At 67.6% G+C, this 55,615-nt stretch carries 51 protein-coding genes and 1 pseudogene (1 of these 52 cut by a window edge); 26 read left to right on the top strand and 26 right to left on the bottom strand.

The window, feature by feature from the left end; genetic code table 11:
- Together HV798_RS02550 and HV798_RS02555 are read right to left on the bottom strand one after the other, a co-directional pair.
- A pseudogene (locus HV798_RS02550) lies at window positions 1–335 on the bottom strand (Zn-dependent hydrolase); the annotation flags it as partial.
- Between the two features lie 11 nt (window positions 336–346).
- Window positions 347–1,702, bottom strand: coding sequence for a dihydroorotase (locus HV798_RS02555; RefSeq protein WP_175191470.1), 1,356 nt, complete (start codon window positions 1,700–1,702; stop codon window positions 347–349).
- Window positions 1,703–1,804: 102 nt separating this feature from the next.
- Between HV798_RS02555 and HV798_RS02560 the strand changes: the two genes are divergently transcribed.
- The 9 genes from HV798_RS02560 (at window position 1,805) to HV798_RS02600 (ending at window position 13,479) form a co-directional block, all read left to right on the top strand.
- A complete protein-coding gene (locus HV798_RS02560) occupies window positions 1,805–2,710 on the top strand; it encodes a LysR family transcriptional regulator (RefSeq protein WP_025139332.1) in 906 nt (301 codons plus the stop codon).
- A 203-nt stretch (window positions 2,711–2,913) separates the two neighbouring features.
- Window positions 2,914–4,005, top strand: a complete 1,092-nt coding sequence (locus HV798_RS02565; RefSeq protein WP_175191469.1) for a thiohydantoin desulfurase — start codon at window positions 2,914–2,916, stop codon at window positions 4,003–4,005.
- Between the two features lie 11 nt (window positions 4,006–4,016).
- Complete coding sequence (locus HV798_RS02570; protein WP_175191468.1) at window positions 4,017–5,669, top strand: thiourocanate hydratase; 1,653 nt, start codon at window positions 4,017–4,019, stop codon at window positions 5,667–5,669.
- Between the two features lie 50 nt (window positions 5,670–5,719).
- Window positions 5,720–7,060: an MFS transporter gene (locus tag HV798_RS02575; protein WP_175191467.1), complete on the top strand. Its 1,341-nt coding sequence runs from the start codon at window positions 5,720–5,722 to the stop codon at window positions 7,058–7,060.
- Window positions 7,053–8,285 (top strand): MBL fold metallo-hydrolase, encoded by a 1,233-nt coding sequence (locus HV798_RS02580; protein ID WP_246288549.1) that lies wholly within the window; start codon window positions 7,053–7,055, stop codon window positions 8,283–8,285. The genes HV798_RS02575 and HV798_RS02580 overlap by 8 nt, the downstream gene beginning before the upstream one ends.
- A 101-nt stretch (window positions 8,286–8,386) precedes the next feature.
- Window positions 8,387–10,117 carry an HAL/PAL/TAL family ammonia-lyase gene (locus HV798_RS02585; RefSeq protein WP_175191466.1) on the top strand — a complete coding sequence of 577 codons (1,731 nt, stop codon included), beginning with the start codon at window positions 8,387–8,389 and terminating at the stop codon, window positions 10,115–10,117.
- Between the two features lie 171 nt (window positions 10,118–10,288).
- The gene (locus HV798_RS02590) at window positions 10,289–10,987 is read left to right on the top strand and encodes a glutathione S-transferase N-terminal domain-containing protein (protein ID WP_175191465.1); all 699 of its coding nucleotides are present in this window, start codon (window positions 10,289–10,291) and stop codon (window positions 10,985–10,987) included.
- Window positions 10,988–11,225: 238 nt separating this feature from the next.
- Window positions 11,226–12,575 carry a c-type cytochrome gene (locus HV798_RS02595; RefSeq protein WP_175191464.1) on the top strand — a complete coding sequence of 450 codons (1,350 nt, stop codon included), beginning with the start codon at window positions 11,226–11,228 and terminating at the stop codon, window positions 12,573–12,575.
- Window positions 12,568–13,479 (top strand): c-type cytochrome, encoded by a 912-nt coding sequence (locus tag HV798_RS02600; RefSeq protein ID WP_175191463.1) that lies wholly within the window; start codon window positions 12,568–12,570, stop codon window positions 13,477–13,479. The genes HV798_RS02595 and HV798_RS02600 overlap by 8 nt, the downstream gene beginning before the upstream one ends.
- Before the next feature lie 132 nt (window positions 13,480–13,611).
- Here the strand turns inward: HV798_RS02600 and HV798_RS02605 are convergent, their stop codons facing one another.
- Genes HV798_RS02605 through HV798_RS02615 form a run of 3 tightly spaced genes read right to left on the bottom strand, consistent with a single transcriptional unit; the run spans window position 13,612 to window position 16,320 of the window.
- Entirely contained in the window at window positions 13,612–14,586 is a 975-nt protein-coding gene (locus HV798_RS02605) for a Bug family tripartite tricarboxylate transporter substrate binding protein (protein WP_175191462.1), read from the bottom strand.
- A 53-nt stretch (window positions 14,587–14,639) separates the two neighbouring features.
- Entirely contained in the window at window positions 14,640–15,146 is a 507-nt protein-coding gene (locus HV798_RS02610; RefSeq protein WP_175191461.1) for a GAF domain-containing protein, read from the bottom strand.
- Window positions 15,130–16,320, bottom strand: a complete 1,191-nt coding sequence (locus HV798_RS02615) for a M24 family metallopeptidase (protein ID WP_175191460.1) — start codon at window positions 16,318–16,320, stop codon at window positions 15,130–15,132. Before HV798_RS02615 ends, HV798_RS02610 begins: the two co-directional genes overlap by 17 nt.
- Before the next feature lie 168 nt (window positions 16,321–16,488).
- Here HV798_RS02615 and HV798_RS02620 point away from each other — a divergent pair, with 168 nt between their 5' ends.
- From HV798_RS02620 to HV798_RS02645, 6 genes are all read left to right on the top strand, one after another.
- Window positions 16,489–17,433 carry a LysR family transcriptional regulator gene (locus HV798_RS02620; RefSeq protein ID WP_175191459.1) on the top strand — a complete coding sequence of 315 codons (945 nt, stop codon included), beginning with the start codon at window positions 16,489–16,491 and terminating at the stop codon, window positions 17,431–17,433.
- Between the two features lie 80 nt (window positions 17,434–17,513).
- Entirely contained in the window at window positions 17,514–18,440 is a 927-nt protein-coding gene (locus tag HV798_RS02625; RefSeq protein WP_175191458.1) for a LysR family transcriptional regulator, read from the top strand.
- Between the two features lie 78 nt (window positions 18,441–18,518).
- Window positions 18,519–19,934 carry an FAD-dependent tricarballylate dehydrogenase TcuA gene (gene tcuA, locus HV798_RS02630; RefSeq protein WP_175191457.1) on the top strand — a complete coding sequence of 472 codons (1,416 nt, stop codon included), beginning with the start codon at window positions 18,519–18,521 and terminating at the stop codon, window positions 19,932–19,934.
- Window positions 19,921–21,159 (top strand): tricarballylate utilization 4Fe-4S protein TcuB, encoded by a 1,239-nt coding sequence (gene tcuB, locus HV798_RS02635; RefSeq protein WP_175191456.1) that lies wholly within the window; start codon window positions 19,921–19,923, stop codon window positions 21,157–21,159. Before tcuA ends, tcuB begins: the two co-directional genes overlap by 14 nt.
- A gap of 118 nt (window positions 21,160–21,277) precedes the next feature.
- A complete protein-coding gene (locus HV798_RS02640) occupies window positions 21,278–22,252 on the top strand; it encodes a Bug family tripartite tricarboxylate transporter substrate binding protein (protein ID WP_175216327.1) in 975 nt (324 codons plus the stop codon).
- A 46-nt stretch (window positions 22,253–22,298) separates the two neighbouring features.
- Complete coding sequence (locus HV798_RS02645) at window positions 22,299–22,874, top strand: hypothetical protein (protein ID WP_175191454.1); 576 nt, start codon at window positions 22,299–22,301, stop codon at window positions 22,872–22,874.
- A 23-nt stretch (window positions 22,875–22,897) separates the two neighbouring features.
- Here the strand turns inward: HV798_RS02645 and HV798_RS02650 are convergent, their stop codons facing one another.
- From HV798_RS02650 to HV798_RS02685, 8 genes are all read right to left on the bottom strand, one after another.
- Window positions 22,898–23,374, bottom strand: a complete 477-nt coding sequence (locus HV798_RS02650) for a hypothetical protein (protein WP_025139345.1) — start codon at window positions 23,372–23,374, stop codon at window positions 22,898–22,900.
- A 59-nt stretch (window positions 23,375–23,433) separates the two neighbouring features.
- Entirely contained in the window at window positions 23,434–24,156 is a 723-nt protein-coding gene (locus HV798_RS02655) for a hypothetical protein (RefSeq protein ID WP_175191453.1), read from the bottom strand.
- A gap of 102 nt (window positions 24,157–24,258) precedes the next feature.
- A complete protein-coding gene (locus tag HV798_RS02660) occupies window positions 24,259–25,668 on the bottom strand; it encodes an aminotransferase-like domain-containing protein (protein WP_175191452.1) in 1,410 nt (469 codons plus the stop codon).
- A 24-nt stretch (window positions 25,669–25,692) separates the two neighbouring features.
- Window positions 25,693–25,833: a DUF2474 domain-containing protein gene (locus HV798_RS02665; RefSeq protein ID WP_175191451.1), complete on the bottom strand. Its 141-nt coding sequence runs from the start codon at window positions 25,831–25,833 to the stop codon at window positions 25,693–25,695.
- Window positions 25,833–26,840: a cytochrome d ubiquinol oxidase subunit II gene (gene cydB / locus HV798_RS02670; RefSeq protein WP_175191450.1), complete on the bottom strand. Its 1,008-nt coding sequence runs from the start codon at window positions 26,838–26,840 to the stop codon at window positions 25,833–25,835. The genes HV798_RS02665 and cydB overlap by 1 nt, the downstream gene beginning before the upstream one ends.
- 4 nt (window positions 26,841–26,844) lie before the next feature.
- Window positions 26,845–28,281, bottom strand: a complete 1,437-nt coding sequence (locus HV798_RS02675; protein ID WP_175191449.1) for a cytochrome ubiquinol oxidase subunit I — start codon at window positions 28,279–28,281, stop codon at window positions 26,845–26,847.
- A gap of 277 nt (window positions 28,282–28,558) precedes the next feature.
- A complete protein-coding gene (locus HV798_RS02680) occupies window positions 28,559–29,245 on the bottom strand; it encodes an alpha/beta hydrolase (RefSeq protein ID WP_175191448.1) in 687 nt (228 codons plus the stop codon).
- Window positions 29,246–29,339: 94 nt separating this feature from the next.
- Window positions 29,340–30,239, bottom strand: a complete 900-nt coding sequence (locus tag HV798_RS02685) for an EamA family transporter (protein WP_175191447.1) — start codon at window positions 30,237–30,239, stop codon at window positions 29,340–29,342.
- Between the two features lie 145 nt (window positions 30,240–30,384).
- On the opposite strand from HV798_RS02685, the gene HV798_RS02690 reads away from it, so the two are divergent.
- Window positions 30,385–31,281 carry a LysR family transcriptional regulator gene (locus HV798_RS02690; protein ID WP_175191446.1) on the top strand — a complete coding sequence of 299 codons (897 nt, stop codon included), beginning with the start codon at window positions 30,385–30,387 and terminating at the stop codon, window positions 31,279–31,281.
- Window positions 31,282–31,359: 78 nt separating this feature from the next.
- On the opposite strand, the gene phbB is transcribed toward HV798_RS02690, so the two are convergent.
- The 7 genes from phbB to HV798_RS02725 are packed head-to-tail and all read right to left on the bottom strand — an operon-like array spanning window position 31,360 to window position 40,593.
- Entirely contained in the window at window positions 31,360–32,106 is a 747-nt protein-coding gene (gene phbB / locus HV798_RS02695) for an acetoacetyl-CoA reductase (RefSeq protein WP_175191445.1), read from the bottom strand.
- Window positions 32,096–32,569 carry a hypothetical protein gene (locus HV798_RS02700; RefSeq protein ID WP_175191444.1) on the bottom strand — a complete coding sequence of 158 codons (474 nt, stop codon included), beginning with the start codon at window positions 32,567–32,569 and terminating at the stop codon, window positions 32,096–32,098. Before HV798_RS02700 ends, phbB begins: the two co-directional genes overlap by 11 nt.
- Before the next feature lie 44 nt (window positions 32,570–32,613).
- Complete coding sequence (locus tag HV798_RS02705; RefSeq protein ID WP_025139357.1) at window positions 32,614–33,741, bottom strand: ABC transporter permease; 1,128 nt, start codon at window positions 33,739–33,741, stop codon at window positions 32,614–32,616.
- Between the two features lie 2 nt (window positions 33,742–33,743).
- On the bottom strand, window positions 33,744–36,527 hold the full coding sequence (gene rbbA, locus HV798_RS02710; protein WP_175191443.1) for a ribosome-associated ATPase/putative transporter RbbA: 2,784 nt from the start codon (window positions 36,525–36,527) through the stop codon (window positions 33,744–33,746).
- Window positions 36,527–37,594: an HlyD family secretion protein gene (locus tag HV798_RS02715; RefSeq protein WP_025139359.1), complete on the bottom strand. Its 1,068-nt coding sequence runs from the start codon at window positions 37,592–37,594 to the stop codon at window positions 36,527–36,529. Before HV798_RS02715 ends, rbbA begins: the two co-directional genes overlap by 1 nt.
- The gene (locus HV798_RS02720; RefSeq protein WP_175191442.1) at window positions 37,591–39,069 is read right to left on the bottom strand and encodes an efflux transporter outer membrane subunit; all 1,479 of its coding nucleotides are present in this window, start codon (window positions 39,067–39,069) and stop codon (window positions 37,591–37,593) included. The genes HV798_RS02715 and HV798_RS02720 overlap by 4 nt, the downstream gene beginning before the upstream one ends.
- 3 nt (window positions 39,070–39,072) lie before the next feature.
- A complete protein-coding gene (locus tag HV798_RS02725) occupies window positions 39,073–40,593 on the bottom strand; it encodes a PHA/PHB synthase family protein (RefSeq protein WP_175191441.1) in 1,521 nt (506 codons plus the stop codon).
- 238 nt (window positions 40,594–40,831) lie between these two features.
- Here HV798_RS02725 and HV798_RS02730 point away from each other — a divergent pair, with 238 nt between their 5' ends.
- Entirely contained in the window at window positions 40,832–41,434 is a 603-nt protein-coding gene (locus HV798_RS02730; RefSeq protein ID WP_175191440.1) for a TetR/AcrR family transcriptional regulator, read from the top strand.
- Between the two features lie 77 nt (window positions 41,435–41,511).
- Window positions 41,512–43,080 (top strand): EAL domain-containing protein, encoded by a 1,569-nt coding sequence (locus HV798_RS02735; RefSeq protein WP_175191439.1) that lies wholly within the window; start codon window positions 41,512–41,514, stop codon window positions 43,078–43,080.
- Here the strand turns inward: HV798_RS02735 and HV798_RS02740 are convergent.
- Window positions 43,075–43,272, bottom strand: a complete 198-nt coding sequence (locus tag HV798_RS02740) for a hypothetical protein (RefSeq protein ID WP_175191438.1) — start codon at window positions 43,270–43,272, stop codon at window positions 43,075–43,077. The two genes, HV798_RS02735 and HV798_RS02740, sit on opposite strands and share 6 nt — an antisense overlap.
- 97 nt (window positions 43,273–43,369) lie before the next feature.
- Between HV798_RS02740 and HV798_RS02745 the strand changes: the two genes are divergently transcribed.
- The 3 genes from HV798_RS02745 to HV798_RS02755 all read left to right on the top strand — a co-directional run bounded on the left by HV798_RS02745 (window position 43,370) and on the right by HV798_RS02755 (window position 44,790).
- The gene (locus tag HV798_RS02745; protein ID WP_175191437.1) at window positions 43,370–44,005 is read left to right on the top strand and encodes a DUF2975 domain-containing protein; all 636 of its coding nucleotides are present in this window, start codon (window positions 43,370–43,372) and stop codon (window positions 44,003–44,005) included.
- The gene (locus HV798_RS02750) at window positions 44,005–44,244 is read left to right on the top strand and encodes a helix-turn-helix domain-containing protein (RefSeq protein WP_175191436.1); all 240 of its coding nucleotides are present in this window, start codon (window positions 44,005–44,007) and stop codon (window positions 44,242–44,244) included. The genes HV798_RS02745 and HV798_RS02750 overlap by 1 nt, the downstream gene beginning before the upstream one ends.
- Before the next feature lie 165 nt (window positions 44,245–44,409).
- The gene (locus tag HV798_RS02755; protein WP_246288550.1) at window positions 44,410–44,790 is read left to right on the top strand and encodes a DUF4156 domain-containing protein; all 381 of its coding nucleotides are present in this window, start codon (window positions 44,410–44,412) and stop codon (window positions 44,788–44,790) included.
- On the opposite strand, the gene kch is transcribed toward HV798_RS02755, so the two are convergent.
- Entirely contained in the window at window positions 44,787–45,989 is a 1,203-nt protein-coding gene (gene kch / locus HV798_RS02760; protein ID WP_175191435.1) for a voltage-gated potassium channel protein, read from the bottom strand. The two genes, HV798_RS02755 and kch, sit on opposite strands and share 4 nt — an antisense overlap.
- A gap of 430 nt (window positions 45,990–46,419) precedes the next feature.
- The gene (locus HV798_RS02765; protein WP_175191434.1) at window positions 46,420–47,238 is read right to left on the bottom strand and encodes a response regulator transcription factor; all 819 of its coding nucleotides are present in this window, start codon (window positions 47,236–47,238) and stop codon (window positions 46,420–46,422) included.
- A 717-nt stretch (window positions 47,239–47,955) separates the two neighbouring features.
- On the opposite strand from HV798_RS02765, the gene HV798_RS02770 reads away from it, so the two are divergent.
- Window positions 47,956–48,351: a helix-turn-helix domain-containing protein gene (locus HV798_RS02770; protein WP_175191433.1), complete on the top strand. Its 396-nt coding sequence runs from the start codon at window positions 47,956–47,958 to the stop codon at window positions 48,349–48,351.
- Here the strand turns inward: HV798_RS02770 and HV798_RS02775 are convergent.
- Window positions 48,332–49,555: an acyltransferase family protein gene (locus HV798_RS02775; RefSeq protein ID WP_175191432.1), complete on the bottom strand. Its 1,224-nt coding sequence runs from the start codon at window positions 49,553–49,555 to the stop codon at window positions 48,332–48,334. The genes HV798_RS02770 and HV798_RS02775 overlap by 20 nt on opposite strands.
- A 248-nt stretch (window positions 49,556–49,803) precedes the next feature.
- On the opposite strand from HV798_RS02775, the gene HV798_RS02780 reads away from it, so the two are divergent.
- The 3 genes from HV798_RS02780 (at window position 49,804) to HV798_RS02790 (ending at window position 52,116) form a co-directional block, all read left to right on the top strand.
- A complete protein-coding gene (locus HV798_RS02780; RefSeq protein WP_175191431.1) occupies window positions 49,804–50,334 on the top strand; it encodes an META domain-containing protein in 531 nt (176 codons plus the stop codon).
- Between the two features lie 162 nt (window positions 50,335–50,496).
- Entirely contained in the window at window positions 50,497–51,294 is a 798-nt protein-coding gene (locus HV798_RS02785; RefSeq protein ID WP_175191430.1) for an META and DUF4377 domain-containing protein, read from the top strand.
- 84 nt (window positions 51,295–51,378) lie between these two features.
- Entirely contained in the window at window positions 51,379–52,116 is a 738-nt protein-coding gene (locus HV798_RS02790; RefSeq protein WP_175191429.1) for a sulfurtransferase, read from the top strand.
- 133 nt (window positions 52,117–52,249) lie between these two features.
- Here HV798_RS02790 and metG read toward each other — a convergent pair whose 3' ends face one another.
- Together metG and HV798_RS02800 are read right to left on the bottom strand one after the other, a co-directional pair.
- Window positions 52,250–54,316: a methionine--tRNA ligase gene (gene metG / locus HV798_RS02795; protein ID WP_175191428.1), complete on the bottom strand. Its 2,067-nt coding sequence runs from the start codon at window positions 54,314–54,316 to the stop codon at window positions 52,250–52,252.
- Between the two features lie 251 nt (window positions 54,317–54,567).
- Complete coding sequence (locus HV798_RS02800; RefSeq protein WP_025139379.1) at window positions 54,568–54,843, bottom strand: hypothetical protein; 276 nt, start codon at window positions 54,841–54,843, stop codon at window positions 54,568–54,570.
- Window positions 54,844–54,945: 102 nt separating this feature from the next.
- Here HV798_RS02800 and apbC point away from each other — a divergent pair, with 102 nt between their 5' ends.
- A protein-coding gene (apbC, locus tag HV798_RS02805) for an iron-sulfur cluster carrier protein ApbC (RefSeq protein ID WP_025139380.1) crosses the window boundary here: on the top strand, window positions 54,946–55,615 show its 5' portion. 419 nt of this gene lie beyond the right edge of the window; the window shows 670 of its 1,089 coding nt (coding positions 1–670); the start codon lies at window positions 54,946–54,948; its stop codon lies off the right edge, out of view.

Raw genomic sequence — 55,615 nt, forward strand, 5'->3', positions numbered from 1 at the left:
TCTTGCAGGGTGTGGGCGACTTCGATGCCGGCCAGCACGCCGATGATGCCGTCAAAGCGGCCGCCGCTGGGCACGGTGTCGCAATGCGAGCCGGTGGCAATCGGCTTGCGGGCGGGGTGGCGGCCGGCGCGCGTGCCGATCAGGTTGCCGCCGGCATCCACACGCGTCGTCAGGCCTGCCGCTTCGAATTCGGCGCGCAACCACTGGCGGGCTTGCTGGAACAGCGGCGAGAACGCGCGGCGGGTCCAGGGCTGGTCGGGCAGGGTGAAGCGCGACAGGGTTTCGACACGAGCCCACAGGCGGTCGGCGTTCAGGGGCGGAAAAGGCTGGGACATGGGCGCGGCCTTCATGCCTGGCGCGGGCGCAGGAAGCGGCCGTCGCCTTGCTGGTTGACGATGCGCTGGCCGTCGTAGACCTGCTGTCCGCGGCACCAGGTGCCGGCCACCCGCACGGTGAATTCACGGCCTTCGAACGAGCTCCAGTTCACGGCGGCCAGGCTGCCGGACGGATCGAAGGCGTAGCGTTCCGGGGTGAGGATGACGATGTCGGCGTCCTTGCCGACATCCAGCGTGCCCTTGCGGTCGTCGAGCAGGAAGTGCTTGGCGGGGTTGCTGCACAGCTGGCGCACCACCATGGTGGGCGAAATGCCGTGTTCTTCGCAGCCGGTCCAGAGGGCGGGCAGCAAGGTTTCCAGGCCGGGGCCGCCGGATGAGTTCTTGAAGACGTTGGGATTCTGCTTGCGTTCGAGGCCCCAGCTGACGTGGTCGGACGAGACGAAGGTGCATTCGTCGTTGGCGATGTGGGTCCAGAGCAGGTCGACCTCGGCCTTGGGGCGGATGGGCGGGTAGTGCTTGGTCTTGGCGCCGAAGCGGCGGGTGTGTTCTTCGTGGTTCAGCATCAGGTACTGCACGCAGGTCTCGATGCTGGCGCGGTGGCCGTTGCGGCGGTACATGTTGCAGATCTCGAAACCGCGCGAGGTGGACACGTGCACGGCATGGGCGCGGGCGCCGGTTTCGGCGCCGATCTCGTAGATCAGGGCGGTGGCCAGGTTTTCGATCAGTGGGGTGTGGGCGCGCATGAAGGCGTCCCAGCCGGTGTCGCCGGCATCGACCAGGCGCGCGATGTTCTTGCGCGTCATTTCCTGCATCTGGTTGTGCACGCCGCAGGCCAGGCCCGACGGCGCGATCAGGCGAAAGGCGTCGTACAGATCGTCTTCTTCGATGCGCGGAAAGCGGCCGGGCGTGGCTTCGAAGGTCGAGAACTTGAAGGCACAGACGCCGCCCTCGATCAGGCCGGCCGCGGCCGCCAGGCCGTGTTGCGTGTTCAGCGTGCCGAACAGGGCCACGTCGACGTGGCAGTCGCGTTCGACCTCGGCGATCTTGGCATCAAGGTGCGGGCGCGAGGCCACGGGTTCGGGGTCGTCGTAGGGCATGTCGACCATGACGGTGACGCCGCCCGCCGCCGCGGCGCGGGACGCCCAGCCCAGGCCTTCCTGGTTGGCCTGGCTGCCGGAATGCACCTGGCCGTCGACCACGCCGGGGATGATCCATTGGCCGGTGGCGTCGACGCTCTCGCGCGCCGCGGGGGCCGCGCCGGTGCCGCGCGCGGCGATCTTGCCGCCTTGCACCGCCAGCCAGCCGTTTTCCACAATGCCGTGCGGATCGACGATATTGCCGCGCACCACCCAATCGAAATCGCTCATGACCACTTCCATTCAGACTAAGGATTGAAGGGCAGTGTAGTAACCGCAGATCAAAACGTCTTATGCTTATATGTACATGGGAATTAACATCAGGTTAAGCATATGAAATTGAATCTGCGGCAGATCGAGGTGTTCCGCGCCATCATGATCAGCGGCTCGATCAGCGGCGCCTCGAAGCTGTTGTTCGTGTCGCAGCCCGCCGTCAGCCGGCTCATCGCCTATACCGAGCAGCGCCTGGGGCTGATGCTGTTCGAACGCATCAAGGGCCGGCTGTACCCCACGCCGGAAGCGCGGCGGCTGTTCGTGGAAGTGACTGCGCTCTACCAGAACGTGCAGCGCGTGAACGAGGTGGCCGACAACCTGGCCGAGAACCGCGAGGGCCAGCTGCGGCTGTCTTGCAGCCCCAGCCTGGGGCAGTCGCTGCTGCCGCGCGCCATTGCCCGGTTCCGCCGCCAGTTTCCCGAGATCCGCATCGTGTTGCAGACGCTGATCCCGGCGGTGATGGAGCAGTCGCTGCTGACCCAGCAGGTCGAGCTGGGGGTGGCGTACATGCCGGTGAACCACCCCAGCCTGGCCACCCGGCCGCTCTATGAAAACAAGATCGTGGCGGTGCTGCCGGCGGGGCATCCGCTGGCCGCGCGCCGCCAGGTCACGGCGGCCGAACTGGCGCGTGAACCGCTGATCGGCTACAGCGCCGACATTCCGTTCGGCATGCTGGTGCACAAGCTGTTCGGCACCGAAGATGCCCAGCCCGAACCGCGCATCGAGGTGCAGCAGGCGCACGTGGCCTGCGCGCTGGTGCAGGCCGGGGCCGGGGTGGCGCTGGTGGACGAGATCACGGTGGCGGGGCCGATCTGGTCCGACGTGGTGACGGTGCCGATCGTGGATACGGTGCATGCGCCGGTCAATGTGTTTCACCTGCAATTGCAGCCCCTGTCGCGGTTGGCGCAGGCGTTCATCGACGTGCTGCACAAGCTGGACCTGCCGGCTTCCCCCGAATCCCACTGATATCTCGCCTGGGGATATCCCTAGGTGCGGCGCGGCCCCGGATCGCGCCTCTCTCTGGGCGCGGCCAGCAATTAACACAGCGTTATATACAAGGCATAAAAGGTAATACGACATTAACAAGATTGCTTCCTATGATTCCCCGAAATCTCCAGCGCCATGCGTCGCTGGACCAGCTAAACCGCTATCGGGAAAGGAAGGGCGAAATGGGAAGAATCTTGACGATGAAAGACGTCGAAGCCGCGGTCAGGGGCGGTTCGGTGTTTGCCTGTGGCGGGGGCGGCTGGGCCGATCATGGCCGCGAACTGGGGTCGCTGGCGGTGACCATCGGCCGGCCCGAGCTGGTCTCGATGGACGAAGTGCCTGACGACGCCTGGATCGCCACGGCTGCCGCCATCGGCGCGCCGGGCGGCCTGACCGACTGGCAGATGCTGGGCATCGACTACGTCAAGGCGGCCGAACGCCTGCAGGATGCGCTGGGCGAACGCCTGTACGGGCTGATCATCGGCCAGAACGGCATGTCCAGCACGCTCAACGGCTGGCTGCCGTCGGCGGTGCTGGGCGCCAAGGTCGTGGACGCGGTGGGCGACATCCGTGCCCATCCCACGGGCGACATGGGGTCGCTGGGCCTGGCCGGCAGCCCCGAGCCCATGATCCAGTGCGCCGTGGGCGGCAACCGCGCCAACAACGCCTATATGGAACTGACCGTGCACGGCGCCACCGGCAAGGTGTCGCCGGTGCTGCGCAAGGCCGCCGACATGGCCGGCGGCTTCATTGCCAGCTGCCGCAACCCGATCCGCGCGTCGTACGTGCGGCGTCATGCGGCGCTGGGCGGCATCAGCCGCGCGCTGGCGCTGGGCGAGGCGATCCTGGCGGCACAGCCCAAGGGCGGCAGCGCCGTGATCGACGCCATCTGCAAGGCCACGCAGGGCGAAATCATCGGCTCGGGCCGGGTGGTGCGCAACACGCTCAAGTACACCGAAGAAGCCTTCGACATCGGCACCGTCGAGATCGGCGAGGGCGCGGGCAAACGCGTCATCCACGTGATGAATGAGCACATGGCCGTGACCGACGCACAAGGCGAACGCATCGCCTGCTACCCCGACGTCATCACCACGCTGGACGCCGACGGCAACCCGGTCAGCGCGGGCAAGCTCAAAGAAGGCCTGCAGGTGTCCATCCTGCACGTGTCCAAGCAGCACATTCCGCTGTCTTCCAGCGTCACCGACGCGTCGGTGTACCCCATCGTCGAAAAGGCGCTGGGCATGGACTTCACCGGCTACGCGCTGGCGCGCTGAGGGACCTTGCGATGAAACGCGAATTCAACGTTCCCGGCGGCACGGCGCTGCGTTGCAAGGGCTGGCGCCAGGAGGCCCTGCTGCGCCTTCTGGAAAACGTGCTGGCAGTGGGCGAAGACCCGGACAACCTGGTGGTCTACGCCGCGCTGGGCCGCGCCGCGCGCGACTGGCCGTCGCACGATGCGATCGTGCGCGCGCTGCTCGAACTGGAAGAAGACCAGACCCTGATCGTGCAGTCGGGCAAGCCCATCGGTGTGCTGCGCACCCATCCGCAGGCGCCCATCGTCATCATGGCCAACTGCAATATGGTGGGGCAGTGGGCCCACGCCGAAAACTTCTACCAGTTGCAGGACGACAACCTGATCTGCTGGGGCGGGCTGACTGCCGGCGACTGGCAATACATCGGTTCGCAGGGCGTCATCCAGGGCACCTATGAAATCTTTTGCCGCATCGCCGAACGCCACTTCGGCAACGACCTGCGCGGCCGTTTCATCCTGACCGCCGGCATGGGCGGCATGGGCGGGGCCCAGCCTCTGGCCGGCCGCATGGCCAACGCCGCCATCCTGACCGTCGAGATCAACCCGGAACGCATCGAAAAGCGTCTGAAGGCGGGCTTCCTGGAGCGCCGCGCCGAGTCGCTGGACGAGGCGCTGGCCCTGATCCGCGAGGCGCAGGCGGCACGCCGCCCGATTTCCGTGGGGCTGCTGGGCAACGCGGCCGACGTCTATCCCGAAATCCTGGCGCGCGGCATCGTGCCGGACATCGTCACCGACCAGACGTCCGCGCATGACCTGGTGTATGGCTACGTGCCGGCGGGCTACACGCTGGACCAGGTGGCGCGCATGCGCCAGGACGACATGGCCGGGCTGATGAACGCCAGCCGCCAGTCCATCGTGCGCCACGTCACCGCCATGCTGGGCTTCAAGGACCGCGGCGCCGTGGTGTTCGACAACGGCAACCTGATCCGCACCCACGCCAAGCAGGGCGGCGTGGACCGCGCGTTCGAGATTCCGGTGTTCACCGAGGCCTTCCTGCGGCCGCTGTTCGCGCGCGCCATCGGCCCGTTCCGCTGGATTGCGCTGTCCAACGACCCCGACGACATCCGCAAGATCGACGACTTCCTGCTGCAGCGTTTCCCGGACAACCTGATCGTGTCCAACTGGGTTCGCCTGGCGCGCCAGGAAGTGCCGTTCGAAGGCTTGCCGGCGCGCATCGCCTGGCTGGGCCACGGCGAACGCACCGAGCTGGCGCTGGAAGTGAACCGCATGGTGCGCGAAGGCATTCTGGCCGCGCCGGTGGCGTTCACCCGCGACCACCTGGATGCCGGCGCCATGGCGCACCCGAACATCATGACCGAGAACATGCGCGACGGATCGGACGCCATCGCCGACTGGCCCTTGCTGAACGCAATGATCAACTGCGCCTCCAGCGCCGACTTGGTGGCGATTCATTCCGGGGGCGGCGGCTACAGCGGCTACATGACCAGCGCGGGCGTCACGGTGGTGGCGGACGGCACCGACGCGGCGGCGCAGCGCCTGTCGCTGTCGCTCACCAACGACACGGCCAGCGGCGTGCTGCGCTACGCGGACGCCGGCTACGAAGAGGCGCTGGACGAGGTCAGCAAAAAAGGCATAGGCCGCATCGACACGTCGGTGCGGGCTTGAACGGCAGGACATAACAGCCCCGGATACGGGGCGATTCAATGGGAACGTCAATGAAGAACATCGCAATCAACCCGGGCGCCGGGGTATTGGGGGGCAATCCCCCCCATGCCGGCGCCGACGAACACAAGGGCGCCAAGAAGGCCGTCATCGCCGCATCCATCGGCAATGCGCTGGAATGGTATGACTTCTCGGTCTACGCGCTGTTCGCGGTGTACATCGGGCAGAACTTCTTTCACAACGCAGACCCGACGGTGCAGCTGATGGCCTCGTTCCTGGCCTTCGGGCTGGGCTTCATCGTGCGGCCGCTGGGCGCGCTGGTGCTGGGGTCCTATGGCGACCGCGCCGGACGCAAGGCCGCGCTGACCATGACCATCATGCTGATGGCGCTGGGCACGCTGCTGATCGCCATTGCGCCGCCGTACGCGGCCATCGGCGTGGGCGCGCCGCTCTTGATCGTCTGCGGCCGCATGCTGCAGGGCTTTTCGGCCGGCGGCGAAGTGGGCGGCGCCACGGCGTTCCTGGTCGAGCATGCACCCGAAGGCAAGCGCGGCCAGTATGCGTCGTGGCTGCAGGCCAGCATGGGTATTTCCAACCTGCTGGGGGCGCTGGTTGCCACGCTGGTGACCACGTTCCTGACCGAAGACCAGGTGGGCGAGTGGGGCTGGCGCATTCCGTTCATCGTGGGCCTGTCGATTGCCCCGGTGGGGCTGTGGATGCGCCGCACGCTCGACGAAACGCCGCATTTCCGCGAAGAACAGGCCCGTCAGGCGGCCACTAAAAGCCACGTCAAGGCTCCGCTGCTGGCGGTGCTGCGCGACTACCCGCGTGAACTGTTCACCGGCCTGTGCATGTCGGTGCTGTGGGCGATCGGTCCGTACGCGCTGATCATCTTCATGCCGATCTACGTGCAGAAAAGCATGGGCTTCACCAGCTCGCAGGCGTTTCTGGGGGCGCTGGTGGGCAACCTGTTCCTGATTGGCGGCTGCTTCTTTTCGGGCACGCTGTCCGACCGCTACGGCCGCCGCACGGTGCTGCGCGGCTCGGCGTTGCTGCTGCTGGTGACGGTGTACCCGCTGATGATGTGGCTGCAGGCCAACCACACGCAATTCGCGCTGATCGTGGTGCAGTCGCTGTTCTGCCTGCTGGTGGCGCTGTATGTCGGCACGGCGCCGGCAGCCCTGTCCGAGGTCTTCCCGACCGCCGTGCGTTCGTCGGGCATGTCCCTGTCGTACAACACGGCGGTGACGGTGCTGGGCGGCTTTGCGCCGGCCATCCTGACCTGGATCACCTACACCACCGGTGTGTCGTTCGCGCCGGCCCTGTATGTGATGGGCGCCTGCGTGGTTGCGCTGGTGGCGTTGACGGTGTTGCCGCAGAGCCGTCATGTCTGACGGCCGGGTGACGCTGGCGCAAAGCGTGGCGCAACGGGCGGCACGAAAAATGATGCGAAAGGCGGCGCCGGGCCGGTTGGCGGCGGTCGCCGCGACGCTGGTCTTGTCGGTGTTGGGCAGCGCAGCCGCTCTGGCTGCGCCGACCGCCACGTCTCCCGCCGCCGCGCCGGTTGCCGCAACGGCCGCCGCAACGACGGCCGCGCCCGCCGCCGAACTCGTGCTGCTGGGCGTGGCCGGCGGGCCCACCTGGTACGGCGCCGATTCGCCGCACGGCATCTCGTCGGCGCTGGTGGTGGACGGCAAGGCCTACATCGTCGACCTGGGGTCGGGCGCCTACCGGCAACTGCGCCGCGCGGGCATCAAGCCGGGCGCCGAGCAGGCCGTGTTCCTGACCCACCTGCATACCGACCACATCATCGACCTGGCCAGCCTGCTGATGTACGACCCCAGCGCGCGTCGCCGGGCCAAGGCCTCGTTGCAGATCTTCGGGCCGGGCCGGCGCGGGGCGTTGCCGCCTTTGGCGGCGGGCCTGGCGGGCGACCCGGTGATACACGCCGAGAACCCCGGCGCGGGTACGGCTGACCTGGTGGATTCGGTGGTGGCCGGCATGGCCGCCGACCTGAACATCCGGGTGCGCAGCGAAGGCGTGCCCGACGTGCGCGGCTTTTTCCAGGCGCACGACATCCCGGTGCCGCCCGGCGTGGTGCAGGACCCCAACACGAATCCGGCGCCGCCGATGGACCCCTTCGAGGTCTGGCGCGATGAGCGCGTGACGGTCACAGCCATCCTGGTGCCGCACGGGCTGGTGTATCCCAACTTCGCCTATCGCTTCGATACTGCCGCGGGGTCGGTGGTGTTCTCGGGCGACACGGCGGTCAGCCCCAACCTGGAGCGCCTGGCGCGCGGCGCCGACATCCTCGTGCACGAGGCCATCGACCCCGCGTGGGTCGACCACATCGTCGGCCCCAAGCCCTGGGATGCGCGCCAGCAGGCGTTGGCGCGGCAACTGCTCGAAGCCCACACCACGCCGCAGCAGGCCGGCGAGGCGGCAACGCGGGCGGGCGTGAAGCGCCTGGTGCTGTCGCACCTGGTGCCCGGCGATGCCCCGGCGGCGCATTGGCTGTCGGCGCAAGACACCTTCAAGGGGCCGGTGGTGCTGGGGCAGGACCTGATGCGCATTCCCGTGATGCAAATTCCCTTGACGCAGGCAGTCAAGCAACCTTGAGCGGAGACGGCGGGATGACGGTTTTTCAAGTGGTGTCGAAGGGTGGGGCGCGGCGGGGCAGGCTGTCCAGGGTGGTTGCAGTGTCGCTGCTGGCCTGTGGCATGGCTGCTGTGCAAGCTGAAGCGGCCTCGGCTGCGGCGACAGCATCGGCCGCCAAGCCTGTGGCGTCGGCGCCTGCCGGTGCGGCGCCAGCATCGACCCTGCCCCAGTCCGCCACCGCATGCGGCGTCACCCTGGACGGCCGCTCGCTGACCGCCGCCCAGGTCGTGGCGGTGGCGCGGCAGGACTGCGCCGTCACCATCGCCCCGCAAGCCGCCCAACGCGCGGCCCGCGCCTACGACCTGCTGCTGGCCTACGCCCGCCTGGACAAGCCGGTGTACGGCCTGAACCGGGGTGTGGGCCTGAACAAGGACCAGACCATCTTCCAGGGCGGCGACATTTCGCCCGAGGTGCTGCGCCTGTCCGAGCAGTTCAACCGCAACCTGCTGCATTCGCACAGCGCGGCCTACGGCAACGAGGCGCCGCGCGATGTGACCCGCGCGGCCATGCTGATCCGCCTGAACACCGCGCTGTTCGGCGGGGCCGGCATGCAGCCCGCGGTGCTGGACCAATACGCCGCCTTCCTGAACCGCGATGTGACGCCGGTGATGCTGGGCGAAGGCTCGGTCGGCGAAGCCGACATCACCATCCTGCCGCAGATCGGCCTGGTCATGATGGGCGAGGGCGAGGCCTGGCGCGGCGGGCGGCGCCTGGGCGCCGCGCAGGCGCTGCAAGAGGCGGGCCTGGCGCCAGTGCGGCCGTTCGGCAAGGATGCGCTGTCCATGGTCAGTTCCAACGCCTACGGCGCCGCGGTGGCGGTGCTGGCCGCGCACGATGCGCGGGCGCTGCTGGCCCAGGCCGATGCGGTGGCGGCGCTGTCGCTGGAAGGGCTGGACGGCAACCTGGCGCCGCTGCTGGCCCCGGCGCAGTCGCAGCGGCCCTACGCCGGCCAGCGCGCCACCGCCGAGCGCATGCTGGGGCTGCTGCAAGGCAGCGCGTTGTGGAAAACCGATGCGCAGCGGCCGCTGCAGGATCCGCTCAGCTTCCGCACCGTCAGCCAGGCGCACGGCGCCGCCCGCGACATGCTGGCGCTGCTGGACGGCCAGTTGCAGGTGCAGATCAACAGTTCCGATGACAACCCCACGGTGGTGCTGGACGCCACGCCCCGCCCCGGCGCATCCGCCTACGAAACCCAGTATTTCGTGACCGACGGCCCGGTGCGCGGGGCCGTGCTGCCCAGCGCCGGCTTTGACCCCAGCGCCTGGGTGCTGCCGCTGCAGGGCACGGCGGTGGCCCTGTCGCAGGTGGCGCAGCTGTCGGCGCAGCGCACCTTGCGCCTGACCGACCCGGCCTTCACGCGGCTGCCGCGCTTTCTCAGCCCGGGCAACGGCGCCATCGGCTACGGCCCGATCCAGAAGACCGTGTCGGCGCTGGCGGCCGACGTGCGGGCCTTGTCCGGCCCGGTCGTGACCGACGTGCAGGCGCAGGCCGGCAATATTGAAGACGTGGGCACCAACGCGCCGCTGACTGGGTTGCGCGTCACCGGGCAGATCACCGCCTTGACCCGGCTGCTGGCGGTGGAACTGATGCATGCGGCCCAGGCGGTGGAGCTGCGCTATCCGCAGGGGCCGGCAGCCGCCCTGGGGCAGGGCACCGCCGTCCTGTGGAGGGATTTCCGCAAGCAGGTGCCGCACCTGGCCGAAGACCGCCGCAACGACGCCGACATCATCGCGGCCACGGCATTTCTGCGGCAGAACCGGGACGCCCGACCCGCCTGGGCGCCTGGCCTGTAGGCCTGGAACAGTCTGTTGCGCGGCGGCCGCCCACGGGCCGGCCGCCGAGCGCTTGCCAAGCGGGTGATTTGCGTTAAATTTGCGCGACGCCCGCAGGCGCCGGATTGCCCATCGCCCGCGCCGCCACCGCGTTCCCAATCGCCACCCCCGGATCTCCAGGAGCTCCTACGCATGTCTTCCCTAGACTCGTTCGCCATCACCCAAAAATGGCCCGCCCAGCACCCCGACCGCATCCAGCTCTATTCGCTGCCCACGCCCAACGGCGTGAAGGTGTCGATCCTGCTGGAAGAGCTGGGCCTGCCCTATGAGCCGCACCGGGTCAGCTTCGATTCCCAGGACCAGTTCTCGCCGGAATTCCTGTCGCTCAGCCCGAACAACAAGATCCCGGCGATCCTGGACCCCAACGGCCCCGACGGCAAGCCGCTGGCGCTGTTCGAGTCTGGCGCCATCCTGGTCTACCTGGCCAGCAAGACGGGCCAGTTCATCCCCGCCGACACCGCCGGCCGCTATGAAACGCTGCAATGGGTGATGTTCCAGATGGGCGGCATCGGCCCGATGTTCGGCCAGCTGGGCTTTTTCCATAAGTTCGCCGGCAAGGACTACGAAGACAAGCGCCCGCGCGACCGTTACGTGGCCGAATCCAAGCGCCTGCTGGGCGTGCTGGACAAGCACCTGGAAGGGCGCGCCTGGGTCATGGGCGACCAGTACACCATCGCCGACATCGCGATCCTGCCGTGGGTACGCAACCTGATCGGCTTCTACGGCGCCGGTGACCTGGTCGAGTTCTCGCAATTCAAGAACGTCGCCCGCGTGCTGGAAGCCTTCGTGGCGCGTCCGGCAGTGGTAAAGGGTCTGACTATTCCGGCTTGAGCGGTTCCGCCAAAAGCGGAGGTAACAGACGCCAGACTACGGGGCCCCTTCGGGGGCCTTCGTTCTTGGCCGCGGCGCCGTTGTCTGAACGCCCTTTGCGCCCGATCAAACAAGCCCGATACTTTCATGCTTTTCAGTCATATGCTTATTACTAAAACGCGTAAGCTGGCCTCATAAGCTGGACAACGCAGTACGAACACCCGACGTACGCGCTTGCCGGCGCGTAACGGAGGGTCAGATGAAGAAGTTCGGGATCAAGGCGGTGGTGGCGCTGCTGGTATTGGCAGGCGGGGCCATCGGCGGCGCCCAGGTGCTTACCGCCCATCGCAAGACGGAAACGACGGCCACCGTCGATCCGCAGGATCGGCGCCTGGCCGAGGTCGGCGCCTATATCGCGCGCACGGCCGATTGCGTGGCCTGTCACAGCGTGCCCGGCGACAAGCCCTTTGCGGGCGGCCTGGCGATGCAGACGCCGGTGGGCACGATCTACTCGTCCAACATCACGTCCGACAAGACCGCCGGCATCGGCGCCTACAGCTACGCCGATTTCAAGAACGCGGTGCAGTACGGCATCCGCAAGGACGGCACGCCGCTCTATCCGGCCATGCCTTATCCGTCGTACGCCATCATGCCCGACGCCGACGTGCAGGCGCTGTACGCCTACTTCATGGCCGACGTGAAGCCCGACAGCAAGCCCAGCGCCGACTCCACCATTCCCTGGCCGCTGAACATGCGCTGGCCCATGGCCTGGTGGCAGGCGCTGTTTGCCGGCAAGCGGCAGTTTGCGGCGCCGGCCGGCGCCGACGAAATGCTGACGCGCGGCGCCTATCTGGTGGAAGGGCCGGGGCATTGCGGCGCCTGCCATACGCCGCGCGGCCTGGCCTACCAGGAAAAAGCGCTGTCCATGGCGGATGGCGATGCCTTCCTGTCGGGCGCGGTGATCGACGGCTGGCGCGCCAAGAGCCTGCGCGGCGAAGCCCAGGGCCTGCAATCGTGGACGGTGGCCGACATTGCGCTGTTCCTGAAGACGGGCCGCACCGACAAGGTGGCGGCATTTGGCGCGATGGCCGACGTGGTCGAGCACAGCACGCGCCATTTCAGCGACAACGACCTGGCCAGCATCGCGGCCTATTTGAAGCAATTGCCGCCGGTGCAGGGCAAGCTGCCGGTGTTTGCCGCCAAGGCCGACACCACCACGGCGGCCCTGCTCGATGGCCGCTACGACTCGCGCGGCGCGGTGATCTACATGGAACAGTGCGTGGTCTGCCACCGCGCCGACGGCCAGGGCATGCCGCGCATTTTCCCGGCGTTGGCAGGCAATTCGGCCATCTTCGCGCAGAACCCGCAGTCCATCATCCAGATCACTCTGGAAGGCGGCAAGATGCCCGCCAACGACCATGACGCCATGGCCTTCGCCATGCCCGGGTTCAACCACCTGAGCGACCGCGACATCACCGACGTCATCAATTTCATCCGCACGGCCTGGACCAACCAGGCGCCGGCCATCGCCGATGGCGACGTGGCGCACATCCGCGACTTCCTGGCGGGCAAGAAACCGAACATCGTGTCGGGAGGCAAACATGAATAACAGGCTCAAGATTGCCGCGGCGCTGGTGCTGGCGGCCACGGTCGGGGGCGGCGTGGCCGCGATGGCGGCGCAGGATGCGCCGGCTGCGGACCCCAACGGCAAGACCTTCGCCGTGCTGGACAAGGACGGCAAGCGGTTGGCCGACTACACCATTCCGTCCGACACGCTGATTGCCAAGGAACCCAACGCCGACCAGATCAACTACGGCAAACGCCTGCTCAACGAAACCCGCCGCCTGCTGCCGCAGAACACCGGCGCCAGCATGAATTGCAACAGCTGCCACGTGCAGCAGGGCAAGAAGCCGCTGGGCGCGCCGTACATCAACACGATCAATTCGTTTCCGCAGTTCAATCCCCGCGCCAACCGCGTGGTGACGCTGGAAGACCGCATCAACGGCTGTTTCATGCGGTCGATGAATGGCAAGCCGCTGGACAAGACGTCGCCGGAAATGCAGGCCATGGTGGCCTACATGAAGTGGCTGGCGCAGGACGTGCCGCACGGCGCCAAGGTGCAGATCGAAAACGCCTGGCCGATCGACACCAAGCTGATCGGCGACCCCGTTCGCGGGAAAAGCCTGTATGCGGCGCAGTGCGCCGCCTGCCACGGCGCCAACGGCGAAGGCAAGAAGGACCGTGCGGGCGATATCGTGTTTCCGCCGCTGTGGGGCGATGAGTCGTTCAACATCGGCGCGGGCCTGGCGCGCACCTACAAGGCCGCGGCCTTCATCCGCAACAGCATGCCGATGGGCGTGAATACGCATGGCACCTGGGGCGAGGGCGGTGTGCTGTCGGACCAGGACGCGGTGGACGTGGCGGAATACTTCACCCACATGCCGCGCCCGGACTTCCCGGGCAAGGAAAAGGACTGGCCGAACGGCAAGAAGCCCAAGGACGCACGTTATTGAGGGCTGCGCAGTGACGTCGGCGCCGCGGCCCGTGCCTGCGCGCAGAGGTGCAGATGTGCACGATGTCGCCTGAAAAGGCCCCCCGGCCGGTGCGCCCATCGAAAGGCGCGCCGGCCGCTTCGCTTGCGCGCCTCAGTTCGGCTGCAGCCCGATCTTGCGCACGATCTGTCCCAACGCGTCCAGGTCGGCCAGCGTGCGCGCCTGGGCCTCGGCCGGCGACCCGACGACGGGCACCCAGCCCGCGTCGATCAGCCGCTGGTGCGCGGCAGGCTCTTTCAGGCCCTGAACCAGGGCCGCGTTGAGCCGGTCGATGATCTCGGGCGGCGTGCCCTTGGGCGCGGCCAGGCCGAACCAGCCGACCGCCGAGAATCCGGGCAGGCCCGCCTCTTCGGCGGTGGGCACATCGGGGTAGGCCGCGACGCGGTATTTGCTGGTCACGAACAGGCCGCGCACCTTGCCTGCGTTGATGTAGCCGGCCTGGGCGGCAGCGTTGTCGATCATGGAATCCAGGTGGCCGCCCATCAGGTCGTTGACGGCCGGCGCGCCGCCCTTGTAGGCAATCACGTTCAGGTCGATGCCGGCGCTGTTCAGGAACATCATCTGCGTCAGGTGCGCCTGCGTGCCGATGCCGGCGTTGGCCGAGGTCAGCGTGCCCGGCGCGGCGCGGGCCTTGGCGATGAACTGCTGCAAGGTCTTTTCCGGCAGATCGGGGCGTGTGACGAACACGAAGGGAATCTCGACCAGCGTGGTGATCGGCGCCAGCGCTTCGGCTGGCTTGAAGCGCAGGTGATACAGGTGCGGGCTGACCGCCATGGCGCCGCTGGCGGTGAAGGCCAGCGTGTAGCCATCGGGCGCCGCGCGCACCACGTAGTCCAGCGCGATGGTGCCGCCCGCGCCCGGCTTGTTCTCGACGATGACAGGCTGCCCCAGGGATTTCTGCAGCACTTCGCCGACGACGCGGCTGAGGGTGTCGGACGCCGAGCCGGGCGTGTACGGGTAGATGATGGTGATGGGCTTGGCCGGATACCCGGCCGCGTGTGCGCCCGGCATCGCCAACCCTCCTGCCATTGCCACGGCCAGGGCGGCCAGGCCAGTCTTGATGTTCATGGTGTTCCCCTTGTCGTTGAGTATGGCCCAGGGCCTGTGAGTGGTGACAGGCTCTACGGGTTGCCGGCGTGAAATGCAGCGGCCCCCGCGCCCAGGCGATCCACGATGATTGCCTTGAGCAGCGGCGCCGCCTGCGCGGCGTAATCGCGCAGCGCGGGCAGCATGGCCGGCGTGTACCAGCCGGCCTGGTGCAACAGGTTCAGGCTGCCCAGCGGCGTGTCGCCGTCGCGCACCGGCACATTGACGGCGGACTCGCAGCCCAGGGACAGGATCAATGCGTGGTCGAAGAAGGCCGCCCGGATGTCGGCGGCGTCGCGGCACCATTGCGGTTCGCCCGCCACGATCACGCGGTTGTAATAGGCGCTGCCAGGGCGGATCGGCTTGGCGCCGCCGGGCGGGTACGCGTCCGGCGCGCTGGAATAGGCCCGCAGGCTTTCGCCGCGGCCCCAGTCGTACACCAGCACGGTGAAGAGGCGATGGCCGATGTCGCGCGCCAGCGCCTCGTCCAGCGCCGGCAGGTCCGCCGGCCCGGGGGGGTGAGCGTCAGCGTACGGTGGCATAGTCGAGCGTCTTGGGGGTGGCGGTGAGGGTGCGCGGCGTGGCGCCGGTGACCACGGTGTCGTCGATGCGGAATCCGCCTATGCCGTAGGCGTACAGCCCGGGTTCCACCGAATAGACCTCGTTGTCCACCAGCGGCCGGTGGCAGAAGGCCATGTCTTCCGGGTACTCGTGGTGCATGATGCCGATGGCGTGGCCCGTGCGGTGGCGGATGCAGTCCGCGAAGCCAGCCTTTTCGATGACGGCCTGCGCGGCCGCGTCGATGGCGCTGACCGGCGCGCCAGTGACGGCGGCGGAGATGCCGGCTTCGTTGGCGTCGCGGGCGGCGGTCCACAGGGCGGTCTGCTCCTTGCTGGGCCGGCCGCAGAACCAGGTGCGCTCGTTCTCGATGGCCAGGCCGTTCAGGCGCGGAATCAGGATGTTGACCAGCACGTCGCCTTCGCGGATGCGGGCGCCGCAGGAGGCGCCGTCGCCGTGCGGCGAGGCGGATGCCGGGCCGCTCAGGGTCCAGGCGCGGATGACCTCGAAATGCTCGCCCGGAAAGCGCTCGGCGGCTTCCTGCACCCACAGCGAGGCCATGGCGAAATCCAGTTCCTGCACCAGCCGGCCGGGGCGGATGTTCTCGCGGTAGCGGTCCTGCAGCCAGTCGGCGATCGAGCCGATGGCGGTCATGACGGCCAGTTCTTCTGCGTGCTTGCGCCAGCGCAGCGTACGGCATTCGCGGGTGCAGGGCCGCAGCCGCAGGTCGGGCAGCAGGGCGGCAACGGCGGCCAGCACCGCGCTGGCGCCTTCCACGCCGATGCGCGAGCGCGCCAGCCCGGCCTGCGCCAGCCGCTGCGCGACCAGGTCGGGCAACTGCGCCAGGAGCGGCAGGCGCTGGGTGACGCGAGGGTGTTCGGCGTAGTAGCTGACGTCGGTGATCCAGACCTTGCCTTGCTCCACCGAGAAACGCATATGGTGGGTCGACAGCTCGTTCATGACCAGGAACGGCTCGCCGTTGCGCGGCACCACGGCGAAGATCGGGCGTTCCCACGGCAGCACGTCCGTATGGAAGTTGGTGGCGAACTGGAAGAAATCCGCCGACGTGAAGATCAGGGCATCCAGGTCCTGCGCGTCCATCAGCGCGGTCATCTGGACATGGCGGTGGCGCCAGGTAGCGGTGGTGAGTTTAGGCATGCGTGTCGTCGCCGTTTGTGGAAGGTGTGGGAAAGGGACGACGTATTCTGGAATTGGCACCCATGAACATCAAATGAATAATCTTGAGTTAGCCATTACCATTTCTGCATAATTCGATGGGCGGTGCGGAAGCGTCCGCGCCGCGTTTTCAAGGGGACGGAATCCGCCATGGACGCAAGCCTGGACGACATTGCGTGGGCGCGCCGCCTGAAGCTGCGCCATCTTGAGGTCTTCATGGCGCTGGCGTCGGCGGGCAGCGTGACTGCCGCGGCGGCGGCCATGCACATGACGCAGCCGGCCGTGTCGCATTGGCTGGCGGACCTGGAAGCGGTGATCGGCGCGGCGCTGTTCACGCGCGGCCGCCGGCTGACGCTGACCGAGGCCGGCGAGGTGCTGGCCCGCCACGCGCGCCGCATCCTGGGCGATGTGCGCCGCACCCATGAAGAGCTGGAATCGGTCACCGCCGGCATCAGCGGGCGCCTGCATGTCGGCACCATCCTGTCGGCGTCGCCAGTGCTGTTGCCGCGCGCCATCGCGCAATTGCAGCGCGCCGCACCCGGCATCTACGTGGAAGTGGTCGAAGGCCTGGTGGCGCCCTTGATCGAGCGGCTGCAACGCCATGAAATCGACCTGATCATCGGTCCGCTGGACCCGCGCGCCCATCACGCCGGGCTGCAGATGGAAGGGCTGATGCACGACATCTTCAGCATCGTGACGCGGCCCGGCCACCCGCTGGCGAAACTGCGCCGGCCCACCTGGCGCGATGCGGCGCAGTACCCGTGGATCATGCCGCCATTGGCCACGGTGTCGCGCACCCGGCTCGAAGAGGCATTCGCGCGGGCCGGCGTTGCGGCGCCTTCGCCTCGCATCGAGACGGCGTCGATCGTGGCGTTGCAGGCGCTGCTGCACGAAACCGGTTACGTCACCTGCCTGGCAGGGTCGGTGGCGCAGCTGTATCGCCGCCTGAAGCTGGTGGATATCGTGCCCATGCGCGAACAGCTGGATTTCGGCCTGATCGGCATGATGTGGCAGGCGGGCGCGGCCAGCCGGGTGTTGCCGCAATTGCAGGAGTGCCTGCGCCACGAAGCCCGCGAATTGCAGGGCGACGCCTGAATCCGGCCGCGATGCGCTGCCTTGGCCGATGCCCGGTGGGCGGCGTATCCTTGCGGCTTGTCGCGACTTGAAGGCCCCCCATGGAACTGCGCCAGCTGCGTTATTTTGTCCGCGTCGTCGAAGCCGGCAGCATCGGCCGCGCGGCCGCGTCCCTGGATATGGTGACGTCGGCGCTCAGCCAGCAGATCAGCCGCCTGGAAGGCGAACTGGCCACGCGCCTGTTGCAGCGCAGCGCCAGCGGCGTGGTGCCCACCGACGCGGGGCTGGCGTTCTTTCGCCAGGCCCAGCTGGCGTTGCGCCATGCCGACGATGCCGTGCGCGCCGCCCAGCAGGCGCGGCTGGCCGGGCACGTCAGCGTGGGGCTGTCGTCCACCACCGCCTCGATCCTGGGGGCGCCGTTCGTGCAGGCCATGAACGAGCGTTACCCGGACATTCGCCTGCACCTGGTCGAAGCCCTGTCGGGCCATCTGGCCGACATGCTCAACGGCCGCCTGCTGGACCTGGCCATCGTGTTCCACGCCGAGGCCGCGCGCCGCTGGAGCGTGATGCCGCTGCTGGACGAACCGCTGTACCTGTGCGCCCGGCGCGGCATGCCCGGCCTGCCGGCGGGGTCGACCACCCGGCTGGAAGACATTGCCGACCTGCCGCTGGTGCTGCCCAGCGGCCGCCATGGGCTGCGCGCCCTGGTCAACCACGCCTTCCAGAAGTCTGGCCTGACGCCACGGGTCGTGGCCGAAGTCGATGGCCTGGCGTTGCTGATGGACGTGGTGCAACTGGGCTACGCCGCCACCATCCAGCCCAGCTCGGCCACGGCCCGCATTGCGCCGGGCCAGTTGGCCATGGCCCGCATCGACGATGCGGACCTGTTCCGGCCCAATCTGCTGGCCAGCCTGTCCGAAGACGAACTGTCGCCCGCGGCGCTGGCCGCGCGGTTGGTGCTGGCGGATGTGTCGCGCAGCCTGGCGCGCGCGGGCACCTGGGCGGTCACGACCCTTCACGAATCGTGAAGACCCGTTGACGCCGCGCGGATATCGCAGCGCGGCGCATCGACCTACAGTGCATTCCTTGATTCAGGAAATGCGGTCATGGTCGACGTTCTGGTGGTGGGAGGGGGCAATGCGGCGCTGTGCGCGGCCCTGATGGCGCGTGAAGCCGGCGCCAGCGTGTTGCTGCTGGAAGCTGCGCCGCGCGAATGGCGCGGCGGCAATTCGCAGCACACGCGCAATCTGCGCTGCATGCACGATGCACCGCAGGACGTGCTGGTCGAGGCCTATCCCGAAGAGGAATACTGGCAGGACCTGCTCAAGGTCACCGGCGGCCAGACCAACGAATACCTGGCGCGGCTGGTGATCCGCGAGTCGTCCACCTGCCGCGACTGGATGCGGCGCCACGGCGTGAACTTCCAGCCGCCGCTGTCGGGTGCATTGCACGTGGCCCGCACCAATGCGTTCTTCATGGGCGGCGGCAAGGCGCTGGTCAATGCCTACTACCGCAGCGCCGAAGCGTTGGGCGTGCAGATACGCTACGACGCGCCGGTGGATGCGCTGGAACTGCAAGACGGCCGCTTCATCGCCGCGCGCATCGGCGCCGAACGCATCGAGGCGCGCGCCTGTGTGCTGGCCGCCGGCGGCTTCGAGTCCAACCGCGAATGGCTGCGCGAAGCCTGGGGCCAGAACGAGCGCGGCGAATGGCCGGCCGACAACTTCCTGATCCGCGGCACGCGCTTCAACCAGGGCGTGCTGCTCAAGTTCATGCTGGACGCGGGCGCGGACCGCATTGGCGATCCGTCGCAGTCACATTGCGTGGCCATCGACGCCCGCGCGCCGCTGTACGACGGCGGCATCTGTACCCGCATCGATTGCGTGTCGCTGGGCGTGGTGGTCAACCGCGATGCGCAGCGCTTCTATGACGAAGGCGAGGATTTCTGGCCCAAGCGCTATGCCATCTGGGGCCGCCTGACGGCCATGCAGCCGGGGCAGATCGCCTATTCGATCATCGACGCCAAGGCCATCGGGCGCTTCATGCCGCCGGTGTTTCCGGGCGTCAAGGCCGACACGCTGCCCGAACTGGCGACGCAGCTGGGTCTGGACCCGGTGGCGTTCGAACGTACCGTGCGCGACTACAACCAGGCCTGCCGGGTCGGCAAGTTCGACCACACCGCGCTGGACGACTGCCATACCGAAGGCCTGACGCCCGCCAAGACCCACTGGGCCCGGCCCCTCGATACGGCGCCGTTCTACGGCTATGCGCTGCGCCCCGGCATCACGTTCACCTACCTGGGCCTGAAGGTCGATGAGACCGCTGCGGTGCGCTTTGGTGATGTGCCCAGCGACAACCTGTTCGTGGCCGGCGAAATGATGGCCGGCAACGTGCTGGGCAAGGGCTATACGGCGGGGGTGGGCATGTCCATCGGCACGGCGTTCGGCCGCATCGCCGGCACCCGCGCCGCGGCCGCCGCGCGTCGCGCCCATTCCGAAGGAGCCCGCCATGCGGCAGCTTGAAGCCCTGGCCCAGGAGGCCCAGTCGTTCACCCCTCCCCAGGCCGCGATGGCCGAGCAGGTCGTCACATGGCATGGCCGTGGCGCCGCGCCGGCCTCTTCGCCGGTTGCCGCCGCGCCCGATGCGCTCAGCGGCGGCGAGGCCGAAGTGGCCCGCGTCATGCAGATCTGCAACGCGTGCCGCTATTGCGAAGGGTTCTGCGCGGTGTTTCCCGCCATGACCCGGCGTTTGGAATTCGGCAAGGCCGACCTGAACTACCTGGCCAATCTGTGCCACAACTGCGGCGCCTGTCTGCACGCCTGCCAATACGCGCCGCCGCACGAGTTCGCGGTGAACGTGCCGCAGGCCATGGCCAAGGTGCGCATGCAGACGTACACCGACTACGCCTGGCCGCCCGCGCTGGGCCAGCTGTACCGCCGCAACGGGCTGACGCTGTCGCTGGCCACGGCGGCGGGCCTGGCGCTGTTCCTGACACTGGCGGTGCTGCTGACCGGCAGCCTTTGGCATGCGCCGATGGCGGGCAATTTCTATGCGGTGTTTCCGCACAACACGCTGGCGCTGATGTTCGGCGCGGTATTCGGCTTTGCCATGCTGGCGCTGGGCGTGGGGGTGACGAAGTTCTGGCGCGACGTCAGTCCGGGCGCGGCCAGCGGCGCCGCCGTGGCCGAGGCCGCGCACGATGCGCTGCGGCTGCGCTATCTGGACGGCGGCCACGGCAAGGGCTGCAACAACGCCGACGACGCCTTCACCCTGTGGCGCCGCCGCTTTCACCACTTCACGTTCTACGGTTTCATGCTGTGCTTTGCCGCCACGGTCGTGGCCACGCTGTACCACTACCTGCTGGGCCAGCAGGCGCCGTATCCGTTCTGGAGCGCGCCGGTGCTGCTGGGCACGGTGGGCGGCATCGGCCTGCTGGTCGGGCCGGCGGGGCTGCTGTGGCTGAACCTCAAGCGCCATCCGCAGCATGGCGACGCCGCGCAAAAGCCGATGGACCGCGGCTTCATCGCGCTGCTGTTCCTGACCAGCGCCACGGGCCTGGCCCTGCTGGCCGGACGCGACACCGGCGCCATGGCGCTGCTGCTGGCAGTGCACCTGGGCGTGGTGATGGCGCTCTTCCTGACGCTGCCCTACGGCAAGTTCGCGCACGGCATCTACCGATCGGCCGCGTTGCTCAAGTGGTCGATCGAAAAACGCCAGCCCAACAAGCTGCAACTGGGGGCCGACTGAAAGCCGGACCCGCGCGGCGCCGGGACGCCAGTCCGGACGCCGCGCATCGATTCGTTGTACCCGCTCGCATGACGGCGCCCTCGATGGCGCCGCAATCCATATCCATCAGGAGACCCGCATGTTCCCTACCCGCATCGCCCGCGCGGCGCTTGCCGCCTGTCTGCTGTCGGCCCTGCCGACCGTGCACGCACAGACCTTTCCCGCCAAGCCCATCACGCTGGTGGTGCCGCATTCGGCGGGGGGCACGTCCGACATCCTGGCGCGCACCGTGGCGGCCGAAGCCGCCAAGACGCTGGGCCAGACCATCGTGATCGACAACAAGGGCGGCGCCAACGGCACCATCGCGGCCAAGCAGGTGGCCTCGGCCGCGCCGGATGGCTACATGCTGCTGCTGGCCACCGCCAGCACGCACGGCATCAACCCGTCGCTGTACTCGCGCATTTCGTACGACGCGGCCAAGGATTTCACGCCCGTCACGCTGCTGGCCACGGTGCCCAATGTGCTGGTGATCGGCCCCAACGTGAAGGCCGCCGATGTGCAGGCGTTGATCGCGCACATCAAGGCGCAGGGCGACCGCAGCAACGTGGGCTCGGCCGGCGCGGGTACCCCCGGGCACCTGGCCGGCGAGATGTTCAAGCGCGCGGCCGGCTTGCAGTTCACCCACGTGCCCTACAAGGGCGGCAGCCCCGCCATCACCGACCTGATCGGCGGCCAGATCGATTTCCTGTTCACGACCATTCCGGGGGCGCTGCCGCATATCAAGGCGGGTACGTTGCGCGCACTGGCGGTGACCTCGCCCCAGCGTTCGCCCGCGCTGCCCGACATTCCGACCATGGCCGAATCCGGCTTGCCCGGTTTCCAGGCCTTGTCGTGGCATGGCGTGGTGGCGCCGGCGGGCACGCCCGACGCGGTGGTGCAGAAATTGAATGCCGCGTTGAGCGGCGCATTGGCCGCTCCCGCCGTGCGCCAGCGCCTGATGGAAGAAGGCGCGCAGGCATCGAATGTGAACACGGCTGCGTTCGGCGCCTTCATCCAGTCAGAGATCGTGGCGTGGGCACAGGCCGTGAAGGACTCGGGCGCGACGGCGAACTGACGATCGTCATGTGAGCCATGCAGGGTCGCGTGCTAGGATTTCGCGCATGCTGACGACTCTGCTGTTTTCCTTGCTGGCGCACGCGCCGCTGGCGGCTTCCGACTTTGATCTGACATGCCTGTCCGCCGCCCGGGGCGCGGGCGGCATGATGGAAAGCACGGCGCACTGCGCGCGTCGCGAAGCCGGACGGATCACGTTCAATCCGGCCTTTCTGCGGCAGTTGGAGTACGGCGCCGACGGCCTGGGTGCGGTGGCGCTGGACGGCGGCTGGGCGTGGGTGCGGGCCGATGGCGCGTCGGCACAGGTGATCACCTTCGACAACGGTCCCGACGATTTCGTCGATGGGCTGGCTCGTGGCCGGCGGCCCGATGGCAGCATGGTCTATATCGACAAGCGCCTCGATGTTGCCTTGGCAACACCCTACACCTGGATCGAACCCTTCATCGGCGGCACCGCCGTCGTCTGCTCGCGCTGCCGGTTCGAACCGGACGCCAGCGGGGAACATCACCAGGTGGTCGGCGGCGAGTGGGGCGCCATCGATCGCGCGGGCAAGCTGGTGCTGCCGTGGCGCGCCGATGCGGCGTCCCTGCGGCAGGACCTGGACGCCGCCAGAAAGCCTTAGCAGCGTCGCCCGTCAGCCGTGTTTCAACGCGCCTGGTAGGCGTCGCACAACGCCAGGTATTCGTCGCCGTTGATCTCCAGCGCCATGGCCTGGATCAGCACGCGCTTTCTGTTCGGTAGCGAGGTCTTCAGCTGGATCTGCCTGGCGGTGGGAATGCCGACGTAGCTTTGATTGACGTAGGTGTTCTCGTTGATGGCGTCCCACGGAATGACGGTGCCGTCGGTGATCTTCAACCCGTCGCGGGTGAAGGTGATGACGGGCGTGGCCGGGCCGAAGGCGCGCGTCAGGCATTTGACGACCAGCCAGACGCCGATGGCGGCGATGGCGGCAAAGAACGCCAGGGCGCCCATGCTGTCGCGCGAGCGCGCGGCCAGGAAACCGAAGACCAGTGCCGCGACGGTCCAGATGACCGCGCCCGCGATCAGGCGGTTGCGGGAGAAATACACGGGACGGTCGGCCAGCGTTTGCGATTGTTGGGCGGGGGAGCTGTAGATTTCCATGTCGAGGCTGCGCAAAAAGGGGAAAGGGACCGCCGTCCTGTGACGGGGCGGAATCGAAGTCAGGCGCCGGGCAGGTATTGGCGTAGACAGGCCAGCATCACCGATTCATTGACGATCCTGGACCGGTCGATCTTGTGGGTCTTGCCTTGGGCGACGATGATCAGCGTTTCGTCGGTTTCCATGTCTTCGCTGTCCGATTGCGTACGGATGGTGTCGATGGCGGTCCAGGGAATCTGCTGGCCCTTGTGCACCAGGCCGGCGGCATTCATGCCCAGTGGGCCGAACGCCACGGTGGCGCCGGCTTGCAGCTGGCGCCGGGTGTCGGCTTCGAGGTTGCCGCCCACCGCATCTTCCAGGTGTTCAGCCAGTTCATAGGCGTCTTGCCAGATCGCCAGGCGCAGCCGGATGCGTTCGCCGCTGTGCAGGGTCAGCAGCAGATGGTCGCGGTTGTGCAGGTGGCGCATCGACGCAATGTCGGTATAGGGCACGGTGCGCGTGCCCAGATGCAGCGCGTGGCCGTCAAGCGTGAGCGCGGCCGGGGCGCGCCACCATGCGACCAGGTCCGACCCCCGCCACAGCAGGTAGCCCACGGTGGGCAGCGTCAGGAAGAACACCAGCCACATGGCGCGGTAGCGCAGCATCTCGACGAGCAGGCTGCGGGGCAGCAGCCAGATGTCGATGGCGGCCAGCAGTTGCGCGCAGAACAGGTACAGCAGGGCCGCGGCGCCCAGGTAGCAACCCAGCGCGTGGCGCGGCAAAACTCGGGGGAACGAAGCAGTCATGAGAAACGCGCCGCGACGCGGCACCGTCCAGATGTCGAAGGCTTCGCACTCTAAGGGATGTGGGTCGGGGCGGGGTTTCTATCTGTATCAATATGGCGGATTTCATGTCCCCATGAGCTTGCCCAGCGTCGCCATGCCCTGTTCCATCCCGGCATTCCAGGGGTGTCCGTAATTCAAGCGCAGGAAGTTGCCGAAGGCGCCCGACGACGAGAACAGCGGCCCCGGCGCGATGCTGATGCCGTGGCCCAGCGCCGCGCGATGCAGCTGCAGCGTGTCGATGTGCGCGGGCAGTTCGACCCAGGTGAAGTAGCCGCCCAGCGGCCGCGTGGCGCGCGTACCTTTTGGAAAGTAGCGCGCCACGGCTTGCAGTACCTCGCCTTGTTGCAGCGCCAGCGTCTGGCGGAACTGGCGCAGGTGGCGGTCGTAGCCGCCCTGGGCCAGATAGGCGGCAATGGCGGCCTGGGTGGGCGCGGCGGTGGCCAGGCTGGTGGTGAGCTTGTTGCGCATGATGGCGCGGGTATGGCGCCCGGCGGCCACCCAGCCCACGCGATAGCCCGGCGCCAGCGTTTTCGAGAACGACGAGCAATGCATCACGATGCCTTCGCGGTCGAAGGCCTTGGCGGGGCGTGGCCGGGTGTCGCCGAAATAGAGCTCGCCATAGACGTCGTCTTCGATCAGCGCGACGCCATGCTCGGTCAATAGCCGCACCAGCGCTTCTTTCTTGGCCTCGGGCATCAGGCTGCCCAGGGGATTCTGGAAGGTCGTCATCAGCCAGCACGCGCGCGGCTTGTGCTGCACGATGGCGCGTTCCAGGGCCTGCAAATCGATGCCTTCGCGCGGATGCGTGGCCACTTCGATGGCGTGCAGCTGGTTGCGTTCCAGCGATTGCAGCGCGGCGTAGAAGGTGGGCGATTCGACGATGACCGCATCGCCGGGCTGCGTCACGGCGGCCAGCGACAGGTTCAGCGCGTCCAGCGCGCCGTTGGTGATGATGATGTCGTCCACCGGCACCGTCAGGCCGTCGGCCAGGTAGCGCAGCGCGATGGCGCGGCGCAGCGCGGCATCGCCCGGGCTGAGGTCGTCGATGGAGCTCCAGGGGTCCAGCTGCTGCACCGCGCTTGCCATGAACTTGGCCAGCCGGCCGTAGGGCAGCAGCGACGGACTGGGAAAGGCCGACCCGAACGGCAGCATGTCGCGCCGCAGGGTGGCGTTGAGCACTTGCAGCACGTTGTCGCTGACATCCACCGGATGGCGGCCCGCGCTGGCGCTGGACAGGCCGTCGGGCTCAGGCAAGGCGGCATGCGGCGCGTGCAGCACGTAGTAGCCGGACCGGTCGCGTGCGCGGATCAGCCCGCGCGCTTCCAGCAGGTAGTAGGCCTTGAATACCGTCGACGGGCTGACCCCGCGGCTGGCGCTGGTCTGGCGCACCGAGGGCAGGCGGTCGCCGGCTTGCAACAGGCCCGAGAGGATCGAGGCGGTGATGTCTTCGGTCAGGCGTTCATAGCGCTTCATGGCGGGTCCGTGAAAGGCGGGAAATCAAGTCGACATGCCGACGGCGCGCATGATGAGTCGCAAGGCGTAGGCTGCCACGCCCAGCGCGGCCACGCTGCCGGCCCAGATCAGCGCCAGCCACAGCAAGCGGCTGCGCCACGAGGTGGGGGAAGGGGAGGCAGGCATCAATGGAACTCCTCGCCCGCGCGCACCTTGCCGCGGAACACGTAGTAGGACCAGGCGGTGTACATCAGGATAATCGGAATGATGACCAGTGCCCCGACCAGCGCAAAGCCCAGGCTTTGCGGCGGCGCGGCGGCGGTCCAGATGGACACGTCGGGCGGAATGATGGCGGGCCAGATGCTGATGCCCAGGCCGCTATAGCCCAGGAACACCAGGCACAGCGCCAGCACGAAGGGGCCGGCGTTGGGCGCGCCGCGCACGCGCCGCACCAGGTCGAAGCCGGCGGCCGCCACCAGCAACGGCACGGGCAGGAACCAGAACATGTTCGGCAGGCTGAACCAGCGCTGCGCGATCTGCGGCTGCGCCAGCGGCGTCCACAGGCTGAGCACGGCGATCACGCCCAGCAGCGCCAGCGTCAGCGGCCGGGCCAGCGTGCACATGTGGCGATGCAGGCGGCCTTCGGTCTTCATGATCAGCCAGGTGCAGCCCAGCAGCGCGTAGCCAATGACCAGACCTACGCCGGTGAAGAGCGAAAACGGGCTGATCCAGTCCCACGCGCCGCCTTGATAGGCGCGGTCCACGACCGGTATGCCTTCGATGTAGGCGCCCAGCGTCACGCCCTGGAAGAACGTCGCGCACAGCGACCCCAGCACGAACGCGCGGTCCCACAGCGGACGGTGGTGCGGGTCCGCCTTGAAGCGGAATTCGAACGCCACGCCGCGAAAGATCAGCCCCAGCAGCATGAACACCAGCGGCAGGTGCAGCGCGCTCAGAATCACCGAATATGCCAGCGGAAACGCCGCCAACAGGCCCGCGCCGCCCAGCACCAGCCAGGTCTCGTTGCCGTCCCACACGGGCGCCACGGTGTTGACCATGACGTCGCGTTCCTCGGCATCGGTGACCAGCGGGAACAGGATGCCGATGCCCAGGTCGAAGCCGTCCATCACCACATACATCATCACGCCGAACAGGATGATGACGGCCCATATCAGTGCAAGATCGATACCCATGGCGTCAGGCTCCCTTGGCGTTGCGTGAGGCGGACGGAACATCCGCCGAGGTGGAGGCGGCCGACAGCGGCCGCGACGGCTGGCGCGGTTCGCCCGGGCCGCCGGACAGCGGCGCATGGCCAGGCGCCGGTGTGGGACCCATGCGGATCAGGCGCAGCATGTACGACACGCCGGCGCCGAACACGAACAGGTACACCACCACGAACAGCGCCAGCGTCAGCGTCAGTTCGCCGATGCCGTGGCGCGTGGCGGCATCGGCCGTGCGCATCACGCCGTAGACGATCCACGGCTGGCGGCCGATCTCGGTGACATACCAGCCCGCCAGGATCGCCACCAGGCCGGATGGCCCCATCCACAGCGCAAAGCGCTGCAAGGCCCGCGACTGGTACAGCTTGCCGCGCCAGCGCGCCCACAGCGCCCAGGCTGCCAGGGCGATCATCAGCATGCCCAGCCCGGCCATCACGCGAAACGACCAGAACACCACGGTGGCGTTGGGCCGGTCTTGGGGCGGATACGACTTCAGGCCGGGAAACTGGCCGTCCCAGCTGTGAGTCAGGATCAGGCTGCCCAGGCGTGGGATGTTGACGGCGTAGCGGGTTTCTTCGCGTTCCATGTCGGGAATGCCGAACAGCGTCAGCGGCACGCCCGCACCGGGTTCGTTGTGCCAGTGGCCTTCGATGGCGGCGATCTTGGCCGGCTGGTGCTTGAGCGTGTTCAGGCCATGGAAGTCGCCCACCACGGCTTGCAGCGGCGCCGATATCGCCAGCATGGCCATCGCCATCGCGAACATCTTTTTCACGGCCGGGCTGCGGTCGCCGCGCAACAGGTGCCAGGCGCCGGACGCGCCCACCATCAGCGCGGTGGCCAGGAAGGCGGCGATGCCCATGTGCGCCAGACGGTACGGGAACGACGGGTTGAAGATCACGGCCAGCCAGTCGGTCGGCACCACGCGGCCGTCCAGGATCTCGTAGCCCGCGGGCGTCTGCATCCAGCTGTTGGACGCCAGGATCCAGGTGGCCGACACCAGCGTGCCCAGTGCCACCATGATGGTCGAGAAAAAGTGCAGGCCTGGCCCCACGCGCGACCAGCCGAACAGCATCACGCCCAGAAAGCCGGCTTCCAGGAAGAAGGCGGTCAAGACTTCGTAGGCCAGCAGCGGCCCGGTGACGCTGCCGGCGAAATCGGAGAAGAAGCTCCAGTTGGTGCCGAACTGGTAGGCCATCACCAGGCCGGACACGACCCCCATGCCGAAATTGACGGCGAAGATCTTGGTCCAGAAGTGGTAGAGGTCGCGGTACACCGTGTTGCGGGTACGCAGCCAGCAGCCTTCCAGCACGGCCAGGTAGCTGGCCAGCCCGATGGTGATGGCGGGAAAGATGATGTGAAAAGAGATGGTGAAACCGAACTGTATTCGGGCAAGCAGTAGCGCGTCGCTATCCATGGCGGGGTTTTCCTGACTTCAAGGCCCGCGCGGGGAAACCGCTGGTAGGCGGCGCGCGCGGACAGGCTGGTGCCTGTAGCGTCAAGGTAGGCCGGCGACGATAGTTAGTACAGATTCAGAAAGCGCTGAAAAAAGCGGATCAGTTAGCCGATGGCAATAGCCGTTACCGCCGTATTTCATAGGGAAACGGGCAGTTTTTTACAGTAGGGGACAGACTGGCGAGTTACAAAAAAAGCAGCACAGCCGGATGACTGTGCTGCTTGATCCGAGTCATCCGTTAGGCGCGCGCCGCCTCGTCGATCAGCGCGGCCACTTCATCGGCGCGCGACGCCAGCGACGCATGGCTGGCATCCAGTTTGAGCACCTTGCGCGGTTGCATGCGCGCCGACATTTTTTCCTGGTTCGCGGGGGTGATCATGCGGTCCTGGGTGGACAGCTGATACCACGACGGCTTGTGGCGCCACGCCGGCACGCTGATGGTGCTGCCAAAGGTGCTGGCCAGCGGCGCCTTCTGGGTCACGGCCATCACCAGGGCGTCGTCGGCGCTCAGGTCCTGGCAGAAGCTTTCGTGGAATTTATCGGCGCGCAGCCACAGATAGCCGTCGCTGTCAGGCGACAGGTTGGGCGCCGCGGCCGGCAGGTCCTGCTGCGTGATGCCGCCCGGGCTTTCGCCCGCGTCCGGCGCGAACGCGGCGATGTACACCAGGCCGACGACGTTGGGCTGGTTGCCGGCTTCGGTGATGACGGCGCCGCCATACGAATGGCCCACCAGCAGCACGGGGCCGGATTGCTGCGCGATCATCTTGCGGGTGCGCTCGGCGTCGTCGGCCAGCGATGTCAGCGGCAACTCGACCGCGTGCAGGTCTTTGTGCCCAAGACGCGACAGGGCCAGGATGACCCGGCCCCAATGCGCGGCGCCGCCCCAGAAGCCGTGCGCCAGAATGATGGTTGGTGTGCTGCCCATGGTGAGTCTCCCGACTGTGTATGGAGCCACGATCATGCTACGGGCGCACCCGGCGCGCCATGGGTTTTCGGCGGTTTGTTATCGATGGATACGACTATGTCGATGGGGCGTCTTTGGCGGCGCCAACAGGCTGCAGCGGCCGGACGGCGCGGCGCTGCACGTGCTGGCTGAGCCAGACGCTGCCCACCACGATCACCATGCCGGTCATCTGCGCCGCGCTCAGGCGCTGGTCCAGCAGCGCCCAGCCCAGCAGCACGGCGGTGACCGGGCTCAGGAATCCCAGCGACGACACCACCGCGGGTTCCAGCCGGGCGATGCCGCGAAACCAGATCACGTAGGTCAGCGCCGCGCCGATCAGCCCCAGGTAGGCGATGCCCAGCACGTTCAGGGTCGTGGCCGGCGGCAGGGCCGGTTCGGCCAGCAGCGCCACCGGCAACAGCAGTACGCCACCCGCCGTCAGTTGCCACGAGGTAAAGGTCAGCGCCGACAGCGGCGGCTGCCAGCGGCGGCTGAGCACGGTGCCCAGGGCCATGGACGCCGCGCTGAACAGGCCGGCCGCCACGCCGACAGGGTCCAGCGCGGCCTTGGGGCCCAGCACCAGCAAGGCCACGCCGCCGATGCCGGCCAGCGCCGCCAGCACCGCCAGGCCGCGCACGGGCGAACCCAGCAGCGCGCGCGCCAGCAGAATGACCACCAGCGGCTGGATCGCGCCCAGCGTCGCGGCCACGCCGCCCGGCAGGCGGTAGGCGGCCACGAACAGCAGCGCCCAGAACACCGAGAAGTTCAGCGCACCCAGGACAAAGGCGCGCAGCCACCAGATGCCCTGCGGCAGTTGCCGCACGGCCAGCAACAGCAGGATGCCGGCGGGCAGGGCGCGCAGCATGGCTACCGTCAGGGGGTAGCCCTGCGGCAGCATCAGGGTGGTGACGACATAGGTGCTGCCCCAGATGGCCGGGGCCACCGCGGTCAGGAGCAGGTCGGCGCTGCGGCTCATGGCGGGAATTCCTTGGAAGGGCAAGACGGGCCGGGCGCGGGCGCGGCCTCCATACCGACAGGCTAATTGAATCGCCAGGCCGCGATAATATCCATTCCAATGGCAACATCATTCACTGACAGTGAATGATTACCCCGGGGAATCCATGGATCATCTCACCGCGCTCAAGGTGTTTCGCCAGGTGGTGGAGCAGGGCGGTTTTGCGGCGGCCTCGCGCCAGTTGGGGCTGTCGCCGGCCGCCGTCAGCAAGAACATCGCCGAACTCGAAGCCCACGTGGCGGCGCGCCTCTTGAACCGCACCACCCGCCGCATGAGCCTGACCGAGGCGGGGCGGCAGTACTACGACCAGGTCGCCCGCATTCTGGATGACCTGCAGGACGCCGAGTCGGCGTTGGGACCGCTGCAACAAGAACCCGCCGGCACGCTGCGCGTGAGCGCGCCGCTGTCGCTCAGCCTGACGCTGCTGGCGGGCGCCATGCCGCGCTTTCTGGCGCGCTATCCGCGCCTGTCGCTGGACCTGCACCTGGAAGACCGCCGCATCGACCTGGTGAAGGAAGGCTTCGACGTGGCCATTCGCGGCAGCGACCGGCTGGAAGACTCCAGTCTGGTGGCCCGCAAGCTGCTGACGCTGGATCACGTGCTGTGCGGCGCGCCCGCGTATTTCCAGCAGCATGGGGTGCCGGTCCAGCCCGCCGACCTGCGGCGCCTGGAATGCGTGCGCTTCACGTTGTCGGGGCATGCCGATGAATGGACTTTCCAGCGCGCGGGGCAGGTCGAGCGTATTCCGGCGCGGGGCCGCTACCAGGTCAGTTCCAGCCTGGCGGTGTGTGACGCATTGCGGGCAGGGTTTGGCGTGAGCCTGGTGCCGCGCGTGTATGTGCAGGCCGACCTGGACCGAGGCGCGTTGCAGGCGGTGCTGCCGGATTGGGTGCCCGTGCAGACGGACGTCTACGCGGTGTATCCGTCGCGCCGCCACATGGTGGCCAAGGTGCGGGCGCTGGTGGATTTCCTGGTCGAGGAATTGGGCGCGCCGGCGGCGTGAGCCGGCCGCGCCCGTCGTGAGCAGGCGCACGGGCGCATGCCATCGCAAGCGCCCGAGCTCCAGGCAGGCGAGCAGGTCTCAGTACATATGCTGCCCGCCGTTCATGGCGACATTGCTGCCGGTCATGAACGCCGCCGCATCGCTGCAGATGAACGCCACCAGCGCGGCGATCTCATCGGGTTCCCCCAGCCGTCCCAGCGGAATCTGCGGCAGGATCTTTTCCTTCAGAACGTCTTCGGGCACCGCCTTGACCATCGCCGTGGCCAGGTAGCCCGGCGACACGGTATTGACCGTGACGTTCTTTCTGGCCAGTTCCAGCGCCAGGGCCTTAGTGAACCCGTGGATGCCGGCCTTGGATGCCGCGTAGTTGGTCTGCCCGAATGCGCCCTTGGACCCGTTCACTGATGAGATATTCACGATGCGGCCCCAGCCACGGTCGGCCATCGGCCCGCACAGCGGCTGCGTCATGTTGAACATGGAATCGAGGTTGCTGCGCATGACCTCGTTCCAGTTCTCGTAGCTCATCTTGCGCAGGCTGGCGTCGCGCGTGATGCCGGCGTTGTTGATCAGGATGTCGATCTGGCGGCCGTCATCTTCCAGGCGCCGGGCCAGCGCCTGGCACGAGCCATAGTCGGCCACGTCCACCTTGACCATGTCGTAGCACCGGCCCTGGGCCGCCTCGTCGGCCAGCCAGGCGCGGGTGGCCTCTTCGCTGGAGTGGTACGTGACGATCACGTCGTGGCCGGCGTCGTGCAGCGCCCGGGCGATGGCGCGGCCCAGGCACCCCGCGCCGCCGGTGACGAGCGCCGTGCGCTTAGCGCCCATGGCGCGCCCCGACCTGGGTGGCTTCCTGCATGGCCGTGCACGCCGAGGTCATCTGCTCGGAAAAGCTGGACCACATGCGCGTCAGCGGCGAGGCCGTGAGGCCGCCCGTGGCCGCAGCCGAGGCATTGCTGAGCCAGCCGCTGAAGGCTTCGCTGACACCGGCGGCCAGCGCCGCCTGGTCTTCGAGCGCGGCATGGGTGATGGCCTGGCTGGCTTCCAGCTGGCATTGCCAGTGCTTGCGCGTGGCTTCGCCCAGGGCCGGAGCGATTTTCTGCCAGTTGCCGTCGACCTTCAGCGGGCCGAACGAGGCGAAGTACTGGCCTGCGGTGTCGCCGGCCAGGCGTTGGCCCAGCTGCAGCCAGCGCTGCTGGCTTTCCTGGGCCAGTTCGGCCAGGCGCTTGCAATAGGCGACATTGGCGCCGGCAAGATCCGGGGGCGTGGGGGCGGTTGTCTTCTTCATCATGCGTCCTTTTAAGAGAGTAATAAGGGCCAACGAATACACAGGCCTCACGCCATCTGGCTGAGGGTCTTGCGAAAGCGCGTCAAAGAGAAGGCGAACAGGACGCTGCCGATCAGCGCCAACGCCAGGAAAGGTTGCCAGACGACGCTCAATCCCGCGCCGCGAAAGAGAATGGCCTGGCCGAGTTCCACGAAGTGGGTGGTGGGGGCGGCCAGCATGATGTTCTGCACGAAGTCGGGCATGCTTTCGCGCGGGGTGGTGCCGCCGGACAGCATCTGCAAGGGCAGCAGCACCAGGACGAGCAACATGCCGAATTGCGGCATGCTGCGCGCCAGCGTCGCCATGAAGATGCCCATGGCGGTGGTCGCGAACAGGTGCAGCGCCACGCCTACCAGGAACAGCGCCACCGATCCTTCGACCGGCACCTGCAACAGGCCGCGCACCACGAATGTCAACGATAGCGCAGCGGACACCAGTACGACCAGCCCCATCGACCAGACTTTCGCCAGCATGATCTCGGTGGGTGTTACAGGCATCACCAGCAAGTGCTCGATGGTGCCGTGTTCGCGCTCGCGGATCAGCGCGGCGCCGGTCAGGATGATGGACAGCATCGTGACGTTGTTGATGATTTCCATCAGGCTGCCGAACCATGCCTGCGTCAGGTTCGGGTTGAAACGCATGCGCACCGCCAGGTCCACCGGCAGCTCGGTCGGCTTGCGGTAGCGCTGCACGAATTCGTTGATCTCGTCGGTGATGATCTGCTGGATGTAGTTGCTGCCCGTGAACGCCTGGCTCATGCGGGTGGCGTCCACGTTCAGCTGGATCTGCGCGGGGCGGCCCGCCAGCACGTCGCGCTGGAAATTCGGCGGGATGTTGACGGCGAAGGTATAGCGCCCGGCGTCCATGCCGGCGTCGGCCTCGGCCGAATCGATCATCTGCGGCCGGGTGAAGTGGGGCGGGTAGAACGCCGACGCGATACGCGAGGACAGCGGCGAGACGTCCTCGTCGACCACGGCGATGGCGGCGTTGTGCAGCGATTCGGGCACAGCCGTGGCGGCGGTGTAGATCATCAGCGTGAACGACACGCCGATCAGCACCAGCATCATCGGATCGCGCGCCAGGCTCCAGAGCTCTTTCACCCCCAGCCGGAAGATATTGGCGGCATGTCGCAGCATGATCAGGTCTCCTGCTTCTTCAACAACAGCACCGACGCGCCCAGGATGACGGGAATCGCCACCAGCAAGGGCCAGAACGAGCCTTGCAGGTTGGAGAAGTCCAGCGCCTTGCTGAAGACGCCGCGGCTGATGGTGAGCATGTGGGTGGCGGGGTAGACCTGGCCGATCAGCTTGCCGCCGCCTTCCAGCGACGACACCGGATTGAGCAGCCCGGCGAACTGCACGGCCGGCACCAGCGTGCCGATCATGGTGAAGAACAGCGCCGCGATCTGGCTGCGGGTGAAGGTCGAGGCCAACAGGCCGATGGCGGTGGCGACCACGTTGTAGATCAGCGCGGCGGCCAGCAAGGTCAGGAAGCTGCCTGTGATGGGCACGCCGAACAGCGTCACCGCCAGCAGCGTCATCAACAGGAAGTTCAGCATCGCCAGCGCCACGTACGGCCCCTGCTTGCCCAGCAGGAATTCCAGCCGCGTCACCGGCGTGACGTACAGGTTGATGATCGAGCCCAATTCCTTTTCGCGCACCACCGCCAGCGCCGTCAACATCGCCGGCATCATCAGGAGCAGCAGCGGGATCACGGCCGGCACCATGGCGGGCAGGCTGCGCACGTCGGGGTTGTAGCGAAAGCGCGTTTCGATGCTGAAGGGCTGCGTCGCGCCCGCGCCCAGCCGTTCGCGCGCCTGCTGCTGCAGCCAGCCCTGGTGCATGCCCAGCACGTAGCCGCGGATGGTCTCGGCGCGCTGCGGCATGGCGCCGTCGATCCAGACGCCGATCTGCGCGTTGCGGCCGCGTTCGGCATCGCGCGCAAAGCCTTGCGGAATCTCGATCGCGAGCGACAGCTCGCCGCTGCGCATGCGGGCGTCCATGTCCTGGTAGTCGGTGATGGGCGGCTGCTCGATGAAGTAGCGCGAGCCAGCCAGGTTCAGGCTGTAGTTCTGGCTCAGCGTGGTCTGGTCGCGGTCCATCACCGCGTAGCGCAGGTCTTCCACGTCCAGGCTGATGCCAAAGCCGATGACGAACATCAGCAGCAGCGAACCGGCCAGCGCCAGCGTGGCGCGCACCGGGTCGCGGCGCAGTTCCAGTGTTTCGCGCCACATGTAGCTGAACATGCGTTGCAGATTGAAGCCGCGATCTTCCGGGTGGACCGCAGGCGCCGCTGTGTCCAGCGTGTTTTCCGCCGCTGCCGTCACAGCTTGCGTCGAGACATCCCCCGCCTTGCCGGGCTGCGTGCCCGCACCCGCGTCGATCAGGTAGGCAATGAAGGCCTCTTCCAGCGTCTTGGCGCCGCGCAGCCGGATGATCTCGTCCGGCGACGCGCTCACCAGCACCTTGCCCGCGTGCATCAGCGACATGCGGTCGCAGCGCTGGGCCTCGTTCATGAAGTGGGTGGAAATGAAGATCGTGACCTGGTCCCGCCGCGCCAGCGCGATCAGCAGGCGCCAGAAATTGTCGCGCGCCACCGGGTCCACGCCCGAGGTCGGTTCGTCCAGGATCAGCAGTTCGGGCTTGTGCACCATGGCCACCGCCAGCGACAGGCGCTGGCGCACGCCCATCGGCAGCTTGTCCGGCAGGTCGTCCAGCGCGTCGGCCAGGTCAAAGCGCGCCACCATCTCGTCGACGCGGGCGGGGATGTCGGCCTCGGGCACGTGGAACAGCCGCGCATGCAGCACCAGGTTCTGCCGTACGGTCAGTTCGCCGTACAGCGAGAAAGCCTGCGACATGTAGCCCACGCGGCGGCGCGTGTCGATGTTCTTCGGGTCGACCTCGGCGCCGAACAGCCAGGCCTGGCCCTCGCTGGCCGGCAGCAGGCCGGTCAGCATTTTCATGGTGGTGGACTTGCCGCAGCCGTTCGAACCCAGGAAGCCGAAGATTTCGCCTTTGCGGATGCGGAAGTTGACGTGGTCCACCGCCACGAAGTCGCCAAAGCGCATGGTCAGGTCGCGCGCCTCGATGGCGATGGGGGCGTTGTCGTCCAGCGCCAGCGGCGTGATTTCCACGGGCTGGTGGCCGCGCCGCTTTTCTTCGGGCAACAGGGCGATGAACGCGGCTTCCAGCGAATCGGTGCCGGTGCGGGCGCGCAGTTCGTCGGGCGTGCCGGTGGCCAGCACGCGGCCTTCGTCCATGGCGATCAGCCAGTCAAAGCGCTGCGCCTCGTCCATGTAGGCGGTGGCGACGATGACGCTCATGCCGCTGCGTTCGCTGCGGATCTGGTTGATCAGGTCCCAGAACTGGGCGCGCGCCAAGGGGTCGACGCCGGTGGTGGGCTCGTCCAGGATCAGCAGGTCGGGGTCGTGGATCAGCGCGCAGCACAGGCCCAGTTTCTGCTTCATGCCGCCGGACAGCTTGCCCGCGGGCCGCGACAGGGAGGCGTCCATGCCGGTGCTGCGGGTCAGGCTGTCGATGCGGCGGCGGCGCTCGGCCTCGCTGTGGCCGAACAGGCGGCCGAAGAACTGCAGGTTTTCTTCCACCGACAGGGTGGGGTACAGGTTCTTGCCCAGCCCTTGCGGCATGTAGGCGATGCGCGGGCAGACGTCGTCGCGGTGGCGCTTGCTGGCCATGTCGCCGTCCAGTACGCGCACCGAGCCTTCCTGCACCGCGCGCGAACCGGCCACCAGGGCCAGCAGGCTCGACTTGCCCACGCCGTCGGGGCCGATCAGGCCCACCATGCGGCCGGCGGGAATGTCCAGCGTGATGCCGTCCAGCGCCACGGTCTTGCCATAGCGCAACGCCACCCCCGACAGCTGCACCACCGGGGCGGGGGACGAGGCTGTCGTGGCGGTGTTCATCAGGGCACCTTGACTTCAAGCGTGGCGGGCCAGGCGGCCTCGCCGTCCAGCTTCAGCCAGGCCACGCCGGGCAGGCCGGTCTTGACCTGGGTCAGGTGCTGCTGCAGCAGCGCCGGGTCGATCTGCGCCTTGACGCGGAACATCAGCTTCTGGCGTTCGGTGGCGGTCTCGACCGTCTTGGGCGTGAACTGCGCGGTGCTGGCCACGAACGACACCTTGGCCGGAATCACGTACTGCGGCGCAGCGTCCAGGATGATGCGCACGTCCTGGCCCAGCGCCACGCGGCCGGCGGCCTGCTCGGGCAGGAAGAAGGTCATGTAGACGTCGGCCAGGTCCACCATGTTCAGCACCTTGCCGCCCGCGCCCAGCACTTCGCCGGACTGCGCCACGCGGTATTGCACGCGGCCGGCGCGCGGGGCGCGCAGTTCGCTGTCGGCGATGTCGGCGTCGATGCGGGCAATGGTGGCCTGTGCGGCGTTCACGGCCGACTGTGCGCCCACCTGGGCGGCGCGGGCCGCGTCGATGGCGGCTTCGGCGGCCTTGACCTGCGCGCGCGCCGCATTGACGGCGGCCTGGGCGCTGCGTACGCGGGCGCGGTCGTCATCCAGTTCCTGGATCGACGATGCGCCTTCGCGCGACAGCGTTTCCGAGCGCGCCAGGCGGCGCCGGGCGGCATCCAGTTCGCTCTCGCGCTGCACCACCACGGCTTCGGCCGCGAGCTTGTCGCTTTCGCGTTGCGCGATCTGGGCGCTGGCGCTGGCGGCGTTGTTGATGGCCTGCTGGTGCTGGGCGCGCGCTTCTTCGCGCTGCGCGGTCAGGGTATCGATCTGCATGCGCGCCAGCGGCTGGCCGGCGGCGACGAAATCGCCTTCGGCGGCCAGCACGTCCTGCACGCGGCCGGCGAGCTTGGTGGCCACGTCGATCTCGGTGGCTTCGATGCGGCCGTTGCCGCTGATGAAGCCTTCGCCGGGGCCGTTGTCGGACAGCATGCGCCAGCCGCCATAGCCGGCGGCGGCGACAGCCAGGACGATCAGGACGGGAATCAGTTTTCGGGTAGGCAGCTTCATGATGCGTTTCCGGAGGGGATCGAGGAGGGCGCGGCGGGCGCCTGGGTGCCGCCGCCCAGCGCGGCGTACAGGCCGACACGGGCCGACAGCAGCGCGCGGCGGGTCTGCACCAGCGTCTGCTGCGCCGCCAGCAGGTCGCGCTGGGCGTCCAGCACTTCCAGGTAGGGCGAGGCGCCATGGTCATAGCGCAGCTTGGCCAGGCGCGCGCGCTCTGCCTGGGCGGCCACGGTGGCGCGCAGCACCTGCACCTGCTCGGCCAGCCAGCGGCGCGCCGACAGCGCGTCAGACACGTCCTTGAACGCGCTCTGGATGGATTGTTCGTAGCCGGCCACGGCCTGGTCGCGGCGCACTTCGGCCAAATCCAGGTTGGCGCTGCGGCGGCCGGCATCGAAGATCGGCAGGTCCAGGCTGGGCGTGAAGTTCCACGCGCGGCTGCCGCTGCCGAACAGGCCGTCGAGTTCGGCGCTGGCGGTGCCGACGGCGCCTGTCAGCGTGATGCGAGGAAAGAACGCGGCACGGGCCGCGCCGATGTTGGCGTTGGCGGCGCGCAGCTGGTGTTCGGCCGCGACGATGTCGGGGCGGTTGACCAGCAGGTCCGACGGTAGCCCGGCCGGCAGGTCGCGCATCACCGCGTCGTCGTCCAGGCCGGCCTGCGGCAGGGGCAGGTCCAGCGGCTTGCCGACCAGGAGTTCCAGGGCGTGGGCCTGCGTGGCGCGGGCCTGCTCCAGATCGGCGCCCAGCGCGCGGGCCTGCTGCCACAGCGTTTCCACCTGGGTCAGGTCCAGCTTGGAGATCGAGCCGACTTCGTAGCGGCGGCGGAAGATGCGCAGGGATTCCTCGCGCGATGCAATCGTGGCGCGGGTCAGGGCCAGGCGCTCATCCAGCTCGCGCAGCGACAGGTAACTGTCGGCCACCTGGGTGACCAGGCTGAGCGTGGCGGCGCGGGCGGCGGCATCGGAGGCCAGGTAGTTTTCCAGCGCGGCGTCCTTCAGGCTGCGGACGCGGCCCCAGAAGTCCAGCTCCCAGGTCGCCATGCCCACGCCGGCCTGGTATTGGCTGGCCACCTGGGGCCGGCCGGTCAGGTTCAGGTCGCCCGGCGTGCGGGCGCGGGTGCCTTCGGCTTGCACGCCGATCGTCGGGAACTGGTCGGCGCGCTGGATGCCGTAGAGCGCGCGCGCCTCTTCGACCCGCAGCAGCGCCACGCGCAGGTCGCGGTTATGCGCCAGCGCCTGGCCGATCAGGCCTTGCAAGGTGGGGTCCGAAAAGTAGTCGCGCCAGTCGACCTGCGCGGCCGGCGTCGACGTCGGCGCGGCAGAGGCGGGCCCGGCAGTCTCGGCGGCATAGGTGGCCGCCACCGGCAGCGCCGGGCGGTCGTATTGCGGGGCCATCGACACGCAGCCCTGCACCAGCAGCACGGCCAGGGCGGCCGGCGCCAGGCGGGCGACAGTCCATGGTGCAAGGGGGCGGCGAGTCATGCTTCATTTCTCCATCACGTAGGCGCCGGGGGCATCGCCCAGCACCGGATAACCCTGGCTTGCGGCGCCCTGGGCGGGCGGCTTGGCCGGCTTGCCCGAACGCGCGGCCAGCCAGGCTTGCCAATGCGGCCACCATGAACCCTCGTGCTTGGGCGCGGCCTCGAACCATTGCTCGGGTGTCAATGCCGGCTGGTCCGCCGGCCGCGTCAGGCTGCGAAAGTGGCGGCGCGGATGGCCGGGCTCGCTGACGATGCCGGCGTTGTGGCCGCCGCGGGTCAGCACGAAGGTCAGCGGCGCGGACGTCAGGCCGTGCAGCTTGTAGACCGAGCGCCAGGGGGCCACGTGGTCGGTTTCGGTGCCGACGCAGAACAGCGGCAGGCGCAGGTCGGCCAGCTTCACGGGCTGGCCGTCCACGGCATGGCGGCCGGCGGCCAGGTCATTGTTCAAGTACAGGCCGCGCAGGTATTGCCCATGCATGCGCGCCGGCAGGCGGGTCGCATCGGCATTCCAGGCCTGCAGGTCCGTCATCGGCCGCCGCTGGCCCAGCCAGTAGTCGTTGATCATCCGGCCCCACACCAGCTGCTGCGAACGCAACAGCTGGAACGCGCCGCTCATCTGCTGCGCCGGGAAGTAGCCCAGCGCCTGCATTTCGGCCTGCAGCAGCGCCACCTGGAATTCGTCGATGAACAGGCCCAGCTCGCCGGGTTCGGAAAAGTCGGTCTGCGCGGCCAGCAGGCTCAGGCTGGCCAGGCGCGTGTCGCCTTCGCGGGCCATCGCGGCGGCGGCCATGGCCAGCAGCGTGCCGCCCAGGCAGTAGCCGGCCGCATGCACGGCGGCGCCCGGCACGATGGCATTGATCGCCGCCAGGGGTTCGCGCACGCCCAGGCGCAGGTAGTCGTCCATCCCCAGGTCGCGGTCGGCCGCGGCGGGGTTCTTCCACGACACGCAGAACACGGTATGGCCCTGTTCGACCAGGTAGCGGATCAGCGAGTTGTGGGGCGACAGGTCCAGGATGTAGTACTTCATGATCCACGCCGGCACGATGAAGATCGGTTCGGGCCGGACCCGCGCCGTGGCGGGCTGGTACTGGATCAGTTCGGCCAGGCGGTTGCGCAGCACCACTTTGCCTGGGGTCAGCGCCACCTCGTGGCCGGGCCGGAAGCGTTCCGCGCCGGCCGGCGGCAGGCCGCCCCATTGGCGCAGCCCGTCTTCCCAGGCGGCCTGCGCGCCGCGCAGCAGGTTGGCGCCGCCTTCCTGCCAGGTCTGGCGCAGCACCAGGGGGTGGGTGAACGGTTGGTTGTCGGGGGCCAGCGGTTCTAGCCACTGGTGCGCGGCAAAGGCAGCCAGCGCGCGTTGGTGGTCGTTGGCCAGGGGCAGCAGGCGGGCCTGGGCGTCCCAGGCGTTGCGGACCTGCATGAAGGCCTGGCTCCACCAGGAATACGGCCATTGCCCCCAGGCGGCGTCATCGAACCGGCCTGCGGTCATCGCAATGTCCTTGCGTGCTGGCTGGGTCGTGTCCGACATGTGGGCTCCATGGCGTTCGGGCGGCGACATCGCCGCGCTCAAGGGGGCCGGATCATCGCCCTGCCAGGCTTGTGGCCTGGCGTCGCGGCGGTCCGGCGGCAAACGTCTTGAATCGATTGTGCGCCGCCCGCCCTGCGGATTCCTTGATCCAGATCAAGCTAGCGACTGACTGGTCGGTTTTTAATGGGGCTGTTGGCCGGCCTTGATGCCGCGCCAATTCGCACAGGGAGCAGTGGTGATGGGTACGCAACGTCAGCGTCTCCCCCCGAACGTGCGCGTCGGGCAGATTCTTGACGCCGCGTTGCAGGAATTCTCGGCCGCCGGGTATGCCGGCGCCCGGATGGATGACATCGCCTTGCGGGCCGGACTGTCCAAGGGCGGCCTGTACGCCCATTTTTCCAGCAAGGAACAGGTCTTCGAAGCGCTGCTCGCGCGTCACCTTTGCCCGCCGCGCCTGGACGCCCATGCCCTGGTTGCGGGCGCGGCCACGCCCAGGCACCTGGCCGAGCGCCTGGTCAACCATCTCTATGCCAGCCTGGCCAATCCGGCCATGGTCGCCACCATGCGGCTGCTGCTGGCCGAAAGCGACCGCGTGCCGCATCTGGCGCGCCGCTGGCGCGAGGACACGGCCGATGCCCACCAGGCCGACATCGCCCACCTGCTGCAGCTGGCCCGCGAACGCGGCCTGTGCGGCGACGGCGTGGCGCTGCGGCATCCGTGGCTGTTGCTGTCGCCGGTGGTCCATGCCATTTTCATGGCGATCCTGCTGGGGCCGGACGAACGCATCAACCTGCCGGAGCGGCGCGACGCGCACGTGGCGCTGATCTGCGGCCTGCTATAGCCGCCGCGCCACACCGCCCTGTATCCTTGCGTCACTTCCACGACTCAAGCAGCGAGGGCGCTTTGCCTAACTCCGGAATGACCGTCCGTGTGCCCTCCTGGCGATATTTTCCGGTGGCGTTGGCCCTGATGCTGCCGGTGCTGGGCTGCGTCGCGTGGACCTGGCTGCATGCCCAGTCCACCGAACGCGCCGAAGCCGCCACCGTGGCGCGCATCGTGCGGGTCCAGACCGAGCAGATCGTGGATCGCGCCGTCGACATCCTGCCGCGCGTGGCGGCGCTGACCGACAAGTCCTGTGAAGAGGCGCTGCCCGACCTGTACCGCTGGGGCACGCTCAACCCGTACTTCCGCGCGCTGATCCTGGTCGAGCGCGACCACATCTATTGCTCGTCGGTGCTGGGTGAGGTTGATTACCTCACCGGCGAATTCCGCAAATGGCCGGTGGACGTTCCGCCTGCGCAATGGTTCTTCAGCGTGGCGGGCACGCCCCTGGCGCCCGAGCGGCCGGCGCTGCTGCTGGGCATGCCGGCTGCTGACGGCCGCGGCGGCGTGGTGGCCATCGACGGGCGCTATGTGCAGGACATTCTCAATTCGGTGGCCTCGCTGGGTGAATACCAGCTGGAAGTCACGCTGGGGCAGGGGGCGCCCATCCGCAGCGATTCCTGGGGCCATGCATCGGCGGTGCCCGAATTGCTGTTCCAGCAGGCCGACAGGGTGGCCGACCGGGCCGATCTGGATGTGCGCGTGCTGGCCCCGGCCGAGGCCGTGGTGCGGGCGTGGCAACAATTGCTGGTGACCTACCTGCCCGTGGCCTTGCTGCTCGGCGCGCTGCTGGCCTTCGGGGCCTACCGCCTGCAGGTGAACCGGCAGTCCTTCAAAGAGCAGCTGCGCCGCGCCATGGCGGCCGACGAATTCCACGTCGAATACCAGCCGGTCTATGGCAAGGCCACGGGCCGCTGCGAAGGCGTCGAGGCGCTGATGCGCTGGAACCGTCCTGGCGTGGGGCCGGTGCGTCCGGACATCTTCATTGCGGCAGCCGAGGTCGAGGACATGATCGTGCCGCTGACCCAGCATCTGCTCAAGCTGATCCAGCGCGATATGCGCGACTGGGCCACGCCGCCCGAATTCCACATCGCGGTCAATTTCGCGCCCGCACACCTGTCCAGCCCGACGTTGCTGGCCGATGTGCAGGCCTTTCGCGCCGGCATCCGGCCATCGCTGATGGTGCTGGAAATCACCGAGCGCAGCCTCATTGCCGACAACGGCCAGGCCCGCCGCAACATCGACGCGCTGCGGGCCGAAGGGGTGTTCGTGGCCATCGACGATTTCGGCACGGGTCATTGCTCGCTGTCGTACCTGCAGAAATTCCCGGTCGATTACCTGAAGATCGACAAGGGCTTCGTGCATGCCATCCAGCCCACCGGCGAAGACGCGCCGGTGCTGGACGTGATCATCACGCTGTCGCATCGCCTGGGCCTGGCGGTGGTGGCCGAAGGCGTGGAAACGCCCGAGCAGTTCACCTACCTGACGCAGCGCGGCGTGGCCTTCATCCAGGGCTATCTGTTTGCCCGGCCCATGCCGTCGGCCGACTTCGTGCGCTGGTATGCCGAAAAGGCGGCGCAGCCGCCGGTACCCGCGGCGTCATAGCGCGCGCAGCGGCAGGTTCAACAACGAAAAGCGGTTGCCCAGCGACCACAGGCTGGCGCCGCGCGCCGCCTGCGGGCACGTCGTGTCGCGGCAGATCCGTTCGCCGGGGTCGGCGGCGCATGCGCAGGGGTCTGAAAGCATGAAGTACAGCAGCGCGGCAAGCAGCGACGCGACCGCCAGGGTGATCCGCATGACTTTCCTCTTTGGGATAAAAAATTATTGTTAAACGATAATTTGTTGCTACACTACAGCAACTTCATAACCCCAGCAACGTCATCCGGAGACCGCCATGGCAGCCGCGCCGACCTTTTCTTCCATCCACGAGACTTCGCCACCCGCCGCCGGCACCCGGCGCCTGGCCCGCATCCGCGGGCTGTCGCGCTGGATGCGCGGCCTGCTGGTCGTGGCCGCAGTGATCCTCATTGCCGCACTGGTCGGCATGTGGTTCTTCACGTCCGAGGCCGTGCTGGCCCGCGGCCTGTATTCCTTTCTTGGCGTGACGGCGCCGGCCTATGCCGAACCCGCCGCGCCCGTCACCCTGCCGCGCCTGAACCTGGGGCCCGCGTATCGGGTGCTGGGTTTCGCCTTGTTCGGGGTGTTGGCGGCCCTGGCGTTGCGCGCCATTGCCCATGCCCATGCCATGTTTTCCGACTTCAGCCGCGGCGATGTGCTGACCGTGGCCACGGCCAGGCGACTGCGCGGCATCGCCTTGCTGATCACGGTGTTCAGCGTCGCGGTGCCGGCCTTGAAGACCGTCTTGATGTTGGCCCTGACGCTGGCCAATGGGCCGGGCGAGCGCCACATGATGATCGGCATCGACATCAGCGACATCCTGCTCGGCCTGCTCGGCGGCCTGTTGTTCACGCTGGCCTGGGCCATGGAAGAAGCGGCCCAGGTCGCCGAAGAAAACCGGGGATTCATCTGATGGCGATCGTGGTCAGGCTGGATGTGATGCTGGCGCAGCGCAAGATGAAGGCGCGCCAATTGGCCCAGGAAATCGGTATTACCGAACCGAATCTGTCGCTGCTCAAATCGGGCAAGGTCAAGGGCATGCGCTTTGACACGCTGGAGCGCATTTGCGAAGTGCTGCAATGCCAGCCTGGCGACCTGCTCGAATACCAACCCGGCGAGCCCGCGGCCAGCGACGATACCGGCGTCGATTAGGCGTCGCGTCGAGCTGCCTGTCGCGGCAGGCCCCGACGCTCGCGGGCTGGTCCGCGCCTGGCCGCGCCACGCCCGCGCGGCGATCTCAACGTAATTTTTTCACTGCCTGTCGCGCGGGGTTCGCCCGCGCGCCGGGTTCCCACGTCCCTTTGATGGATGCTTGCCATGCACTACCTGCCTGCGATCTCCCGCGATGCATTGCGTGTCGCTTCCCTGTTGGCCTCGGCCTGCGCGCTGGCCGCCTGCGCACCCACGGCGCTGTCGCCGGGCGCGTCCTCCAACGTGCGCATCACGCACAACGAACCGGGCAAGGACTGCGCCTTCCTGGGTGACGTGACCGGCAGCCAGGGCAACTTCCTGGCGGGCGTGATCACCTCGAACGCGGATCTGGAAACGGGGGCGCGCAACGACCTGAAGAACAAGGCCGCGGCGCTGGGCGGCAACGTCGTGTATTTGCTGACGCAACGTGCCGGGCAGACGGGCCACAAGGACCACCTGGAGCAGACCAACGTCACGCTTTCGGGCAACGTCTATCGCTGCGGCTAGGACTGTGGAGCGGCCTTGGCGAAGAACAGGTCCGTGATGGACTGGCTGTCCAGCGCTTCGCCGTTGATGGCGCGCGCCAGCAGTTCGGCGCCCAGCAATTGCACCGAGAACACCAGGTCGGGCTGCACCCGGCGAATCTTTTCCAGGTGCTTGCTGGTGTTGACCAGCGCCACCGTCTTGGCGCCTTGGTCGCCCACGGCTTCTTTGGCGGCCAGCACGATGAAGGCGTTCTCGGCGTCATCTTCGCGCAGCGCCAGCACGTAGCGCGCGCGGGTCACGCCCGCGCTGCGCAGCACTTCCACGCTGGACGGGTCGCCTTCGATCAGGTCGGTGGCGGCCGGGTATTCCTGCGGCACGCCGGGCGGCACGATGACGGTGACCTCGTCGCCCCGGCGGCGCAAGCCTTCGTAGACGCTCAAGGCCAGGGGCGTGGCGCCGGCAATGATGATGTGGTTTTTTCTCATGGCGCTGGAAAACCGGCCTTTGACCAGCCGTTTCAGATTGCCGCCGATCACCGGGCCGGCGATCGCACTGATGGAAGTGGCAAAGACGGTGATGCCAAGAATGATAATCGACGCGGTGAACAGCCTGGCCGCGTTGCTGTGCGGGGTGATGTCGCCGTAGCCCACCGTGGACATCGACACGATCGAAAAGTACAGCGCCGTTGCGGCGTCCTTGATGGGCGGATTGAATTCCTCGCCCAGGTACAGCGTGCCGAAGATCGCGTAGATCAGCAGCGACGCCATGCTGACCAGCGCGAACAGCGAACCGGCCGTGACGCTGGCCCGGTCAAAGCGCCGCCAGTAGGCGATCAGCGCGATCACCAATACCAGGGTATAGACGCCCAGCCCCGCACGCCCGCTGTCGCCCAGGATGGCGAAGGTGCCCACCCCGATCAGCAGCACCAGCGAGAAGGCCCACGCGATGCGCGCCTTCAGGATCAGGCCCAGCGCGATGACCTGCAGGCCCACGCCCAGCACCAGGCGCGGAATCTCGAGCAGGCCCACCACCTGCATCACGTCGTGCCAGTTATCCAGCGCCAGCCAGAATGAATACTCGCGCGCGCGCACTTCGCGCAGCACGGGATGCATGAAGGCATAGCCGTCCAGCGCCACGAGAATGGCGAGGCACCAATTGGGGGGAATGCGGGTCAGCGCAAGGCGCAACCGGCGCGCAAGGCCGGACAGGGAATGGGGCATGGCAGGGGCGTCCTTTGCCGCTCATTCTATAGGGCAGCGCGGCAGGCTTCCTATATCCAATATGTATAGAAGGCTATCAACAAAGAATTACTTGAATTGCGCCCGACGTCCTAAACTTCTTTCATCACGCGGCTATCCGAGAGGAACACCGCTGATACGGGCGACAAGCCCGCCAGCTGCTAGGGCGGACGAATCACCCGGGCGTTGATCACGCTGCAGCTTGAGTGGGGACTAGAGACCCCGCCCGGGCTCACGGCCAGTCCGTGCGTGAGTAGTATGAGGCACGAATGTTGGAATCGCGTGATCTAGGTAGAAGGCATCAGTGCCGGCTGATGACTCCAGGCTCACGTGTTGTTTTAGCGCGGCGTCTTACCTTCGGGGCAGCGCCGCGTTTTTTTCGTCTGGCGCCAGCGTCCTGGCCCGTAGCGTATCAGTAAGACGGCGCGTTGGCATCCAGCGCATAACGCCGCGAATCTTCCAGTCCGTCCGGACGCCCTTCCTCTGCCCCCTCCCGATTGTCCAGTTCCAGCGCGATATCCGCCGCGAACATATAGCCCCAGCCATGCACGGCACGGATCGGCAGCGTCATGTGGTTGGCGGTCGCCTTGCGCCGCAGCCGGCTGATCATCACGTCGACGAAGCGGCGCCGCGTAATGGCACCGTCCGCATCTTCGGCGCCGTCCGGGTAGAAGGCGTCGCGGCTGACCTTGCGGTCGGGCGCCTTGACCAGCTTGGTCAGGAAGTCGCGCTCGCCCGTGGTCAGACCCAGTTGGCGGCCGGTGGGGCTGATCAGCGTCCAGCCCTTGTTGGCCAGTCGCCAGGTTTCCTGCAGCGGTTCGTCGGGCAGCGCAGGCTCGGCGCCGCTGTCGGCCCCGTCCAGCCCCACCGCGCGCCGCACCAGCGCCTGCAGCACGGCGGCCAGTTCCAGCCCGGTCACTTCCGGCGGCAGGCAGGCATCGGCGCCGCACAGCAGCGTGCGGATGCGGTTTTCCTCGGCGCCAAAGGGCGCGATGGCGACGATGCCCAGGCTGCGGTCGATGGCGCGCAGCCGCACCGCGGCGTTGTGGATGTCGGGCAGGGGCGCCTCCAGGATGACCAGGGGGCTGGGGCGGCGCGAATAGCGGTCGTAGACGTCGGCCAGGTCATGGCAGCGGCGCACGCTGAAACCCAGATGGGACAAGGCCTCGACCAGCCGGGCATGCCGGGCGTCGTCCTGGCCAAGAAAGATGACATCCAGCGTGTTGTTCATGGATGCCCGCCTGCGCCAACGACAGCGTGATCATTGCGTGTCATGCCCCTCTCCCTTTGCTGCGCGCCATGATGTGGCGGCATCTGGCGGTGTTGTTGGTGGCGGGCTAGGGCTTTCAGTGTCGACCGCCCTGAAATGAACTGGACTGTCGATCAGCGTCTGGGCCGCGGCCGGTCGAGGCCGCGGTCGGGGTCTGGGGCGGCGCCTGGCTCAAGCGTGTTGCGCTCTGGCCGCCGATGATCCGATTCCGCATGGAAGTCACGCCCGTGTTTCATTTAAACACGGGCGTGTTTTTTTGTGAAGATACGTTTCTGTAGTTTCCGGTAGTAACACGCGTGCCGAGGCCAATTCATGGAAAGCGCCTGAAACGCTGTTCGTTCACGTGTTTGCGACCATAAGATATTAAGTATTACCGATACATTATTTTTTATTTTTTATGGCGAGGCGACATAAACTCGGGCGGGTTTTAATGGCGTGGTCGCCCGGGCCCGCTCAGGGCCGGGGCGACAGGCCAAGCGCCCGCTGTAGCCCGCAAGCCGATGATAGCAATGGTTTTTTTACAAGATGCCGAGTGTGCCCGGCAACGCCGCGGCCGCGCCGTGGCAGGCGGGTGGGGGTGCGCGCCGCGATTTACGGATTAGCCCGGGAATTGGGGTGTAATCCGTTTATTTGACGGCAGTATTGAGATGTTTTAATCAAATAAATAAATTCATATTAATGTCTCAGGTTGATCGATTGGACACGTTTAGCCATCGTCTGCGCAACGCAAGAATGCTTCAGGGATGGACACAGAAGGACTTGGCAGTCGCGAGCAACCTGTCGCAAAGCGCCATCGGCAACTACGAAAGCGGCCAGCGCCTGCAGCCTTCCAGCGACGCACTCATCAAGCTGACCCGGGCGCTACGGGTCAATCCCATGTGGCTCAGTACGGGCGAAGGCCCGATGGTCAGTCCGGCCTATGCCGAACCGTCGCCCGCCCAGGGCGATTGCGCCGTGCAGCCCCCCTGGCCCTTCGAAACCGTCTCCTACGCCACCTATGCCCGCCTGAGCCTGCAGGAAAAGCGACAGATCGAGCAGGTGCTGGCGGCCTACATCAAGGCGCGCGGCGAATAGTCCCCACGGTGCGGCCGGAAGGGACCGCGCGGGCGTGCGGCGCGGGCGTGATCCTGCGCGCGGTTTCCGCCCTGCCGGACGGCTGGATGGTATCCGCACGCCCTTCGCGGCTGCCGTCGGCCGCTGCCGTATCGGCCGCCTCGCCGCGGGCGCGCAAGCGCCGCCGCAGCCGTTCGACCGGGTCCGCGATCAGCGCGTTCAGCAGCGCCGCAAAGCCAATACAGCCCACCACCACCAGCACGGTGAACATCACCGGCTGGCGTGTCTGTGCGCCGTCCAGCAGCCAGCCAAAGAACAGGATGACCAGCGCGTGGCAGATGTAGATCGGATAGCTCAGTTCGCCGATGGCCTTGTCCAGCCGATGGCGCGACTGGAACAGGAAGGCCAGCGGCAGCAGGGCGGCAAACAGCACCACCGCCAGCGCATCGCGCATGGTGTGTGGCAGGCCGATGGAAAAGTGGGCCAGCGCGTAGAGCAGCAGCACGGCGGTGCCGATCTCGGGCAGCCGCGGCAGGCGGCGCGTCCAGGCCTGCCAGCGCGGCAGCAGCACCTGGTGCGACAGCGAGCCGATCAGGAACAGCGCCAGCTCGGTCGGAAAGAAGCGATAGGTCCACGGATCGGCCAGACCCACGCCGGTGGCCACCAGCGCCGCGCGCAGCGCCAGTGACGCCGCCAGCAGCACCAGCAGGCGGCGCGGCGAATGCAGCACGAAGGGCGCGATCAGGTAGAAGCTCATCTCCACGCCCAGCGTCCAGGCCTGCGGCACCAACAGGCCCTGGTAGAGCGGTACCTCGCTGTGGGCGAAGCTGCCGGTGAATGCCAGCGCGCCGTGCTCGATGCCGAAGAACATCAGCCAGTCCTGCCCCAGGATCAGCAGGTTCGACACGCCCAGGAACAGCTCCGCCGCAAAGGGCAGGTGATCGTAGAAGCGCCAGAACGCGCCGCCGCCCGCCGCATGCGCCAGCAGCGTCAGCGCCGCCACCGCCAGGTACACGGGATACAGGCGCAGGGCCCGGTTGGCATAGAACCGTCCGACCGAACCCTGGTAGTGGTCGGTGGCGGTCAGCACATAGGAAATCAGGAAGCCGGAAATCACATAGAAAAGCTGCACGGCCAGGCGGCCGCCTACCAGCCAATCGGTCGTGCCGCCGCCCAGGTGGTCCAGCACCACGGACAGCGCCAGCAAGGTTCGTAAAAAGCCCATCGCCGTGTCTCCGGTCGTCGTTGTTATGTGCTGCCGGGCCCGCCGCCGGCTCATGCCAGACGCGTACGGGGGTCAGCCGATTCTGCGCGCCGCAAAGGGCCGCCGCCATGCGGCGTACGATGCAGGCCCCCCTGCGCAGGGAGGACGGCGCTTGCCGCTTTCGGATTCGGCTGTCAGGGGGAGGCCCGGGACGCGCCGGCCCCATGGCGGTTACAGTTGGGGGTGTGTCTATTCAGGAGTGCTGTTCCATGTCTTCCTTCCTGTCTTCGCATTGCCGCCTGTTGGGCGTCGGGCTGCTGGCCGCGGCGCTGGCGGGCTGCGCCGGTTCCACAGGGGGCGCGCGCGCCCAGGGCGCGGCTGCGGCCAACGCAGCCAGCAGCGCCGATTCGCTGGCCCAGACCAGCTGGGAGCTGGTGCGCTGGACCCAGGCCTCGGGCGGGCTGCGCAACATTCCCCATGGCGACAACGGCGAACCGATACAACTGACCTTCCTGGCGCAGGGCAAGGAATACCGCGCGGGCGGTTTTTCGGGCTGCAATCGCTACATGGGCACGTACAAGCTCGAAGCCGGCAAGCTCTTCATCCAGGCGCGCGGCGCCACCCGCATGGCCTGCGTGCCGGCCGAGCGCGCGGCCCTTGAAAACGACTACCTGCGCAGTCTGGGCGCCATCGATACCTTCACGCTGGACAGCGGTGGCGCGCCGCGCCACCTGACCTTCAATCTGCGCGGCGGCGACGTGCTGGAATTCGAACGCCGCCAGGACCCGCCCACGCCCTGAGGCCCGCCGGGCCAGGTGTTTCAGTCTGTTTTGCGCGGCGCGGCGTCCGCCCGGGGCGCGCCTACAATGGGCGCTGCCCGGGGCCCCGGCCGACTGCCGCAATGGCGCCGTGCAAGGGGCCGCCGGCTTTGAACAAGCCCTAGTTTCTTGCGGGAGAATCCCATGCCCTTGTCTTCATCCCTGCGCTGGATCGCGCCTTGCGTGCTCAGTCTTGGCCTGGCGGCCTGCGCGGCGCCGCCGCAGCGCACCGCGGATGGACGGGACCCGCGCTTCCAGCCCGCTTCGGCGTCGGACGTGTTGGCGCAGACCAGCTGGGACCTGGCCCGCTGGACCCGCCCGGGCGGTGCACTGCGTGAAATCCCGCACCCGTCGTCCAATTCGCGTCCGCTCACCATCAGCTTCATCCACGACCAGGGCGCCACGCGCGCCAGCGGCTTTTCCGGCTGCAACGCGTACAACGCGCCCTACACCGTGGCCAACGGCCAGTTGATCATCACGTCCAACCCCGTGGCGACGATGATGGCGTGCGCACCTGTGAACATGCAGCTCGAACAGGAATTCCTGGCCAGCCTGACGCGCATTACCGCCACGTCGTTCGACAACACCAACAACCCGCAGCGCATGAGCTGGGTGCTCAGCACCGGCGATACGCTGGACTTCGGCCGCCGCATCGACCCCGTCGCGGGCGGCCAGGTCGGGCCGACCAAGCTGGTGTACGTCAACGCCGAACGCGTACCTTGCAATGGCGGCGCCGGCCGCACCACCTGCTACCAGGTGCGCGACAGCCAGTCGCAGCCCTGGCAGCTCTGGTATGGCGACATCACCGGCTTCAACTTCCAGCCCGGCATCCGCTACCGCCTGCGCGTGGTCGAGATCAAGGACCCGAATCCGCCTGCCGACACCTCTGGCCTGCGCTGGGTGCTGGACGCCGTGGTGGAACAGGAAATCGTCCGGCGCTGACCGCCCGGTTTGACCTGCGGCAAGCGGGCAGGGCGGGGCAGCGATTACTATTACGGCCTTCGCCGTCCTACGCCCCGCTTTGCCATGTCTTCCGTCGTCAATATCGCCGCTTACAAATTTGTCTCGCTGGACGCCCTGCCCGAGCTGCGCGCCCGGCTGCTGGAGCGGGCAGGCGAGGCCGCCCTGAAGGGCACCGTGCTGCTGGCCGAAGAGGGCATCAACCTGTTCCTGGCCGGGTCGGCCGACGGCATCGACGCGTTTCTGCAGGCCTTGCGGGCCGACGCGCGTTTTGCTGACCTGGAAGTCAAGTTCAGCCAAAGCGCGCAGGTGCCGTTTCGCAAGCTGCTGGTCAAGATCAAGCGCGAGATCATCCGCATGGATCACCCCACGATCCGGCCCGAGGCCGGCCGTGCCCCGGGCGTGGATGCGCGCACGCTGGCCCGCTGGCTTGAGCAGGGCGTCGACGACGACGGCCGCCCCGTCGTCATGCTGGACACCCGCAACGCGTTCGAGGTCGACGAAGGCACTTTCACGAACGCCATCGACTGGCGCATCGACCGCTTCACCCAGTTTCCCGCCGCCGTGCAGGCGCACCGCGCCGAACTCGAAGGCAAGACCGTGGTCAGTTTCTGCACGGGCGGCATCCGCTGCGAAAAGGCCGCCATCTACATGAACGAGGCGGGCATCCCCAACGTCTACCAGCTCGACGGCGGCATTCTCAAGTACTTCGAGGAAACCGGCGGCCCGGGCTTTGACGGCAAGTGCTTCGTGTTCGACGAGCGCATTTCGCTGGACCCGGCGCTGGCCCCCAGCAGGGACTGACGCCGGGCCGCAGCAGCCACGCTGACCGTCCTGCGCGGGCCGCCCTCCGCGGGCCGCCCTACGCGGGCCGCCCCAAATACGACAAGCCCGCCGAATGGCGGGCTTGTCGTTGGTGCGGGCGCCGAAGGCCGGCTTAGCGCACGCGCATGCCGGGCTTGGCGCCGGGGAAGGGCTCCAGCACGTAGATGCCGGCGTCCACGGCTTCATCGGCGTGGCTGGCGGCCAGCACCATGCCTTCGGATACGCCGAACTTCATCTTGCGCGGGGCCAGGTTGGCCACCATGACGGTCAGCTTGCCGATCAGGTCTTCGGGCTTGTAGGCCGACTTGATGCCCGAGAACACGTTGCGGTGGCGGCCTTCGCCCACGTCCAGCGTCAGGCGCAGCAGCTTGGTCGAGCCTTCGACGTGCTCGCAATTGACGATCTGCGCGATGCGCAGGTCGACGCGGGCGAAGTCGTCGATCGAGATGGTCTCGGCCAGCGGCTCGCCGCCGGGCACCACCACGGGGGCGGCGGGCGGCTCGAACAGGTCTTCGAGCATCTGCGGTTCGACGCGCTGCATCAGGTGCTTGAACGGCGCCACGCGCTGCGGCAGCACCGCGGCGTCGGCCCAGGTGAAGTTGGCGTCGGCGGCGAACAGTTCGCGCGCCACGCGCTCGGCCAGGGCCGGCAGCACCGGGGCCAGCATCACCGACAGGGCCTTGAAGCCGGCCAGCGAACGCGAGCAGATGTCCTGCAGGGCGGCCTTCTGCGCGTCGTCGGCGGTGGCGATGCCCTTGGCCAGCACCCACGGCTGGGCCGTGTCGAACGCCTGGTTGATGCGGTCGGCGTAGGCCATGATTTCGCGAATGGCGCGGTTGTACTCGCGGGCCTCGAAGGCGGCGCGGATCGACTCGGCCTGTTCGGCGTATTCGGCCGACAGCGCGGCGGTGTCGCCCGAATAGGCCAGGGCGCCGTCGAAGTGCTTGGTGATGAAGCTGGCTGCGCGGCTGGCGATGTTGACGTACTTGCCGACCAGGTCGCTGTTGACGCGGGCGATGAAGTCTTCGGGGTTGAAGTCCATGTCTTCGACCCGGGCGTTCAGCTTGGCGGCGATGTAGTAGCGCATCCATTCGGCGTTCATGCCGATTTCCAGGTAGCGCAGCGGCGAAATGCCGGTGCCGCGGCTCTTGGACATCTTCTCGCCGCTGACGGTGATGAAGCCGTGCACATTGACCGCGTCCGGCGTCTTGCGGCCGGCGAACTTCAGCATTGCAGGCCAGAACAGGGCGTGGAAGTAGACGATGTCTTTCCCGATGAAGTGCACCTGCTCGGTGGTGCCGGCCGGGTCCAGCATCGCGTCGAAGTCCAGGCCCTTGAGGTCGCAGTACGACTTCAGCGAAGCCAGGTAGCCCACCGGCGCGTCCAGCCAGACGTAGAAGTACTTGCCCGGCGCGTCGGGGATCTCGATGCCGAAGTACGGCGCATCGCGCGAGATGTCCCAGTCGCCCAGCTTGGCCTCGCCGTCTTCGGCGCCCAGCCATTCGCGGGTCTTGGCCAGCATTTCAGGCTGCAGGTGCTTGCCGCCGTTGACGTTGCTGCCGTTGGTCCATTTCTGCAGGAATTCCACGCAGCGCGGGTCCGACAGCTTGAAGAAGAAGTGGTCGGACGACTTCAGCACCGGCGTGGCGCCGGTCAGGGCCGAGTACGGGTTGATCAGGTCGGTGGGCGCGTAGACCGCGCCGCAGACCTCGCAGGAATCGCCGTATTGGTCCTTGGCGTGGCACTTGGGGCATTCGCCCTTGATGTAGCGGTCGGCCAGGAACATGCCCTTGACCGGGTCGTAGAACTGCTCGATGGAGCGGGTCTCGATCAGGTCCTGGGCCTTGAGCTTGCGATAGATGTCATGCGACAGCGCCACGTTTTCGGGCGAATCGGTGCTGTGCCAGTGGTCGAAGCGGATGTGAAAGCCGTTCAGGTACTGCGGCCGCTCGGCCGCGTAGCGGGCGACCAGCGCCTGCGGCGTGATGCCTTCTTTTTCGGCCTTCAACATGATCGGCGCGCCGTGCGCGTCGTCCGCACCCACGAAGTGCACCGTGTGGCCCGCCATTCGCATCGAACGAACCCAGATATCGGCCTGGATGTACTCCATGATGTGGCCGATGTGGAAAGATCCGTTGGCGTAGGGCAGCGCAGTGGTGACAAAAAGGGTGCGAGACATGGTTGTCGATAGAGGTTGAGGGGAAAAGAGGGGTTGGCCGGCCATTTTAGGGCAACGGCGGCGACGTGCCGGGGCGCGTGCCTGAAACGGCACAACCCGCATGGTCGCGGACAGGCGCCAGGCGGGTTGAGGGACGGCAACGAGAAACGGGCCGGGTGCCGGTCAGGGGGCCGGACCGAGGCCGGGCAGGCGGATGCGGCGCGGCGGCCGGTGCGCGCAAGGCGGCCGGCAGGGCGCCTGCGAAACCGTGCTTAGCGGATCTCGCGGGCCTCGACGTCGATCACGTCGCCGCGGGGCTGCGTGGCGAACGGGGCGCTGGCGGACTGGAAGGGACCCTGGCGGGCGCCCTGGCGCTGGCTCCAATAGGCGCGAACGCCGAAAGGCTTGCCGCGCACCTTGGCGACGACGTACAGGATCGCCACGGCGATGGCCGTGGACAACATGAAGACCAGCGCCATCGCCATGCCGATCAAGGCCAGGGCGGCGAATAAGACGGCACGGAAGAAGCGGATGAGAGTATTGGTCATGAAGGTCGGATGCAAAACGCAGCGAAAGGTTCCCGCGTATTCCGCTATCCTTTAGGGGATGGCGGCCCGCAGAAGCCGCGCTGCCTACGGAACCACAGTGATATGAGTATAACGATAGAACACATCCGCGCTGCGCTGCGCGCCGCGCAAGACCCCAACACCGGCCTGGACTTGGGGGTATCTGTAAAAGATCGTGACATTCAACTGGCGGGCGACCGTGTCGCCCTGACGCTCGAACTGGGCTATCCCGCCGACGCCGTGCGCGATCAGGTGCGCGACGTTGCGGTGGCCGCGCTGGCCGCGGCCGGCGCGCCCGGCGCCCAGGTGACCGTCACCTGGAAGGTGGCCGCGCATGCCGTGCAGAAGGGCCTGAAGCCGCTGCCCAATGTGCGCAACATTATTGCAGTGGCCTCCGGCAAGGGCGGCGTGGGCAAGAGCACCACGGCCGTGAACCTGGCCCTGGCCCTGGCGGCCGAGGGCGCCAAGGTGGGCCTGCTCGATGCCGACATCTACGGCCCCAGCGTGCCGACCATGCTGGGCATTTCGGGCCGCCCCGAAAGCCTGGACAACAAAAGCATGGAACCCCTGACCGGCCACGGCCTGCAGGCGAACTCCATCGGTTTCCTGATCGATGCCGACTCGCCCGCCATCTGGCGCGGTCCGATGGTCACGCAGGCGCTTGAACAGCTGCTGCGCCAGACCAACTGGCGCGACCTGGACTATCTCATCGTCGACATGCCCCCGGGCACGGGCGACGTGGCGTTGACGCTGG

The sequence above is a fragment of the Achromobacter deleyi genome (genome assembly GCF_902859705.1).
GTDB classification, from domain to species: Bacteria; Pseudomonadota; Gammaproteobacteria; order Burkholderiales; family Burkholderiaceae_B; genus Achromobacter; species Achromobacter deleyi.

Excerpts from the sequence above, each read along its gene's own strand:
- HV798_RS02740 (WP_175191438.1), bottom strand. The coding sequence starts at position 43,272 with ATGCGGATCACCCTGGCGGTCGCGTCGCTGCTTGCCGCGCTGCTGTAC.
- HV798_RS02765 (WP_175191434.1), bottom strand. The coding sequence starts at position 47,238 with ATGAACAACACGCTGGATGTCATCTTTCTTGGCCAGGACGACGCCCGG.
- HV798_RS02775 (WP_175191432.1), bottom strand. The coding sequence starts at position 49,555 with ATGGGCTTTTTACGAACCTTGCTGGCGCTGTCCGTGGTGCTGGACCAC.
- HV798_RS02625 (WP_175191458.1), top strand. The coding sequence starts at position 17,514 with ATGGAACTGCGCCAGCTGCGTTATTTTGTCCGCGTCGTCGAAGCCGGC.
- HV798_RS02650 (WP_025139345.1), bottom strand. The coding sequence starts at position 23,374 with ATGGAAATCTACAGCTCCCCCGCCCAACAATCGCAAACGCTGGCCGAC.
- HV798_RS02570 (WP_175191468.1), top strand. The coding sequence starts at position 4,017 with ATGAAACGCGAATTCAACGTTCCCGGCGGCACGGCGCTGCGTTGCAAG.
- rbbA (WP_175191443.1), bottom strand. The coding sequence starts at position 36,527 with ATGAACACCGCCACGACAGCCTCGTCCCCCGCCCCGGTGGTGCAGCTG.
- HV798_RS02755 (WP_246288550.1), top strand. The coding sequence starts at position 44,410 with ATGCACTACCTGCCTGCGATCTCCCGCGATGCATTGCGTGTCGCTTCC.
- HV798_RS02605 (WP_175191462.1), bottom strand. The coding sequence starts at position 14,586 with ATGAACATCAAGACTGGCCTGGCCGCCCTGGCCGTGGCAATGGCAGGA.
- HV798_RS02575 (WP_175191467.1), top strand. The coding sequence starts at position 5,720 with ATGAAGAACATCGCAATCAACCCGGGCGCCGGGGTATTGGGGGGCAAT.
- HV798_RS02560 (WP_025139332.1), top strand. The coding sequence starts at position 1,805 with ATGAAATTGAATCTGCGGCAGATCGAGGTGTTCCGCGCCATCATGATC.
- HV798_RS02745 (WP_175191437.1), top strand. The coding sequence starts at position 43,370 with ATGGCAGCCGCGCCGACCTTTTCTTCCATCCACGAGACTTCGCCACCC.
- HV798_RS02790 (WP_175191429.1), top strand. The coding sequence starts at position 51,379 with ATGTCTTCCGTCGTCAATATCGCCGCTTACAAATTTGTCTCGCTGGAC.
- HV798_RS02665 (WP_175191451.1), bottom strand. The coding sequence starts at position 25,833 with ATGCCTGCCTCCCCTTCCCCCACCTCGTGGCGCAGCCGCTTGCTGTGG.
- HV798_RS02705 (WP_025139357.1), bottom strand. The coding sequence starts at position 33,741 with ATGCTGCGACATGCCGCCAATATCTTCCGGCTGGGGGTGAAAGAGCTC.
- HV798_RS02700 (WP_175191444.1), bottom strand. The coding sequence starts at position 32,569 with ATGATGAAGAAGACAACCGCCCCCACGCCCCCGGATCTTGCCGGCGCC.
- kch (WP_175191435.1), bottom strand. The coding sequence starts at position 45,989 with ATGCCCCATTCCCTGTCCGGCCTTGCGCGCCGGTTGCGCCTTGCGCTG.
- HV798_RS02595 (WP_175191464.1), top strand. The coding sequence starts at position 11,226 with ATGAAGAAGTTCGGGATCAAGGCGGTGGTGGCGCTGCTGGTATTGGCA.
- HV798_RS02655 (WP_175191453.1), bottom strand. The coding sequence starts at position 24,156 with ATGACTGCTTCGTTCCCCCGAGTTTTGCCGCGCCACGCGCTGGGTTGC.
- HV798_RS02600 (WP_175191463.1), top strand. The coding sequence starts at position 12,568 with ATGAATAACAGGCTCAAGATTGCCGCGGCGCTGGTGCTGGCGGCCACG.
- HV798_RS02610 (WP_175191461.1), bottom strand. The coding sequence starts at position 15,146 with ATGCCACCGTACGCTGACGCTCACCCCCCCGGGCCGGCGGACCTGCCG.
- HV798_RS02725 (WP_175191441.1), bottom strand. The coding sequence starts at position 40,593 with ATGTCGGACACGACCCAGCCAGCACGCAAGGACATTGCGATGACCGCA.
- HV798_RS02735 (WP_175191439.1), top strand. The coding sequence starts at position 41,512 with ATGACCGTCCGTGTGCCCTCCTGGCGATATTTTCCGGTGGCGTTGGCC.
- HV798_RS02615 (WP_175191460.1), bottom strand. The coding sequence starts at position 16,320 with ATGCCTAAACTCACCACCGCTACCTGGCGCCACCGCCATGTCCAGATG.
- HV798_RS02590 (WP_175191465.1), top strand. The coding sequence starts at position 10,289 with ATGTCTTCCCTAGACTCGTTCGCCATCACCCAAAAATGGCCCGCCCAG.
- HV798_RS02715 (WP_025139359.1), bottom strand. The coding sequence starts at position 37,594 with ATGAAGCTGCCTACCCGAAAACTGATTCCCGTCCTGATCGTCCTGGCT.
- HV798_RS02680 (WP_175191448.1), bottom strand. The coding sequence starts at position 29,245 with ATGGGCAGCACACCAACCATCATTCTGGCGCACGGCTTCTGGGGCGGC.
- HV798_RS02770 (WP_175191433.1), top strand. The coding sequence starts at position 47,956 with ATGTCTCAGGTTGATCGATTGGACACGTTTAGCCATCGTCTGCGCAAC.
- HV798_RS02720 (WP_175191442.1), bottom strand. The coding sequence starts at position 39,069 with ATGACTCGCCGCCCCCTTGCACCATGGACTGTCGCCCGCCTGGCGCCG.
- HV798_RS02685 (WP_175191447.1), bottom strand. The coding sequence starts at position 30,239 with ATGAGCCGCAGCGCCGACCTGCTCCTGACCGCGGTGGCCCCGGCCATC.
- tcuB (WP_175191456.1), top strand. The coding sequence starts at position 19,921 with ATGCGGCAGCTTGAAGCCCTGGCCCAGGAGGCCCAGTCGTTCACCCCT.
- HV798_RS02750 (WP_175191436.1), top strand. The coding sequence starts at position 44,005 with ATGGCGATCGTGGTCAGGCTGGATGTGATGCTGGCGCAGCGCAAGATG.
- HV798_RS02660 (WP_175191452.1), bottom strand. The coding sequence starts at position 25,668 with ATGAAGCGCTATGAACGCCTGACCGAAGACATCACCGCCTCGATCCTC.
- HV798_RS02555 (WP_175191470.1), bottom strand. The coding sequence starts at position 1,702 with ATGAGCGATTTCGATTGGGTGGTGCGCGGCAATATCGTCGATCCGCAC.
- HV798_RS02780 (WP_175191431.1), top strand. The coding sequence starts at position 49,804 with ATGTCTTCCTTCCTGTCTTCGCATTGCCGCCTGTTGGGCGTCGGGCTG.
- HV798_RS02690 (WP_175191446.1), top strand. The coding sequence starts at position 30,385 with ATGGATCATCTCACCGCGCTCAAGGTGTTTCGCCAGGTGGTGGAGCAG.
- tcuA (WP_175191457.1), top strand. The coding sequence starts at position 18,519 with ATGGTCGACGTTCTGGTGGTGGGAGGGGGCAATGCGGCGCTGTGCGCG.
- HV798_RS02640 (WP_175216327.1), top strand. The coding sequence starts at position 21,278 with ATGTTCCCTACCCGCATCGCCCGCGCGGCGCTTGCCGCCTGTCTGCTG.
- HV798_RS02785 (WP_175191430.1), top strand. The coding sequence starts at position 50,497 with ATGCCCTTGTCTTCATCCCTGCGCTGGATCGCGCCTTGCGTGCTCAGT.
- HV798_RS02565 (WP_175191469.1), top strand. The coding sequence starts at position 2,914 with ATGGGAAGAATCTTGACGATGAAAGACGTCGAAGCCGCGGTCAGGGGC.
- HV798_RS02580 (WP_246288549.1), top strand. The coding sequence starts at position 7,053 with ATGTCTGACGGCCGGGTGACGCTGGCGCAAAGCGTGGCGCAACGGGCG.
- HV798_RS02675 (WP_175191449.1), bottom strand. The coding sequence starts at position 28,281 with ATGGATAGCGACGCGCTACTGCTTGCCCGAATACAGTTCGGTTTCACC.
- cydB (WP_175191450.1), bottom strand. The coding sequence starts at position 26,840 with ATGGGTATCGATCTTGCACTGATATGGGCCGTCATCATCCTGTTCGGC.
- HV798_RS02620 (WP_175191459.1), top strand. The coding sequence starts at position 16,489 with ATGGACGCAAGCCTGGACGACATTGCGTGGGCGCGCCGCCTGAAGCTG.
- HV798_RS02645 (WP_175191454.1), top strand. The coding sequence starts at position 22,299 with ATGCTGACGACTCTGCTGTTTTCCTTGCTGGCGCACGCGCCGCTGGCG.
- phbB (WP_175191445.1), bottom strand. The coding sequence starts at position 32,106 with ATGGGCGCTAAGCGCACGGCGCTCGTCACCGGCGGCGCGGGGTGCCTG.
- HV798_RS02800 (WP_025139379.1), bottom strand. The coding sequence starts at position 54,843 with ATGACCAATACTCTCATCCGCTTCTTCCGTGCCGTCTTATTCGCCGCC.
- HV798_RS02730 (WP_175191440.1), top strand. The coding sequence starts at position 40,832 with ATGGGTACGCAACGTCAGCGTCTCCCCCCGAACGTGCGCGTCGGGCAG.
- HV798_RS02585 (WP_175191466.1), top strand. The coding sequence starts at position 8,387 with ATGGCTGCTGTGCAAGCTGAAGCGGCCTCGGCTGCGGCGACAGCATCG.
- metG (WP_175191428.1), bottom strand. The coding sequence starts at position 54,316 with ATGTCTCGCACCCTTTTTGTCACCACTGCGCTGCCCTACGCCAACGGA.